This is a genomic window from Bacteroidales bacterium, assembly GCA_026418905.1.
In the GTDB taxonomy this organism is placed as follows: domain Bacteria; phylum Bacteroidota; class Bacteroidia; order Bacteroidales; family DTU049; genus JAOAAK01.
Map to the genome: position 1 here is coordinate 1 of JAOAAK010000004.1, position 57,671 is coordinate 57,671.

The following is a 57,671-nucleotide window of genomic DNA, read 5'->3' on the forward strand; positions in this document are numbered from 1 at the left end:
CAGATGTGTATAAGAGACAGGTTGTAGTAGTAGGTGATACCTGAAATGGAGAACCTATACCAATAAGCATTCCACTTTCGTTGAACCAAAAATAAGTTGTGGCTCCCGAAGCAATCAACGTTGCTGTTTGCCCTTGACATATCACTGTAGGGCCCGTAATAGAAAGAATAGGCTTAGGCTTAACAACAATGACAATGCTATCTTTTGCACGATCGTTGTTGCCGTCTATTACATTAAACCATAATCTGTAATTGCCAGGTGTGCTTCCAGTAAAAACCACTGTTTGAGCATTGGGATTGTCTAAAAAACCAATATGACCTGTCCAGTAAAATGTATATGGTGGGATACCACCATTAAAGAAACCATGTAAAGTCACCGTATTATTTTGACACAAAAAAACTGTATCATCAGCTGGATCAATCCATGCAACAAGCTGTGCATTTATTCTCTCTATCATAAAAACAAGTATAAAGAGATATCTTAAAAGTTTCATTTTTCTTAATTTAGCATTAATTATAACATTTTCCACATACAAAAGCATAGGTGCAATTACCATTTATTACAAAAAACATTTCTGTAATTTTTTTTTGTTCTTTTATGTATTTTTACTTATAACACGATGCTGTGCATGGTTTTGCATTTATTTTTAAATTTGTCCTCAGCAAAAAAAATTCATGAAAAAAATTATTTTTTTATTAGCTTTAATCATAAGTTTTAATACAACTTTTTCTCAGAATGACAGCTCAAAAAATGAAGATGTCATTTTCTACAAATTTGGAGCCGATTTGACACTTGGATTTTACATGTACAATCAAAACATTTTTTTCGAACTCATACCCGGCGTTACTTATTTTCCAGTTTATTGGTTGGGCATCGGCGGAGGTTATTATTACCAATATAGCAAAATTTTTTTTGAACAAGTAATCGATGATATCAACGTAAATGGTTTACGTACCATGATTAGACTTCATCCTATACCTCAGGGCTGCATACATTTTGAATATAGATTTATGACCTATCGTACCAATATTTTTAATGCCCCCACTTACGAATACGAAAACATTTATTGTCATGCTTTCATAGCAGGAATAGGTTTTACCCGTTCTATCTCTGAACGGGTTTATGCTCATACCCTCATTATGATGGATTTCCTACAAAACTACAAGACACCTTACACCAACCCCATTATCCAAACTACTTTCGAGTACCGATTCAACTTACCTACATCTAAAATCACCAAAAAAAGCAAGAGAAAAAAATAATTATTTATTTACCTTCCTCGTAAGCTACAATAGGTATTGAGATCATCATATTCTGACGAACAGGTATGCCATTGGTAATAGCTGGTTCAAAAGGAAGAGTAGGAATAATTCTAACTACCTGTTCATCAATACCATAACCTACTCCGTGAATAATTCGAACATCTTGAATCTTTCCATCAAAATTGACATCAAAACTAACTAACATAGTATCACGAAGATTGACTTTCTTAGCAGCTTCAGGAATGGTTATATTACTATAAATAATCTTATACATTTCTTTAACATCACCTTTATAACGAGCTTCTCTGCTATAAATAACATCCATGTTCTGTTTGTCTTTATACTTATTTGGGTCTGTGGTTGGATTGATCTGAGAAAACATGGCAGATATGAATGTAAGTGAAACGGAAAACAATAATGTTTTCATAGTTTATTAATTTTATACAAATTTAATCAAAACTAATGCCAAAAATTACATACGTAATATTTATCATAATATATTTTTCACCTTCATTTTCTCAAAATGAAGATACTATCTATTCAAACGATCCGTGCTTATTGCTTCATCAGGCTTGCTACGACAATGATTTAGCAAAAGTAAAGATCTTATTTAAACAATATCAACTGGATGCTAATTGCGTTTTAGATGCTTTATCTCCGATTTTTCCAATACATTACGCTGTCACAAATGGAAATAATGCGATGATTTTATGGTTATTAAATCATGATGCTTACATCGATGCCCAGGATAAAGATGGCTATACTCCACTTCATCTTGCCATTTTGTTGCAAAAAGATACGATTTTCGATCTATTACTAGCCAATGGTGCTAATGTAAACCTACAAGATAAATGGGGTAGAACTCCCCTCTTGCTAGCTATTGAAAAGGATCGACAAGATTTAGTTGAAAAATTGCTGCAGTTCCGCCCTAATGTTTCTATTAATGATTTTTTGCATCTTTCGGTATATGAGTATTGCACTTTATTCTCCGACACAAATATGGCAAATGTATTATACCATCATCATGTCCCATGCCCGTTTACTCATACTCAACTTAATGCTTTTCATATATCCAAACTAACATCTAACTTTTTGATGCAAAGGTGGTTATTAAACACATGTCAGATCAATGATACAACGTTTCCTCTTTCTATTTGTCTTGAATTTTATAACATTGCTTGCTATTTTAACCAATCTCAATGGAAAAAAAACATCTTGTACTTTATGAAAACTCATTACTCTTCAGATTCATTACTCATGTTTCGAAAAAACTTAATTCTAAAAAAAGATCTTAAAATAACACACGATCTAAATAAATTAAAGATGCCACGAGGCTATTTTTTTGTGTTTCACCCTTTTATATCATTTGGTTTTCTTAGTAATGGTAGATTTTTCTTCGCTCGAACAGGGATCATTTTTTCTGATTACAACCACCTCTTGGACATGTCAGTTCATTTAAGCCTAACTTGCTGGCCTTCATGGAATAAAATTAACATGGAACCTTTAGTATATTACCAAATCAAGGAAAAAAGGTATATGGTGTCTGCGATTTTCCAAAAAGGAATTTTCTTTCACGAAATTTTTCGACATACAGCACATCTATCTCCGGGTATTGAAATAGGCTATACATGGGGATTTTATCCCTCGCTTGAAAAAGAAGCTTTTAACTCATTTTATGTCTATCCTTTAGTTAAATACAACTACAATTTACGTTGGTTAACTCTGATGTCCTCCATACATTATATTAATTTTCATCAAAATAGTACAAAATGGTTTATTTCTCTTTCCTCCGCAATAAGGTTGCCATGAAATCGAAATTATTCATTAAACTTTTGATTTTTTTTACACTCTTTATTCGTTGCACTACTGGAGAAGAGGAAGAATGTGATTATACAGGCTGCCAAACAATACCTCCTTCCACAGGTAATCTAACCATTAAAGTTTCACGCGATGAACAAAACCTGAAGGTGCCGATTTCTATCTATCTAGGTAAATGGGGAACGGGAATACTTTTAATTCAAGATACCCTAAAAGAAAGTAAGAAAACTTACATTGTACCTGTCGATCAGTACATCACAGCTTCAGCAACTTATTTTCATGATAACAAAAAAACAATTGTTATTAATGATGGCAAAATCAAATTAATAAAGGATAACGTTTGCGACTCAATTTGCTATCATATCATTGATCTTATATTAAATCTTCAATTAAACAAATAAATTACCGACGCACGTTGTGATTAATAATAACGTCAAAATACTTTGGATTCCAAAAAACTTCGAACTTAAGATGTTCGAATTGATTAAAATCCTTTCCTTCGAAAATATCTACATGAAACACATTCTTGAGGACCAACCATGGCAATTCTGAACAGTAAAATGAGGTGGTATCAGTAATATCGAATGAATGGTCAAATGGAACCTTCCGCTCTAAGTATTCAATAGCTTTCTTACTAATTAAGTGTCTTGTGGTGTCATTAGCAAATTTAAACCTTACCACCATGATTGAATTGAGTTGACTATCCCACAGAAATTGTGGAAAAGATTGTTCCTGAACACCATCTATTGGATAAAGTGATTGGGATACACAGTGAATAATTTTAAATCCATGCGGACATGTATCACAACTTACCAGTATACCCACATGAGAAACATGGTAATCTTCGTTAAATGTCTGCACAATACCATCACTAACCAGACCATATCCATGACGAAGAATAAAATCTCCATCTTTTAAAAGGGAGTATTCTTCAGGATTAAGGTCATAACGAACTATATCACGTGTAGCACTCGAACGAACATTGTACGTAACAAAATACAATAAAAAAGCGGCAAGAAAAATTCCCGCTACCATGAGAGGTTTTTTCATTGCCGCTTCTTTATAACTTCTTATTTCTTTTCAGTTGTTGGCTGGGTTTTGGTAGTGTCGTTTTCTTCTTCTACGTCATCCATGGGAGCATTCATATCACCACCCATTTCTTTGGGAACCTGAGAAACTTTCCACTTACCTTCGACCTGTTGAAGCATAATTTTGCCATCTTTGCCGTCCTGTTTATAAGTACATGTAGCTTCTTTGTCCTTAACTTCACACTTCATGTCTTTAATTTCAACTTCTTTTTTCTGATCTTGTTTCTTCACACCAGCCTCTTTAGCAAAACCCTCGATCATGGTTACCAAGCTAGCTGCTTTTCCTGTAGCAAGTTCTCTAGCCTTAGCATATTCACCCTTTGCTAAGTACTTCAAGAAATCTTCTGCTACCTTTTCAGGTTTCTCTGCTTTTTTACAATTGCTTACAGCAATCATTACAAAAACTGCAACAAGAACACTCAAAATTCTCTTCATAAAATTATAATTTTTGGTAAGGCAAAAATAATCATTTTTGAATTATGTGCAATAAAAAAATGAATTGAATATACGATTAACCACAATGGAAATGGTCACACAATAGGAGAACTACCCTTGTTAAAACGTAAGAAAAAATACCTATATGTATTTTTTAGTTAAGTTTTGTTTTGCTACATTTGCAAAAAGAAGTCATGCGCAAAGTTTTAAACAAATTAATCTTTTCTTTATGCTGGAGTTTTTTAATAATATCTTGTGCAAAAAATGATGCACAGGTTTCAGACTTTAGCGCTAATGAAATAAAACTAATAACATCTGGTTCCAATTCTGATTCATTAAGAGTTTTAAATTATTTTATACAAGCCGATTCAATCATTTTACGCAAGAAAAGTTCAAGGATCACAGATCTGAATTCACCTTTCTTAAAACTTCTTATCAGCAGAATGTATAAAACTGTAATTATCGAACAGGGTGTAGGCATAGCAGCTCCCCAAGTAGGGATAAATAAGCGTGTCATTTGGGTCCAACGACACGATAAGCCGTCAAAGCCTTTTGAAGTTTATATTAACCCGTGGATTGTCAGCTATTCAGACACACTGGAACAAAGAAATGATGGTTGCCTGAGCATTCCTGGTGTGTACGGAAAAAGTTGGAGAGCTATCTGGGTAGAAGTCGATTATTTTACTCCCGACGGTCAGCATATCAGAGAAAAAATTAAGCATAAGTATACAGCTCATATATTTCAGCACGAAATTGATCACCTTGAAGGTATTTTATGGATCGACAGAATCAATAAACCTTAATTTTTCTTCTCATGTATACTATCGCCACAGTCGTTGGTGCTAGGCCTCAGTTTATTAAAGCTTCCGCTCTTAGCAGATTATTTAGTGTCCATTCCAAAATCAGGGAGATTCTTATTCATACTGGCCAACATTACGATTTACAAATGTCAGACGTTTTTTTTCGAGATCTTGAATTACCACGACCTCATTTTAATTTGGAAATTGGTTCTCACGATCACGGCAAGCAAACTGGTCTCATGATTCAAAAACTCGAAGAAGTATTGGACGAAATTCAACCCAATGCAGTTATGGTTTACGGAGATACTAATAGTACCCTGGCTGGTGCTTTGACAGCAGCTAAAAAACATATACCCATTTTTCACGTAGAAGCAGGTCTTCGCTCTTTCGAAAAGAACATGCCAGAGGAAATCAATAGAATATTGACTGACCATATGAGTACGGTGCTCTTTTGTCCTACTTCAACAGCAATTCATAATCTGAAGAATGAAGGGCTCTTTCACCATGACAAATTACCTCATTCTATTAATCAACCAGGTATTTTCCTAACTGGTGATATTATGTATGACGTAGCCCTATATTACCAACATAAGGCTGAAACTGAATCGCTTATTCTACACCAACTTAATTTGCAACCCAATTCTTTTTTCTTGGTAACCATTCATCGAAGTGAAAATACGGATAATCGCTTAAAATTGGCATTACTAGTTGAACTGCTTGAAAAAATAGCTTCATATTTTCAACTCCCTGTTGTCTTCCCCATTCATCCACGAACACAAAAAATGATTCATGAATTTGAGCTATTCGATAAATTGAAAAAACTGAGTAATCTTGTTTTAACTAATCCCCTTTCTTATCTAGACATGATTCAACTTGAATCCAATTCTCGCCTTATACTAACTGACTCAGGTGGCGTGCAGAAAGAAGCTTATTTTTTTAAAAAACCTTGCTACGTTTTAAGAAAAGAAACTGAATGGGTTGAACTTCTAGAACAAAAAAAGGCCCGCTTGTGGATGTATGACAATCAGAAAGCATTGGCTGATATAGAAGAATTAATTACTATTGACAACGAAAATTTTGCTGCTGTTTTTGGTGATGGAATGGCTGCTAATCGAATTTTGTCCATCATTGAAAATGAAATTTTATTTAATGAACCTTAGGAATTCTATCATCTGGATTGGAATAAGTTGTTCAGTAGCTATTCTCATTGTCCTTCTACTAATGGGTTATATTTTTAATGTATGTCAGCAACTTTGGTTAGCTGCATTTATCATTATCACACTGTATTCTCTCATTGCTCCTGTATTAAATCAAAGATCTGAAATTAAACTTTCAAGCATTAACCTCATGCTTTTGACCAGTTCCTTACATCTGGATACTTTAATTTACGTTTGGCTTTTTGTACCTTGTAAATTGAGTGAAAGTGGCTTTAAATGGGAATATGTAATTTTCACTGCACTTGTTACTTTAGCCGGGAATTTTCTTAATTCCTTGTTTTATGAAAAATCCTGACTTACTTATTGTTACACCTCACTTGAATAGTCGACTTGAGTACGTATTGCATTACGTGTTCGAGCAACGCATGAATTTAAAATTCCAAGTACTTAACAACTCATATATTCAAAGTTTTCCATACCCAACGTTGTTTTATGGCTTCCCGACATCTCAAAGCGAAGTTATTTCCATTCCTTACTCGGGTTACCTTGATTTACCCATTGACAAGTTATATATTCCTCCTATTGAAAATCGAGAAGGAATCCCTGTCATTTTTGCTGGGAAAAAGTCCGACGAATTTTTATTTGATATTTTTTCGGCTGTTTTTTTCATGCTAACACGCATAGAAGAAATTTTAAGTACTAAAGTTGATGAACATGGACGTTTCGATGCATGCCACAGCTTTATGCATTCAAATCATTTGCATCATCGAGCATTAGTGGATGAATGGATCATGATTTTATCTTCTACACTTTACAGTCGATTTCCGGGTTTACCCATAAAAAGAGTTAAATCTAATTTCAGCATTACGATGGATATTGATCAGCTTTTTTCGTACAAGGGAAAAGGCTTTATCAGAAACAGCGGTGGTTTATTTAGATCCTTTTTAACAGGAGAAAAAGAGAAAGTCAAAGAAAGGTGGCAAGTATTTTTAAATAAAATACCAGATCCCTTCGATATTTATAATAAATTATCAGACCTCATTCCGTCGGAATTCTTGCCCATTCAAACTTTTATATTAGCTTCTCCTAAAAGGACTTTTTTCGACAAAAACACTTCATTTAAAACTATTACGGAAAAAAAAGCATTGAGCAAAATTAGTTCATATTCACTATTAGGGTGGCACAGCTCATATTATAGTCAGGTAAACTTTAATAAATTTAAATCCGAAAAAAAACACATAGAAAACATCATTGGCCAACCAGTGAATAAACATCGAAGTCATTATCTTCGAATCCATATTCCCAAAACATATCAATGGCTTGTAGACTGCGGTATTACTGAAGATCATTCGTTGGGATTTGCTTGTGATTACGGCTTCCGAGCTGGAACAGGCAAACCTTTTCCTTTTTACGATATTACACAGGAAAAAGTCCTTCCCTTGACTATTCACCCATTTTGTATCATGGATGGAACATTGGTGGATTATCTTAAGCTTTCACTCGAAGAAAGTGAAGAAGTTCTTAAAAAAATGTGGAATTACGCAAAAAATAACGATACAGACATGTGTATTCTTCTTCATAATGAAACTTTTTCAGAAAAAGGCCGTTGGGTAGGATGGTCTAACATGCTTGCGAAATTCTTCAAATATGTTCAATTGAGTCTATGAAGAAACTATCTCATAACGAAATCAATAAAAAAAAATGGGATGAAGCTATTTTGAGTTATCAGGTATCTTTTCCATATGCGTTGAGTTGGTTTCTGGATCTTGTCTCACCAGGTTGGGAAGCTTTAGTATGGGGTGATTACGAAGCAGTTATGCCATTACCAGTAAAAAGAAAATGGGGTATTCCTTATCTTGTTCAACCTCCTGGTTGCCAACAACTGGGTATCTTCTGCAACGTCGATCCTACTCAATTCCTTTCTCAAGCCATAAATTTCATCAATAAACATTATCCTTATGTTCACATTTATTTCAACTATACAAACTATCACCCTTCTTTTAAACAAAGAACAAATCTCATCTTACCTATTCACAAAACTTATGAGGAAATCAGACAAAGCTATCATACTAATCTAAAAAGAAATCTTAAAAAAGCTCAATCTCACCAACTTATCATCTATGAAGAATCCGATTGGAAAAAACTTTTTACTGCATTCAAAAACGGACCATACGGAAAAAAGGTAAGTCACCTTTGGTTTCAAAAAATTGAACTCATTGGTAACGAAGCAATTAAAAGAAATTGCGCTAAAATATTTTCTGCTTATTCAAAAGATAAGGAATATCTCGCAGGAATGATGTGTTTGCTGCATCAAAGCAGGGTTATTTTTTGGATTTCTACCAACACAACTCAGGGTAGAAAACTTTCCGCGATGCATATGCTTCTGGATCATGCTATAAGAATTTTTTCAAAATCTTACAACATTCTAGACTTTGAGGGCAGTGAAAATCGTAACCTCGCCCATTTCTACAGACAGTTTGGAAGCATCCATCAAGATTATTTTGTGTATAAAAAATTTTTATTTTTTTAAGATAAATCTATATTTTCTCTCACTCTAGCGAGAAATAGCTTTGCAACCTGCTAATTAATGAAAATCAGTTGTTTTCTTTGACAGCAAGCAGAACAAGATTTAATGGCAAAACTTTTCGCCTATCAGGAATCAAATAACCAATTAAGAAGCCAAGAAATTGCAGGGGGAAAATGAAAAGAAAATTAAAAAATGGTTTGATGAAAGGAATACCGGGTAATCTTTGATGACGTATTTCGCTTGTTATAAGTTGCGTAATAGTATGGATAGTATTGGATGTTTTCTCAAGTTGCAGAACTTTAAATCCATTTTTTTCGAAAATATATCTTAGTCCAAATGACGTAAGACGTCGGAAATCGTATGGAATATTGTGCTCTCCCCATGCAAATGGAATGCTAATCAGCACATATCCTCCAGGTTTTAATATACGGTAAAATTCTTTAATAATTAGCTCAACCTCTGGTACATGTTCTAAAACTTCAGTTGCCAAGATCCCATCTAGTGAATTATTTGCGAAAGGCACTTCATTTCCATTGTAAAAAATAATTTCGTCCTTTCTATCATCTTCGAATTGAAAAGTCACTTCAAAATCTACTCTATAATATTTATTACACGAAATGTAAGGACGATATGGAGAAATTCCACAACCAAAATCCATTACGTTTCCCTTTAAAAAAGGAAAATTTTTTTTCAATTTGCGAAAAAGGAAATATCGTGCAATAAAAACAGGATTAAAAAAAATATCCCACACGTTTGGGATATAATCTCGATTTACGCGATATTTTTTATTCATGTTCATGTATTCTTATGAAAAAATCAGTAAAAATTTAAAGTACCAAATTTATTTAGTTTATTACATTGAAGCAAATCACAATTAAAAAAGTTCGTTCATTTATTCACAAAAAATAATATTTGTTTTAATTACTTTCTAAAAAAACATATATTTGTAATAAATTCATTTTCATGGAAGGAAAAGGTAAATTATTTGTCACTCTTTTTTGGGGCGTTATTGCCATTCTTGTTGCTTACATATTAGGCCAAAGTTATGCTTCAAGAACCAAAAAATTACAAAGAACCGTTCAAGTAACCGGTTATGCTGAACGATCTTTTAAATCGGATCAGGCTAGTTGGACAGCAGAATTTACACGTTATTCTGAAAAGCTTCAGGACGCTTCTTCTGCACTAAAACAAGATGCTGAAGTAATATACAATTTTCTAAAAGAAAAGGGATTTAAGCAAGAGGAAATATCTTTTTCAGCTGTAGATATTACTAAAGAATACGATTATGTAGACTGCGAGGACAAAGGTAGTGTTAAATCCAAGTTTAAAGGATATAGACTTTTTCAGAAAGTAACTATCCAATCCAATAACGTTGAAGCCGTAGATAATATTTCTCGTGAAATCTCTGATCTTATTGAAAAAGGGGTTGAGATTACGAGCTATCCTCCGCTTTATTACTACAGTAAATTAAATGAGCTTAAGCTGGAATTAATTGCTGAAGCATCGAAAAATGCTCGGGACCGTGCTCAAAAAATATGCGAACAAACTGGTGGTAAAGTAAAAAAACCATTATCTGTTAAAATCGGTGTGTTCCAAATTACCAACAAAAACAGCAACCCCGAATACTCCTGGGAAGGTGTATATGATCTAGAAGCCAAAGAAAAAAACGCTACTATTACCGTAAAAGTAGAGTTTGAAATAAGATAACATCCTAACTTACTTTAATATTGTTATGTGATTTTTCAAAGAATTCAATTATGTCAAAAATATATCTTGCTATATTTTCTATTCATTTTATTTCTGTTAGTTTATATTCTCAATCTGTTCAGTGGTTAGACGCTGCTTTTTCAGGGCCAGTCTTTTCCCTACAAGTAAAAGATACATTGGCTTTTATCGGAGCCGGAAGTGCTTTTACTATTGTTAATGTTTCTAATCCTGCCTCACCACAAACCATCAGTCATTGCCACGTGACCGATTGCATCACCTACATCAAAGTACATGGGAATGTATGTTATGTTGGAAATAACGGCATGGGTATTGCTATCATTGACATAACCAGCCTACAAAACCCAATTGTGAAGGGCTACATGTTTCACGGTGAAGCCACTGGTTATGAACCCGTTATCTCAGGCAATGTTGCCTATTTTCCTCGTGGAAGTTCTGGCATTATGGTCATGGACATCACTGACCCTTTCCAACCCACTCAAATATCCTCCTGGAACCCAATCGGACATGATTTTACCATCGATGCTGAGCTGAAAGATTCAATTTTGTTCATAACTGATAGGGCTGGTGGAATATACAGCATCAACATTCAACATTCTCCCCCACAAACCATACATTCATATCAAATTCCCGGCTGGAATTTTTTTGAATGTGCTTTAGATGAAACCAAGCAATATTTATTTGTTACCGCCTACAAAAACACATTTCCTTTAAACGATACACTAAAAATTTTGGTCTTTAATGCTCAGAATTGGTCAAATCTAACTCCTATTGCACAATTTCACCATAAAGTTTATAGCATACCTCTTGACTTAAAAGTAAAAAATGGACGATTATATGTTGCTTCATGGTCAGATGGTGTAGTAGTGGTAAACGCAACCAACGTCCATTCCATGTATCATGAAATTTCCATTCCTTCAGCTAAGGAAACCAATTGGGTTGAAATACGAAATAATCTTATCTATAAAGCCGACTTGGCTGGTGGCTGGAATATTTATGACATTAGCCAACCACTTAATCCTACTTTAGTCTATTCATGGGACGATGCTGGCGATACGAAAGACATAGCCTTAAAAGATAATTTCATTTATGTGGCCATCGAAGATGAAGGCGTTGGAATTGCTGAAATCAAACCTAATGGTCAACTAGAAGAAAAACTGCTTTGGAAAGTCCCAGGTGGTGCTAATGGCTTGTACATTAAAGATACACTTTTGTTTATTGCATCTGGGTCAAAAGGCGTACTGGTTGCCTCCATTCAAAATCCAATGTTTCCTGATAGTATTACACGTTTAACTCACATAGGTGAAAACGGTGCATGGAAAGTTACCGGAAAAGATAACCTACTTATGGTTGGCGAAGTATTAGGAGTATCCGGAGGTCTTTATTGTTGGGATATTTCAAATCCTTTCAATCCTCTTTTAAAAAGTTCTCTTTTTTTTCTATTTGAGCCAGTTCATAATTTGCATATTTCGGGAAATCATATTGCAGTAGCTTGCTGGGTCCCTTACCAGGCAAAGACATTAAAAATCATTGACTTTTCTAATCCCACTAATCTCGTCGTTTCAGGTTCATTTAGTTGTTACTGTTCGGATGTAAAAATTTTCGAAAGGAACAATTTAAGTTATGCTGCTGTTTCGATCGGCAGTGGGCTACCACTCGTTCTTAATGGTTTGGCGATACTCAATATTTCCAATCCACAAAATATTATTCAAGAGGACTTTTATCAAACTGGTGTGTGGGGTAATATGACCGCCGCTGTGGCTCTTTACGATCATTATGCATTAACCAGCGAAGGTGGCATACAAGCATCAGGTATGCTAAGAATTTATGACATAAGTGATCCTCAAAACATCATTCATGGCGAATCATTTCAAATCGGAAGCAATACATCCAATAACACCATTTTAATTAAGAACAACCATATTATTCATTCATCGGGCTCTGCTGGAATTATGATATTCAAATGGAATCTACCTACTTACGTGGATAATTTTTCTGAAAAAAATAACAAGATTCAGGTTCTGACTGATTTTGAACAAAATCAACTCAAAATACTCCACCACCAGCAACAAGGATTTATTTTCCGATTATACGACCGAATGGGCCGTAAAATTTCGGAAGAAAACATTATATCATCACCCTATTACATTTCGTTGAATAAATATACTCAAGGACTTTACTTTTGGGAAGCTTGCTATGTTAACGATGAAAGAGTTACGGGTATTTTTTTGATCAAATAAGGCTTTTTTAAATTTTTCACGACTTTTCCATACCTTTGCAAAAAACTTTATGCGACCTATTCGAATGGTAGATCTTCATTCCCAATATCTCAAAATTAAAGAGGAGATCGATGCAGCTATTCAATCTGTGCTTGATTCCACACAGTTTATCAATGGCCCATTTGTAGAAGAATTTCAGAAAAATCTAGAAAAATACCTACAGGTTAGACATGTCATTCCATGTGCAAATGGAACGGATGCCTTACAAGTGAGCATGATGGCACTAGATTTAAATCCTGGTGATGAAGTAATAGCTCCAAGCTTTACTTTTGTTGCAACTGCAGAGGTAATTGCTTTGCTTCGACTGACTCCTGTTTTGGTAGACGTAGATCCTAAAACTTTCAACATCTCACCAGATGCAATTCGCAAAGCTCTTACCCCACGAACTAAGGCTATCGTGCCCGTACATCTTTTCGGTCAAGCTGCTCCTATGGAAGACATAATGTCCATAGCTCGTGAACATCATCTGTATGTCATCGAGGACGCATGCCAAAGTATTGGTTGTGATTACATCTTCTCTAATGGATTAAGAAAAAAAACAGGTACTATTGGGGATATTGGATGTACGAGCTTTTTTCCATCTAAAAACTTAGGTGCTTTTGGCGATGGTGGTGCTATTTTCACCAACAACGACGAATTGGCTGAAAAGCTTCGTATGATAGTTAACCATGGCATGAAAATACGTTACTATCACGATGAAATTGGAGTTAACAGTCGTTTGGATGCTATACAAGCTGCCATTTTGAACGTAAAACTTAAATATCTAGACCGTTACATTGAGTCAAGACAAAAAGCAGCAGAGTATTATGATAAAGCTTTTGGTAACCATCCTGCTTTGATCATTCCGTATCGTTCACCTTATTCAACTCATGTTTTTCATCAGTACACTCTCATTGCAAATGGTTTTAATCGAGATGATCTGATTAATTATCTTAAGGAAAAAAATATACCGGTCATGATTTATTATCCAGTACCTATGCATTTACAAAAGGCTTATAGGAGTGAGAGATACAAAGATGGGGACTTTCCTGTAAGCGAATGGCTTAGTAAAAATGTTTTCTCATTACCGATGCATACCGAACTTGATGACGAACAATTAGAATACATAAGCTATCATGTTTTAAAATTCGTTAATCAATTTTAATAAATAAATATCTTCTATGATGGAAGAAAAAGAATATTTTGCTCATCCTACGGCAGTTATTGATGAAGGTTGCAAAATTGGAAAAGGAACTAAAATATGGCATTTCTCACATATCATGACCGGGTGCGAAATAGGGGAAAACTGTAACATTGGACAAAATGTAGTCGTCTCGCCTGCCGTAAAATTGGGCAGAAATGTTAAAGTTCAGAATAACGTTTCAATTTACACAGGTGTAATTTGCGAAGACGATGTTTTTTTGGGTCCTAGTATGGTTTTTACCAACGTTTCTAACCCCCGAAGTGCTATCGTGCGACGTGATAAGTACGAACAAACAATCGTTAAAAGAGGTGCTACCATTGGTGCTAACGCCACCATAGTTTGCGGAGTGGTAATTGGAGAATACGCTTTTGTTGGGGCTGGAGCAGTCGTAACTAAGGATGTTCCACCTTATGCTCTGGTAGTAGGTAATCCAGCTCGCCAGATTGGGTGGATGAGTGAATATGGACATCGCTTATTTTTTGACGAAAATAACTTGGCAGTTTGCCCTGAAAGTAATCAAGTATATGAATTAAGAGATAATAAAGTCATTCGAATCAAATGAGTTACAATTTTGCTCTTATTGGTGCGGCAGGCTATATTGCTCCACGTCATATGAAAGCCATCAAAGAAACTGGCAATAAGTTGGTGGCAGTTCTCGATCCTTATGACGGTATTGGAATTATTGACTCTTATTTCCCTGAAGCCGATTATTTTTCCGAACCAGAAAGATTTGATAGGCATCTCTATAAACTTCGTAAAACTGAAAATAAGATACATTACGTCAGCATTTGCTCACCCAATTACCTTCATGATGCTCATATTCGACTCTCACTAAGAAACGAAGCACATGCTATCTGCGAGAAACCACTTGTTCTCAACCCATGGAATTTGGATGCACTCGCAGAATTGCAAGAAGAAACGGGTTATCATATCTATAACATATTACAACTTAGACTTCACCCAGCTATACAAGAACTCAAAAAACAAATCGATCAGTCTCAACAAGAAAAACATACCGTTGACCTCATCTACATAACAAGTCGAGGAAAATGGTACGCATGGTCGTGGAAAGGCGATGAAAAGAAAAGCGGTGGTATAGCTACAAACATTGGAATTCACTTTTTCGACATGCTTATCTGGATTTTTGGGAAAGTCAAACACCACGAAGTATATCTCTATGAATCGAGCAAAGCCGCAGGGTATATGGAATTAGAAAAAGCTCAAATAAATTGGTTTCTTAGTATTGACGCACAAGATCTTCCACCTAATTTATCTTGCAACAAAAGAACTTATAGATCTATCATCGTAGATGGCAAAGAAATCGAATTTTCCGAAGGTTTCACAGATCTACATACAGAAAGTTACCGAAACATTCTTGCAGGAAATGGCTTTGGTATTGAAGATGTAAGACCTTCTATTGAATTAACTTATCTTATTCGGAATAGTAAAGTCTCCTCCTCGGAAAAAAAATTTGTTCAATTTAGTAAAAACAAATTTATATGAACCAAACTTTTGAAAAATTGTTAGCAGGAAATGCAAAATTATCGGTGATTGGTTTGGGTTATGTAGGTTTACCCATAGCTCTTGAATTTGCTAAGTACATTCAAGTAATTGGTTTTGATATAAAAAAAGACCGTGTAGAAAAATTACGAAACCATATTGATCCTAATCGTGAAATACCCTCCTCCGACTTTGAAAACCGTAAAATCTATTTTACTTCAGAGGAAGATGACCTTAAAGAAGCTATCTTTCATATCGTTGCAGTTCCAACACCTATTGACCGCCATAATATGCCTGATTTGACCCCCTTACTTAAAGCAAGTGAAACTATAGGAAGAATCATTAAAAAGGGAGACACTGTTGTTTTTGAATCCACAGTTTACCCTGGAGCTACAGAAGAAGACTGCATACCTATTATCGAAAAAATCAGTGGTTTAAAATTCCCCGATGATTTCAACGTAGGTTATTCTCCTGAACGAATAAATCCAGGTGATAAAGAACATACGTTAACCAATACGGTTAAAGTTGTTTCCGGAAACAATTCCGAAGTGCTAGAACTCATTGCAAATGTTTATGGCCTTATTATCAAAGCAGGAATCCACAAAGCACCAAGTATCAAGGTAGCCGAAGCAGCGAAAATTATTGAAAATACTCAACGTGACATCAACATTGCATTGATGAATGAATTATCCATTCTTTTTAACCGTATGAATATCAATACATACGATGTACTAGAAGCTGCTGGAACCAAGTGGAATTTTCTTAAATTTTCTCCTGGATTGGTTGGAGGACATTGCATAGGTGTCGATCCTTATTATCTTGTTTACAAAGCACAAGAATATCGATATCACCCTCAAATCATTAAAGCTGGTCGTTTTGTCAATGACAGCATGGGTTTTTACGTCGCCAAACAAACAGTAAAAAAGCTCATTGCTGCCAATCGCAATGTGCTTCAAAGCCGCGTACTTGTCATGGGTGTAACTTTTAAAGAAAATGTAACCGACATTCGTAATACTCGCGTCGTCGACATCATAACTGAACTTCAATCTTATGGTATCCACGTCGATGCCATCGATCCTCTTGCAGATCCCGAAGAATTTAAACAAGAATACGGTCTTACCCTTGAACCCTATCCAAATGGAAAATATGAAGCTATCATTGTTGCCGTAATGCATGAACCTTATAAAAAACTTACAGAAGAAAAATTAGCCGAATGGCTTGTCGATGAAAAGGCAATCGTGATAGATGTGAAAGGTATTCTTCGTCATAAAATCAACAACTTCTCTTATTGGTCTCTATGAATAAAAATAAATCTACTATCCTCGTTACTGGAGGTTTGGGCTATATTGGTTCTCATACAGTGATTGAACTTATTCAACATGGGTTCGATGTAGTTATCCTTGACAACCTTTCCAATTCAAGTATCGAAGTATTAGACTTATTGTATGAAATAACAGGAAAAAACATCCCATTCTATAAACTCGATCTCAGCCAAGATGATTTAAGTATTTTACCTGAAAATATTGATGGAATTATTCATTTTGCTGCTTTTAAAAATGTGTTCGAGTCTGTAGAATACCCTCTACTTTATTATCAGAATAATGTAGACGCTATCTTTCGATTGTTGAATTGGATGCAAAGCAGAAACATAAAAAAATTTATATTTTCTTCATCGTGTACGGTATATGGAGAAGTAAAAGAATTACCCGTAAGAGAAGAGACGCCTTTTAACTTTCCACTTTCTCCTTATGCTCATACAAAACAAATAGGCGAAATAACCTTGCAGTATTTTATTCGTTCTTACCCTTCTCAGGTTATTTCTCTTCGCTATTTCAACCCTGCTGGTGCTCATCCATCAGGGAAAATTGGTGAAATTCATTATAAAGTTCCTCAAAACTTGTTTCCTTACATTACTCAAACTGCCTACGGAATTCGTCCTAAACTATACATATATGGCGGGGACTACCCTACACCAGATGGAACTCCCATACGTGACTACATTCATGTCATAGATGTAGCTCGAGCCCATGTATTAGCCTACGAATATCTAGACCAACTACCTCTCCCCTCTTATGAAGTTTTTAACATTGGAAGTGGTAAAGGATATTCAGTTTTACAAGTTGTTCAAGCTTTTGAAAAATCAACTGGGATCCGAGTACCGTATGAAATTACTCATCGAAGACCAGGTGATGCTGCTATGATTTATGCAGATACTAGTAAGGTTCAGAAAGTTCTTAACTTCAAACCCATTTATACGCTTGAAGATATGGCCTTTGACGCATGGAAATGGGAACAATATTTTAGAGAAAAAATAAAAAAAAATGAATAAATGCATTGTAATTACAGGTGGTGCTGGATTTATTGGTTCACATGTAGTAAGACACTTTGTTAAATCCTATCCCGACTGGACTATTGTCAATCTAGATGCTCTAACCTATGCAGGGAATTTAGAAAATTTGAAGGACATCGAGCATTATTCCAACTACCATTTTGAAAAAATAGATATTAGAAATTTTGAAGCTGTATTTCAGGTATTATCCAACTATCAGCCCACAGGTATTATTCATTTAGCAGCTGAATCTCATGTAGATCGAAGTATTCTAAATCCTATAGAGTTTGTTCAGACAAATGTGATTGGAACAGTTAACTTGCTAAATGCCGTTTTACATATCTGGAAAAATAATTTTGAAGGTAAAAAATTTTATCATATATCTACTGATGAAGTGTATGGTTCACTTGGTGAAACTGGCTATTTTACCGAAAAGACCCCGTATGATCCTCGCAGTCCCTATTCTGCATCCAAGGCCTCTTCAGATCATTTTGTAAGAGCTTATTTTCATACTTATGGATTACCTGTTATTATCAGTAATTGCAGCAACAATTATGGACCTTATCAATTTCCTGAAAAACTAATTCCTCTCATGATCAACAACATCATTCATAAAAAACCCTTGCCAGTCTATGGGAAAGGAGAAAATATTCGAGATTGGATTTATGTCGAAGACCACGTCGAAGCTATCGACTTAATCTTTTTTAAAGGTAAGATTGGTGAAACCTATAACATCGGAGGGAACAACGAATGGAAAAATATTGAGCTAGTTAAGCTATTATGCAAGTTAATGGATGAGAAATTAGGAAGGCAACCAGGAGAAAGCGAACAACTGATTACTTTCGTTAAAGACCGTGCAGGACATGACCTTCGATATGCTATTGATGCTAGCAAAATTAAACAAGAATTAGGCTGGTTCCCCAAAACTCCTTTTAACAAAGGTTTGCAGCTCACGATCGATTGGTATTTAGCAAATGAAGAATGGCTACACAACGTAACATCAGGAGAATATCAACTTTACTATCAAAAAATGTATGGACAACGTTAAGCTCAATTATTCTTTTCTTGTAACAGGAGGAGCTGGCTTTATAGGTTCCAATGTATGCGATTTTTTGCTTCATCATGGTGCAAAAAAAGTTGTCGTCGTAGACAATATTTCCACCGGTTCTTTGTATAATCTTCAGACTATCCTTGATGATTCTCGTCTGCAGTTCGTCCAAACTGATATCAACAATGTTCGAGAATATGAAAAATATCTTTATGACATTGAAATAGTTTTGCATTTTGCTGCTCTTGGTAGCGTTCCTCGATCAGTCGAAGATCCCTATGGAACTAATCAGTCCAACGTTTCCGGTACTGTTGCTCTTATGCAAGCTATTTCAAAGCTTTCTATTAAACCTTACGTTATTTTTTCTTCTTCTTCTTCAGTTTATGGCAACGATCCACATATTCCAAAACGCGAAGATCAACTTGGAACTCCCTTGTCACCATATGCCGTATCTAAACGCTCCACAGAACTCTATTTACAGGTATTTTCAAACCTTTATGAAATTGACATTACAGTTTTCAGGTTTTTCAACGTCTTTGGTAGAAGGCAAAATCCTAATGGACCCTATGCTGCGGTGATTCCACAGTTTATTCTAAAAATGATCCGCAATCTTCCCGTCACTATCTATGGCGATGGAAATCAAACTCGAGATTTTACATATATTGATAATATCTTGCATGCTATTGCTCTTGCCATAATTAAAAGACCACAAGGTTTTCACATCATGAACATCGCTGGTGGGAATTCTTACTCTGTTTTGGATATGTATTACGTGCTTTGTGATTATCTGAACTATAAAATCAAACCAGTGTTTGCTTCTCCACGCCCTGGCGATATTAGACATTCCCAGGCAGATCTTTCTATAGCTCAGTCTACTCTCCAATATATGCCTCAAGTTTCCTTTGAAAATGGACTTATCTTAACCGCCGACTGGTACAAAAATCACATGAATGAATATGTTATTTCATAACAAAAAAAAGATTTATCCTCCACCTTTTCAGATTGATTTTCACAATCATATTTTGCCAGACGTTGATGATGGTTCTCGCAGCCTCGAAGAAAGCATTTATCTTATCTCAAGCATGAGCGAACTTGGGTATCGAGCGATCGTTTTCTCTCCGCACATTTCTATACACAATCACTCCACGAAAAAAGAAAGCATTCTCTCTCTTTATCAACAAATAACATCCCAGCTCAAAGTAAAATTCCCACACATTCATTTTTTGCTCTGTGGAGAATATATGATGGATATAGATTTTCAAAAAACTTACGAAACTTCCTCATTGCTATCATTCGGGCTAAAACGTTATGTACTTATCGAATTTCCTCTCTATCATTATTCTGAGATTTTCCTACGTCACCTCCAAAATTTGATCTTTTCAGGTTACTCTCCTATCCTTGCTCATCCAGAAAGATACTGGTATATAGAGTCAGACGATTGGTTTTTAGAACTTCATCATGCTGGTGTGATGATGCAAATTAATTTTCTATCACTGATTGGATATTATGGTAAAGATTATCAAAAAAAAGCTGAAAAAATCATGCAAACCTTACCCTCTTTCTATCTCTGTTCGGATCTCCACCATAGTGAACAGATACCCCACATTGACTATTTTTTCAAAAATTATACGTTTTCAGAATCTATTATTCATAAAATTGAAAACCAGAAACTATACGAAGAAATTACGAGTGAACTTATTTCTCCCTAGTTTTTAGTAAACTCCACCAGTTCTCTTCTTCCCATGCGAGCTTTTGTATCCAACCATAAGGTAAAATTTTCCATTGATTTTCACCTTGTTCAAGATATATGAAAGGAAACTCCATGCGTTGTAACTTATTATAAAAACTTTTTACTTCTGGATAACTCTGATAAAGTAGTGGTAAATAAATCCAAGGACCAGCATAAAAGTGAAGCGTGCTATCCTCCTGGTAACTTGAAACCCATTGTAATGCAATGGGGACATCATAATGCTGCCAAGTCTGTGCTAACCAAAATGATTTATATTTTACCAGAATTCCCCTGATATTTTTTGTAGAACCTTTTTCAGATGGAAGTCCACTTATATCTGGTCTAGAAGAAGTTGCAAAATAAATCTTTCTAAGTAAAGGGTCAGCATATGTAGAAAGATTTCCACTTTTAAACCACGCGTCCATTTTATCAGGCCATGAATAGCCATCAGATGATCTGAAAACATCTAAATAAAATGATGTATCAATATAGAGATAAAAAGTTTTTGAATCAATAATTTCAGTCTGATCAATAAAAAAAACCGTGTTACTTTGATCGTACAACTGGACATAGGTTGTTCCATCCATGTGTGTTTTTTTTACTTCCCCTTGCGGAGAACCTTGTACGAATTGACCCTGAAACATGAGTATTCCATTAGGAAAATAGATGCTTCTTAATCCTTCATATAAACCTCTTTTAAAATGACTTATTGAATATTGTTGCCTGGTATTTTTGTAAAATTCAATGGCCTTACCTTCTTTGGTGCCATATCGAATTTTAATTTTTCCCTCTATTTTGGCCGAGAATTGTTCCTCTAAATCTTTTAAAAAAAAATATCTAATATGTCCTCTTCCCCACCACACAAAACTGCCAGGTGAGCCATACAGTTTTCTAAAAAAAACATATCCTCTCGGACTGAAATATAGAATTAATTTGCTATCATTGATTTTGTTTCTAAAAAACCAACGTCCTATTCGATGATGATTTGCAAGATTTCCTGAACTGATGAGCTTATTCTTATGATATCTCTTAAATTTACCATAAAATTTCCCATTCTCCATAAAGAAAATGATGGAGTCTTTTCCTTCTACGTACGTAAATAATCCCGTTGTTTTAGGTATGCTTTGTATGATGTCGAAACTTAATTCGCGTATAGGCTGAGAATAAGAATAAGATAAATAAAAAAATAAAGAAAGAAAAAGAAACCTCACAAAGTCAAATTTTTGTATTTATTCTGCAAATCTCTTTCAATTACATATTGAGCAATGTACAAAGCCCTCTTTTTACCTTCATCTTCGGTTATATCATACTCTACATTATTTTCAACATAATACAAACGATATAATTTATCAATAAGGTGCTGAATGCTATAACGGATTTTTTCATCGTAGGTGGCAAAATCAGCACGATTAAAATCAAATAGGGCCCGCCTGTAATTTTCATTTTTTGAAAAAGGTTCCAGTGTGTTTTTCTGAAGATTGAGCATGTAATTTTGATATAACTTATTGAAAAGTTCTGTTTCAAAGAGATTTTTATTTTGTAGTTTTATTTCCTGGGCCAGTGTTTTACTGACAAATTCTTTACGTACTTCATTTCTCATAGAAGAATATGAAGCTTCACGTCCGTAAAGAAAAATTTCGATACCATTCCACCAATCGTCAGAAATAATAATCTGCTCACCAGTGTAGGGAGACTGAAACTCTTCGCCCTGATCTAGCATTAGGGAAAAGAGATAATCGGCTATTTCATTCTTAATTTTCAGTTCATTTGGCTCAAACATGGCTTGACGTACTTCTTGTAAAATATTTATTTCATAGATCTTTATTAAGTCATCAATAAAAGATGGAGGTATAAGACTACGAGTTTTTTCAGGAAGAGATTGAAAAAACTCTTTAATCATATCCATAGTAATAAAAGGCTCATCCTCGTAGCGTTGAATAAGATCACTAAAAAGAACAAGTGATTGTCTGCCAGAAATTCCAGTTTTACCTTCTTTTTCAGCTTGATTCAAAATTTGCAATCGAACTTGACGAGTAAAATTTTTTTCATCTTCGTGCCTTAACCAACGAGGAATATTACCTCTATAAAGCTCCAGCCGTAGCAACAACAAATTTTTATCAATGAATTGAGTATAATAATCAACGCTTTTTAGCCATTTCCGCATTATCTCCATGTCGGTGGAAAGCCTCGTGCTGATGATAATTCTGGCAAAATTTTCTAATACTCGTGGTAAAAATTTCTTTTTGATATTCGTACCAAATTTGTTTTCAAAAATTTTTACTTCAGTTTGATAATCTAAAACATAAGAAACTTGCAAGGAAACAATTCTGTCCTGGAAAGAGGGAATATTTTCAAAATGTATCCGATCTTCTGGATTAATTATTCCAACAAACAAGCTCAAAATCCGTTCTTCTAGATTCTCAACTTTATGTACTCCATCGGAAATGATTCCATGCAAATTCAAAAAGCGATGAATGTTGTTTTCTTTGACATCCATTAAAACGTATATGCCATTGTTGGAAAACGCATAGTCAGAATATTTGAAAGATACTTCGTCGCTTTTAAACAAACGATTCAATGCTTCTTCGACGCGTGTGTTTCTAAAATAGTTTTCGATACTTTTATCTCCAGGATTCCAGATCACTATCCCTTTGCCAAGAGAACGATCAAATACCATTGGCCTAGCATAAATCATTGTAAAAACATCCATGGGATTTTCAAGATACATGACAAGTTGATCGAAAATGGTCCTGCAAATTGGACAGGGTTGTGCTTTCAGAAGCCACCTGTATGAAGCTTGACTCAAAAGTTCAACTAATTTTTGGCCGTTCCCAAGTAAAGATTCTAAAAATTCGATTCTTGTTTCCTGAGGTATGAAAAAAATAGGATTATCATTGTGGGGGCAAGCAAACACATATTCATCTTGAAAACGAAAACTTTTATGCTTTTCACCGTTTTCTAATACGGATAATTTAATTCTCCAAAGAGTAGTATAGATGGTTCCTTCTGGCCTTCGTGAATAATCCTGAAGCTTTTTCAGAAGGTTATTTAAAAAAGTAGACTTTCCACTTCCTGCAGGACCTTCGATCAAGTAAATTTGATTTCGATATCCTCCTGTTTGTAATCCTTCTATGAGTTTCATAAATCGATTAGCAAATAGTCTGTCAGCAAAAAATGGCTCATCTACATCTTTTTCTAGGAGATTCTGCATATCGTAATGTAAAAAGCCTACCGAATCAGGTGTTTCTGGATATTCATCCTTTCCTTCAGGAACAAACGTCCTGACCATGTCGTGAAAATACTGAAAGATATTCCTCAAATGAATTTGTGGAGCTTTGGCAACCTCACTTAGAAAATCATTGTAAGTTAAGCTAATTTGCAAATCTTTCTTCTCGTTGACGAAGTATTTTTTCAAAATAAGGTCTAGTTCTTTCCCAATTTTGAAACACTTATCTTCTCCTGAAAGATTATTTTCTTGAGTCATAGGAATGTCTTTTGAACTTTTCTATCCTTACACGAATATAAAACAGGGCGGTATGAATACGATATGCCTTCATCAGATTTTTGTTCGCGTGATTTATTAACAACGATTTCCGTGGTTTCTAACTGTACCTCGCTACCCCATAAATAATTGAGCCCAATAAGCACCTCAGGTATGAATTCTTGAATGAGTTGCTTTCCTTCGAATTGATGAACAAGGTAAAGTAAATTTTCATTGGTTTTTTCTGGATGTGGATAAATAACTGGGGGATGATAAAGATGTTCTATGAGCATGTTTTTATAATCTTCAGCATTACGACTTTTAATATAATACTCGATAACCCCAGCGTCTTCCCTGATTCTTTTACCCACAACAAATAAATTATGTTTATCCACAAATTCCTGAGTTACAAAAGTTTTTATAAACATATAGTCATTAAAATATTTTCTCACGTTAAAGATAGCATCTTTTCCTTTGCCAGTGTTCAGATTGAAACTTTCTCGTTCATGAGCAAATTTTAATTGCTGATACTGATATGAAAACTTTCCCTTTTCTGCACATTCTTCGACGTATTCAAAAAGCCTTAGGCCAATAGCATAAGGATTAAGTCCTACTCTTGATAGCGAAGTTACTTGTGCGTTGAGCTTTGCGTAGTCCACTTCATGTCCTTGTAGGTAAGGATCTTGTCTGAAGAGATGATCGTGCCAATAGCTTGCCCAACCTTCATTCATAATCTTAGTACGAATCTGAGGTGCAAAATAGAGGGCAGTATTGCGAATAATCATTAAAATAGTTTTCATCCACTGATTGTTTTCTTTTTTCAAGAAAGGACTATTTTCTGATATAAATTCTAGTAAATCTCTACTTTTTTGCTTGCTCACAAAATTTCTAAAATGCGTATCAAATTCTGGATATTTCTTCATTACCTCACCTGAAAAAAATGTTAAGCCTATATCCTGCTGGTTTTGCACAATAGCATTATATTGTTCGAGTTCTTTATGAATTTCGAATTCATTTAAACCTATTACATCAGGTAAGAAAACATTGAAATAGTATTCGACCTGATGGGGCAACGAACGTTTATTCAGATCCTCATCCATCAAAATACCATAATCATAAGCTCCCACAATATTATCAATGCTTCTTGCAAATTCTATAACATAATCCACCCAACGTCCATAACGAGATCGTAAACTATTGATGAGTCTTTTTTCGGCTAAAGCGACACCGACAAAATCATCATTCCAGGTATGTTTAAAATATTGATTGTTTTGAAAAAAATCAATGTGTGCTAGAACGTGGTAGAATATCATCACATTCATCCAGTCTGGATTGTTATCATTATAAAAAGATATAGCAGGTCTCGAGTTAATTACAGTCTCATACGGATTAATAGGGTATAATTTATACTTGGCATATTCTTTTAGAACCTCCACATCATGAACCCAATAATCATAAAGGGTAGGAATCATAATCTTCGGACTCAACTCCAACAAATCTTTGTTGGTCACAATGTACTCAAGTGTTTCAGGATAAAATGAAAGGCCAGCCTCACGAGCTTTCACTTTGCATCGTTCCATGATAGCTCTTGTTCTCTGATCAATCAAATACATGCTTTATATTTTTATTCACTTACTAATTTTTTAATACTTTCTATCAAACGATTTTCATCGGCAGTTTCTGATTGAAAAACATCCATTCGAATTTCTTTGGGTCTAGTTTTGAGGAACTGGGATCGATCTAGAGTCTTTTCTACTGTGGTAGGTTCTTCCCCTGTCCAAGAATTCTTTGCAATGGCAATCCCAACTCTGTTTGCTTTCGGCAATAGCCGACTTAATTCTTGAATAAGTTCCTTTCCATTGGTATCCCAATCATCACCGTCCGTTCCGTAGAAAACATATATATTGTAATCTTTCTCGAGACGTTCCTGCTCGATGATATCGTTGACAAGTTTAAAAGCAGGAGCAACACGAGTCCCGCCAGCTACTTGCAAATTAAAGTATTGATGGAAATTTTCTACCTCTTTGGCCTCAGTGTCATGTACGATAAATCGAGTAATAACATTTTTCTGATATTGATACATCAACCAACTAAAGATAAAAACATGCAACGTCACTATAGTTTCAGCTGGCTTCCCCTGCATAGACCCCGAATAATCTCGAACAAAGAAGACCACAGCTTGATTCTCAAAATCCTTTTCAGGGGAAAGAATTCGATAAACAAGATCGTCGGGACCAATCAACAGTGAAGAAGTATCTATGGGCTCTCCGGGAACTATCCTACCAAGCTGTAGGTTGGTTTCAACAATTCTACGCAAAGTAGCTTTTTTGTCCAATAATTGACCAAAACGTCTGTTTCGATCCGTTAAATCATATGTATATTGTGTGAGACTTCTTTTTTTTCCTTTGGGCTTAATGTTAGGAAGATGAAACTTTTCAGTAAGTATCTTTCCTAGCTCATAGGCGCTGGTACCCATTTCATGTTCTCCCCCATCGCCAAGCCCTGCACCCGTACCTTCTCCTTCCTGAGGTTGAAGTGGTTGTTGTCCTAATACTTCTCCCTCTTTGCCATCTCCTGAACCACCAGTGGTTTGTTCTTCGGTTATGCTGTCATCGTGATAAAATTTGGGTTCCGTTGTCGTAGGAACAATAATCACTTGGTCTTCTTTGCCTTTACCTCGCTTTATGAGCTTACCCAACCGAATTCGCCTGTGAAAACCATCTTTTTCTCTTTGCTTGTCTTGTTCTAGAAGTTCTTCTAAAGTTTTGACCATCATTCTTCGATCAAAACTTACACGTAAGCCCATCCATTTTGCATCGTGATGATCATGAAAAGACATTTCTTGTATGAAGTTATATAAGCAGTTGTTTTTTTTGTCTTTCATAATAGATATTTAATCTTTATCGCTCTGAGTGCAGAAATATTCGATGGTTTTCTCAGCACATGTTTTACAATAACCCAGTTTATTAATCATAGTTTCCATAATCCTATTATAAAGTCGGTTGTTTTCTTCGTTGTTTCTGTTGGACAAAGCTCCTACCAAGCTGCCCGCTCCTGCTATATCGCTTTCCAGTCGAACGTCAGTTACCGCTTTGACCAATTCGTTGTTGTCCATAAAATTGTAGTTAGGATCGGTAATCATTTTTTGTCCATAAATTTTAATGATGGTTGTCCTAAAGCTTTGTTTCTGCTCCTGTGTCTGTAAACCAAGCCGCTTTTCTACGCTATTAATAAAAGATTCATCAATTTTGATAGATACGAGTTGTTTAGTTTGTGGATCTTGATATGTCCATATTTTATTAGGACCAAGATTTTTTGCTTCCAGGCCAACAATCATGTTTACATAGTTCATTACGTCTTTTTCTATAGCTTTGGGTTCGTTCATGTATGCATTAAACATAGATGTCATTATTTGCTTACGATAAAGTTTTTTGGCAAGTTTGATATCATTGAGAAACTTCTGACGATCTTGTTGGTCTTGAACGTAATCGATGACGACCTTTTCCAGTGCTTTGAAAACGTCGTAAGCAAACATACATTCACCTTCTTGTGTTTCGCTTTGTTCGAGTAAAATTTGAATGGCCCGCCCCAGGTTACGATGCCCTAAACCCTTTTGTCCCCATCGCTTAGAAATGTCGGGATCTGTATTAAGTTCATTAATAACCTCAGCAAGGGTTCGGATACTTTTCTCTCCTGCCACTTCTCCTGCTGCTAGCTTCATCATTTCAATTTGAGTTAGTTTTTCATGAATAGGTATTCGGGTTAAAATTACAGCTGTTGAGAGTGCCTCGACAAGATTAGGATCTATATGCAATTGCTTGCCAAGCAGGGTGGTTTTTTCAATACTTCCGAGAGCATATTGAGTTAATTCTCGCTGCAAATGCAAGTTGGTGTTATGGGTCATATAAGTCAGACGACATCTGTCAATGATAGGAGCTTGTTCCTTTTCTTCTTGAAAACGAGCAAACTCAGCAATATTAGATGTCGCAATGATAAGAGTATCAAGCGGCCACTTATACCCTTCAATCTCAATGGTTCTATTTTGAATAACACCTAAATACACTTGAACAAGGTCACGTTTATTTTTAAAGATTTCATCAGCAAAATGAATTCCACCGCCGGCTACCCGAGCCAGCGCCCCTCTACGCAAATCGAATCGATAAGGATTATCCGCATCAGCCAGGTGTAATAATCTCGCAATACTTTCATCCCCAAGCAAATCAACAGAAGAACTTGTAATTTTATCCTTGGCAGCATATTTTCCTGTCAACACACCACGGCTTTCGCTCACTTCCACCGGAACTACTTCGATGTGTTTCAATGTCTCTTCTACACTACCATAGTAGTTGAGCATTTGCTTATATATGTAGTAACTACATGAACCAAGTGGTCGATAATTTTTATAGACAGTCTCAATTTCTTTGCTAGTAAAGCCTTGTTTTTCAAGAAATGCTATGTTTTCTTCTTTTGTATCGTAGAGATTGAGTGCTAGTATCATCGGATCCTCGTAGGTTTGACTTTCGATTTCTTCTATTTTCCCATATCGCCCAAGGACACCTAAATCTTTAAATTTGAAAGTATATCGTCGATTTTCAGGTTTTGAGATAAATGCCCTATATTTTGCACTGAGAAAATCGACAAAAAAAGTTTTACCATTTCCTGGTTCACCAATGAGTACAAAAGCCATTTCTGCTGAGCTACCACCATCAGCTGCATCTTTGACAAAAGAAACAAGAGAATTAATTTCCTCATACATTCCAACGATGTGTTTTTTCCCCTCGCGAAACAAAGTAAAATCATACATCATGCGTCCGTTGACCATCACTTTACGCACCCTATCTTCACCATCTAGGATCATTCTGCTAACCGACTGAAAAACGTTTTCAAATCGACGTTTTTTATCTTTGACTAGCTTTACATGTTCTTCTAATGAACATTTAGATAATTGTACTGTTTTGCTCATAAAAAATTTTTATTAATTTTTTATACAAACTTAAGATAAATATTGTTTCATTCCATTAGAGTTTAATGAATACCAAGAATTGGTTGATGAACTTTAATAAAATCTCACTAGATCACAAAAAATTACAAAAACTTCTTTCCGATAAAAACGAAAAACTTTTTTAGAATTAAACAAGCTTACGAAAAAACTCGAGGATAGAAAATAAGTAGAATCTCGTAAACCACGTAAAATAATTCGCCTCATTGGCTATTCCAGTGATTTTATTAGTAGAGACTTCTTACACTTACCATGCAATTTTTTTCAAACAAAATAAACTGAAACAAGCATTTTTTAAATGTAGCTGTTGACAATCATTTGAATGATATGTCAAAAGTTATAAATATCGACGTTGTGAAGAATAAATTTCAATAACTCTATGTTAAAAAATATCACGCAAAACATTCAAATGTGTATCTATAAAAAATTTGACGTAAACCTATTTGCATGGAATGGATTAGAAAAACCTAATATTTTCTCTACAACTTTATCGAAATATACAAACAAAAAAGAATAAAAACATTGAAAAAATTTTTTGCAAGAACATACTTTTTGAATCGATCATATGTTAACATTTTTCTTTTCATTTTAATATACAAAAAGGGATAAAAGACAATAAGTGGAAGAAAAAAATACATTTGTTCTAAATTTGCAACATAAATTCTTGAGAAATAATTCAAAATTGCTAGCATATGTAAGAAAATCACATTATGCGAGGCTAAAGTTAATAGGTTATAGTAAGATGAAACTTTTCATAAACAAAAAAGTATCATTCAAACGTAAACTTTTTTTTATAGTCCTATTATTTATATTTTTAAGTTTTATTTATTTTAAATAGAAAAATATTAATTTTACCACATGAAACTCAAAATTCTTTTCCTTTTGATATTGACACATGGAGGCTGTTATGCATTCAATTTAAATCTTGACACCATTGATAGCTTATTGAATGTTTACACTCCCAAAAGCAAAGATAAGTATCATTTTATGTTACTCAAAGGAAAAGAAATGAAATATGTAAACCCTTTGGGTTCTCTGACCTGTTTTCAAAACATCATTAGACAAAGTTCTGTAGAAGACAAATTTATCAAAGGTTTAGCATGGGAAGAGATAGGTAATATATTTTTTTATCTTGGATTTACTGATTCTGCCTTCAAAGCATACAAAAAATCGTTTGCATACTACTTGGCGGAAAATTGTTACCCGTGTTTTGCTAGTTTAGCACTTGAAGTTGCAAAATATAAAAAAAGATTAGCTGATTATCCTTCTGCTTTGCAATTTTGTCTTATCGCTATACAAATTGCTCAGCAAACAAACCAAATCAAAATTATTGGCAAATCATATGTTTTAATCGGGTCAATCTACTTAATGCAACAAAAATATCAAGAAGCTCTTAAATTTATGCAAAAGGCTATCAGCATTTTCAATAAAGACGAATTTATTAAAGAAAAAATAATGACATACATTAACATAGCTGGAGTCTACAGAACTACTGGTAGAATTGATGATGCTTTTCAAACTCTTCAAAAATCTTACGAAATTGCTTCGAAAAATAATTTTAAACGTGAAATGGCTGTTATACTGAATAATTTGGCTGACATTCATCTCGAACTTGGAAAATATGACGAAGCAATTAGACTTCTTTCAACGGCCTTTAATTTCGAAGAACACGATGCTGAAAATTCTTGCATTTTTCACATGAATCTGGGGATAGCTTATATGAAAAAAAATCAGCTTTATGAATCTGAAAAACATCTGCTTAAATCACTAGAAATACTCTTCCATCTTAAAAATTTAAACCTACTTGCAAAAACCTACGCTTTGCTTTCTGATCTTTATGTTCTAAAACATGACTATCAAAAAGCATATCAATATAAAAATCAGCAAAAAAAATTGGAAGACAGTCTTTGTTTTGAGCAAAACGCACAAATGTTAAAAGCAACCGAAGAAAAATTCAAGATCAAAGAACTTGAAAATGAAAACAAGTTACTTCGCCAACAGCAATTAATAGATCAAATGAAAAGTTCATCACAAGAGAAGAACTTTATAATGCTGGTAGTGCTTTTGTTTCTAGCTTTACTGGCTTTAGGTTTTCTAATTTTCTTAAATCGCATGCAAAAAAAACACGAGCTGACACTAAACAAATATAATAAAGAACTACTCGAAAAAAATGCTTTGCTTGCAAAACAAAAACTGGACATTGCTGAATCGATATTAGTAAGAGACAAATTGTTTAGCATCATATCCCATGACCTTAGAAATCCGATGGCAAGCCTTATTAGTTTTGCAAGAATTATTCGAAGAGATTATCAAAAACTGACTCCAAAAGAATTAGAAGTCCTTGTCTCGGAAATGGAAAAAGTGGTCAACAAAATGTCAGACTTGCTTGAAAATCTCCTCTTATGGTATCGGACTCAAGGTGATAAATGGATATCTCAACCTACAGTTATTCATCTTCAAAACATTATTCAAAAAGTTATTGAATACTACGAAAAATCCTTTCAATTGAAAAACATCTCAGTCGATATCACTTTAGATAAAGAACCGACTATCGTATATGCTGATGAAAAAATGCTCGAAACTATTCTGAGAAATCTTGTTTCAAATGCCATTAAGTATACACCCGAAAACGGAAAAGTTTTTATCTCATCCACAAAACATGAAAATGAATACATTATTCAAATTCAGGATACAGGTATAGGTATGGATCAAGATAAAATTTCTGAAATCATGTCTAATCAACCCATCGAAAGCACACCTGGAACAGCAGGCGAGAAAGGATCAGGCTTAGGACTCTATATTGTCAAAGAATTGATTGATAAAAACAAAGGACGTTTCTGGATTGAATCGACACTCGGTAAGGGAACATCTTTCTATTTTACACTTCCTGCCTTTGAAGACAAAGCATGATAATATAAAGCATATGATCCAATGAAAGCAAAAGTTATGTATAAATCGGGTAAATCTGCCAAAAATGTAAGAAAAAAGTCTTTGTTCCATAAAAAGTAAGGAATTATAAGTAACATAACCTGAGCACTGGTATACAACCAAAAACCACGCCTTCTAAATAGAAAAATTTCAAAAGCACCCCACAATGAAATTGCATAGAGAAAAAGCTTGATGTAGGGATATGACCAATGAGCTTCTAAAGTTACCAATTTAATGTTAGCGTAACCAGGGATTTTTGAAATCCAATCTAAACCTGATGGATAAAGAATCGATATGAGAGAAATAACAATTCCCGTTGCACCTCCAAGTATAGAAAGCGAAGAAAGAAAACGAATGACTAAGCGGTCAATCTTTTTCACTATGGAAGTACTATTTTTACATCATCTACTTGCCAAGCAGAAAATTCTCCTGAATTACCACTCTTACTCATATATTTAAAAGCTATTCTAACTGTATTTCCTGCAAAAGACGAAAGATTTATGTCTCCGCTGGATGTCCACGTTTGACTGTCCTGAGCAGGAAGCGTTACCTGTAATTCAGTCCAAGTCGTTGTTAAGGGGTTACCTGTATAGTTTGTTGTTATAAGTACCGTAAAAGGTTTTGTCGTAAAATTATCCACATACCTTGTCCAGCTCATAAACTTAAGAATGGGTTGAGTTCCTGAGGGAATGGTAATAGCCGGTGAAATAAGATAATCTTGACATGCAGTATCACTTCCTGATCCGTTGATGGTCATACAATTATATGCAGAATTGTAATACCAATCTTTATTTCCCGAAACATTGTAGATAATCCAATTGGTAGGAGTTGTGTAAAATTGTTCATTTAATAGGTAATTCTGTGGTGGATTAGGGTTGCTCCAATTGACAAGATCGTTTAAATCACGCAGGTACAATTGATATGTTCCGTTGTAAATACTGAGTATTCCACGAATGCTTCCGGTTCCCTCCGGAATAGGTGTTGATGCAAAATTTGCATAATTGCTTGTACGAACAATGAGAGTTTGACCATTTTTATCTTTGATAGTTCGGTTGGTAGTTGTTGTTGGTTCAGCAAAAGGTAGACCAGGAGTTGTAAATGAAACACTGTCAATCTGTATTAACATACTGAGGTATGTTGAACTAAGAGACGGAATATCCAGCACAATAGGTTGTGGAGGATTTCCTGGAAAACTATCTTTAAAAATATGATCATTTATCATCACTTCAGGAATCTGGCCAATTCCGTTGTTGTAGATATAACCAAGCTGAATGAGGCCACCATAAGTACCTAAGTATAAATCTTTGCATTTAATGAAAATTCTTTGACCTACTCGAAACATGGTATAAAGACTTGTTTTGTTAATTTTTACCTCTATTCCCCCTGTCTCGTCTTGAATGACTAGTGTTTTATAAAAATTGCCACTTTCATCATTGGCAACCACTATGCCCTTAATAATGATACTGTCGGGTAATTTAATCAAGGAACCCTGATAGAGCGTTTTTAGTTGAGCAATAGTCATGTTTGCAGGAAAATCCACCTCAGGCATGTAGGGTTCTGGTTTATCAAAGTCATCATGAATGCAGGCTGTTAAAAAACAACACAATAAAAATGGTAAAAAAACTCGTTTATTCATGGTGTTAATTTTTTATTTACAACGAAAAAGTGAATTGAATGAAATAATTTCTGCCCCACCCATAATAATATTTGGGTGGAAATTTAGATATGTTCTTATTTTCAAAATCAAACCGATATTGTTCAAAACCAGATGTTTTAAACTTTTTATTAAGTAAATTGTTGATCATAAGATTAAATCCAACTTGTCTTCCTTTTATTCGCCAGTTTTTTCCAGCCGAAAAGTCGAGGTAATATAGATCGTTCATTTTAACTTGTTGTGTAATAGCATCGATGAGTTCCTGTTGGGAAGGAGTAAGACCATCTAGTGCAGATTGCATACGTCGTTCCGGATTAAAATCCATGTACATGTTTGTTGCATAATGAGCAGTAATTGTAACTATCCAATTGCTCGGAGAAGTATATTTTATCCCCCCTGAAGCTATAATTTGAGGTATGTTAGGAACGTAAAAATATTTGATAAATACCAATCCAAATGTATCAGGTTTTGATTGATTTTCAACATTGATATGAGCTGTTGGGCGAGAAATAAATCGATAATTGCCAACATTAGCTGCTGCCTGCAAAGCAAATCCGGGTATGATATTGATTTCTACACCCGATTCTAATCCTTGAAAAACTTTGTCAATACCCCACATCACCACATTAACATAAGTCTGCAGCTGATCATGATAAAAAGAAATGAGATCGGTTTGATCAAGAATAAAAGTTTGATAAGTACCGAATCGAGCATTCCATTTTAAACCTTTGTAAAAATACGTTGCATCGCCAGAAAAAATCTTAACATTCTTTAAAACTGAAACCCACTCATTACTAAGATTGGGTGTAATAAAGACTTGATTGGTTTTAGGTGGAAGATATAATCCCCCTGCATTAAACTGTAGATAATGTCTTCCTGTAATCTTATATGTAACACCTCCTTTAATGGCACCCATAGGGAAATACTTCACTTCTGATTTTCCCTGAGAATTATCTGGAAATCTACCATTTTTCATAAGACCATATCTATATGCCTGAGTAAAACCAACCTGGGCTCCAGCATATAAGTCAACTTTAGGAAAATAGAAACGATTAAGTCCATATGCGTTGAGAGTATTAGTATGGAGATAATAATTGTAACCAAAAATGTCGTTTTCCTTAACCTTACGGTTTGGGTAATTAAGGTCATTCTGTAAAAGTAATGTATTGCCCGGAAAATCACGTTCGGCAAACTGATCAATATCTAACCAATATTGAGCTCCCAGCAAATCATCAACAACCTTAAAATAATGTGTTCGTTGCAAAATTCCTTCAATACCTGCATTAAATAAAGCATGTTCTGAAAAAATTGAATGAAGGTAAGATCGTAACACAAAACGTTGCTCATCTTTCCTAACTTCTTCGAGTATGTAATGAGCTCTTCCATCTTCAGCAATGTTAGAAAGGTAATTAATTTGATAAAGTTGATTCCAGTTGATTTGTCTCCTTTCGAGTTCGTTCCGCCAAACATTTTCTACCATATTGGCAATAGTTGTATCGGTCTGATAGCTTGGCAAATAGCGGTAATAATCAGGACGTGGATCAGGAGCGTTGTACCAGTTCAAGCGAGTTGTTCCAAAACGACCAGCATTGAAACTCAAAACTGAATAAATTTTGTTTTTTTCATTGACTTTCCATGTATGATTAAGCATCAAGTACGGTATGTGAATATTTCTAACACGTGCATTTCTGATTTTTCCTTCTTGAAAACCCCAATTGGGGTTATAAAAAATATCATCAGCAAGATTAAAAGCTTCATCCGTAGCTGGAGCTTGTAATCCACGCCGATAAGGAGAACCAAAAAACGTAAATGCTAGTTGATGGGATGAGGTTATTTTTTTTTCAACTGATAAAAAATATGCATATGCATCCATCCATGTACCGGGAATATATCCTTCTTCAGCCCATCTTTTGGAAAATGATAAAGCATAAGCCCATCCACTATTGGTTAAACCAGAAGAATAAGTAAACATAATACGATTATTATAAGTTCGATTAGAACGAGCTAAAGAAAGATGGATCTGTTTAGGTATTTGAGCCGCTGTTGAAAAATAATTGACCAAGCCTCCAATGTTACCCAAAGAATAAGCAGCTGGAATGATTCCTTCACTGAATTCGTTAAAACGCACAACACGATTCAGACCAGAAAATTCAGTATAACCCACCATTCCACTTTCATAGTCGTGCATGGGAACACCATTGATGTAAACTTCACTTAATCCTTGATCGTAACCACGATATTTGTATTTTAAATTAGTCCAAGCAAAAGATGAAAACTGCAAGAAAACATCCTTGCTGGCAGAAAGAATTCCGGCTACTGGTTGTATATACTTGTCATTTTCCAAGTCCATTTCTAATAATGAAGGCACTTGATCATCAGTCTCGTCCTGTACTTTTCGGTCCATTTGATATTGTAAAACGACATCTTCTTTGATAGTAAGGAAAAAACTAAGAGATTGAAAGCCTTCAGCATAAATCTGAACCGGGTAAACTCCTGGTGTTAACTCAAAGGAGAAAAAACCGGTTGAGTCTGTCATTATCTCATTGTCAAAAATTTTTATTTGTGCACCTTTTATGGGTTTATTTGTCAGTTTATCCATCACATAACCTTGAAAAGAGAGATTCTGAGCGAAACCTATGCTCCAGCAGAATAATAAAATCCACCATAACCTTTCTTTCTTCATTTTTTTTGACAAATATCTAAAAAAACTTTAAACACGTGATTGAGCGAAAGTTAAATTTCCATGTTATCGATTAAGCGAACATTATCTATCCAGGCAGCCACCAAAGCTATGAGAGGCTCTTTTTTCTGATCCTTAACCGGTTTTAAGTTTTCAGCATTAACTATGGTAAAGTATTCCAATTTAAAATGAGAATTTGAGGTTATTTTATCTACACAAATTTCAATAACTTGTTCAATATTTTTTTTCTTAATCATTGCTTTTGCAAGTAAAAGTGTTTGATAAAGTAATACGGCTTCTTTTCTTGCTTCTGGTGATAATCTTACATTTCTGCTGCTCATAGCGAGTCCATCGTGTTCACGAATGATGGGCATAGGTTTAATTAAAACGTGAGGATATTCATTTTTGGCCAATTCGCGCACGATGAGATACTGTTGATAATCTTTCTTACCAAAATATGCAATGTTAGGGCTGATTATGTCGAACAAGCGAGCAACTACGGTAGCAACCCCATTAAAATGTCCCGGTCTGAATTCACCTTCCAACAGATCATCCAATCCAGGAAAACGATATTCCCTCGTAGGACTAACGGGATACATTTCTTCATAAGGTGGAATAAATACAACGTCACATTTTTCTTTTTCCAAAAGTTCTAAATCTCTTTTTTCATCCCGTGGATATTTTTCTAGATCTTCCTTGTTATTAAATTGGAGTGGATTGACGAAAATGCTACAGACAGTCAGATCAGCTTCTTTTTTCGACTGGCGAATAAGAGAGAGATGACCTTCATGGAGATAACCCATGGTGGGGACAAAACCTATTTTACTAGGAAAATGGTTATTTTGGAATTCTTCAAGAAAAAGCCGGTATGATGAAACCGTTCTAAAAACTCTCATTTTCAATGATTTTAATTTGCTTTTGTTTTTTATGTAAACTTTTTTTATTATCTTTGCAAAAGAAAACAAAAGTAATAAAATGGAAAAAGTAAGGGTATTATATGTAACGCAGGAAATGGTTCCTTACATGAGAGAAAGCCAAATGGCAATTATCTCACGATATCTTCCCCAAGGTACTCAAGAAAAAGGCAAAGAAATTCGAACCTTCATGCCACGATTCGGACTAATTAATGAAAGAAGACATCAATTACATGAAGTTATTCGTCTTTCTGGCATAAATATCATCATCAACGAAACCGACCATCCACTCATTATTAAAGTGGCAAGCATTCAACAGGCAAGAATGCAAGTGTACTTCATAGACAGTGAAGACTTTTTTAAGAGGAAATTTTACTTACATGATGAAAATAACAAGTTTTTTGTAGACAACGACGAAAGAGCCGTATTTTTTTCTAGAGGCACTCTTGAAACAGTCAAAAAGTTAGGATGGGCACCTGATATTGTCCACCTTCATGGATGGATGTCCTTGTTGGTTGCACCTTATTTGAAAGAAGTCTATGCAAAACATCCTCTTTTTTCTGAAACCAAGGTCATAATTTCTCTTTATGATGATCATTTTGAAGATCCTTTATCAGAAAATATTGCCAATACCATTGCATTCGATGATCTTACAATAAAAAAATTACCCCACCTTCAACAGAATCCTTCTTACATTTCCCTCGTAAAAGACACGTTAAATTATTGTGATGGTATTATTATTACCAGCTCAAATGTGCTTTCTGAAATTGTTGATTATGCACAGAACTTGAATGTCCCTGTTCTCACACATACCGATGAAGACAATTACATTGAAATTTATAATCAATTTTACGACAAAATATTTATCCCCGAAGCTATTTCATTCTAATATTGCTATTCTTATATTTTCTTACTTAAAGATAATGTTCGAAGCTAGTCTTTAATTTCTTTGAGCATCTCTAAAGTTAATTTCTCACCAAAAAGTTGTTTGTTTTTCTTTATTTTTTCAATACTCCAATCCCACCATCTAAGCTCAAGAAGCACATCAATAATTTCAGGGCTAAAACGATATTTGATAATTTGAGCTGGTACACCACCCACCACTGCATATGGTGGTATGTCTTTGACAACTGTAGAATTAGCTGCAATAACTGCCCCGTCGCCTATTTTCACCCCTGATAATATCTGTGCACCAGTGCCAATCCAAACATCATTACCAATTATGATGCTACCTTTTGAAATAACATCTTTTACTAAATCTTCTCCCCAAAAATTTCTATGAATATAATATATGGATATTTTAGAATGATCGTGAAAGTATTCCTGAATAGTGACATCTCTTGCAATCGAACAAAAATTGCCAATCATAATAGGATGAATACAACTTAAAACTTGTATGTTCGGTCCCCAAAGAGTTGTAAAACGACCTATCTTAACATGACCACTGAGAATTGATCTGTAAATTACAGAATATTCATCCACTGACACATAACCGTGTAATTCCGACGAAAATATTTTTGCTCTCCTATTAACTTCTGCACGATAATCAATAAAAGACAATCTTTGCAGAATTCTATGTTGGATATACTGATATAATTTATTACTTAATCGTTTATAAAATCGCATAGTCTTTGAACAAAACGTGTATAATTCACTTCAGCATTAAAATTATTCAAAAAAAATTTTTTTATTTCTGATTTTGAAAAAGGAAAGTAAAGAGCTTTTTTTACAGTGGAAACCATATCTTTAACATCATTTGACATGGGCAACAAAAAACCTGTTAATTCATTAATAACTATCTCAGGAATTCCCCCTACTGGTTTCGCAACAATGGGTACTCCAAAACTGATAGCCTCCATCATAGATACAGGTACACCTTCACTATCACTCAAAGACAAAAACAAATCTATTTCATACTGTTTGTAAAAATTTAAAAGATCCACGTTTGAGACTTTTCCCTTTAATTCGTATTGAACCTGTTTACCCAAATACTTGCAATTTGCTTCTACATCAGGACGAGATTCTCCGTCGCCAAAATGAATCCAATACACAGCTTCATCAAGTTCGCTTAATAAAAGAGGAATTAGATGAATATTTTTGAGCGGAACTAATCTTGCTACTGATACGATGAGCTTTTTATCTGTATATCGTTTTTTTTCTGAGACAGAATGATCGTTAACACCTAAGTAAGAAATTTCAATTTTATCATGAAATTTGGCTTTAACTTTCTTTTTTAAGTAAGTCGATCCAAGTGAACTAATAACAAACAACTTTGAAATCATTTTCATTTTCCATACACGGAAAGGTACACCTATATCACCCCACCTTTCATCATACAAATCGTAGTTATGAACCCTTGAAATAAATTTGAACCCTTTATTAAGTTTCTTTTTCATCATAGCGATAGCCAGTACTTTATTGCAAAACCAATAGTCGTAAAACACAGCATTGGTCTTAGCTTTAAAAAAATGAAGCATCTTATCTTTCATGTATAATTGTTGAGCCAAATAATCTAATAGCAACTTATAATTTTTTAATACTTTCACAAGACCCTTATCTTTAACCTCTGTGAATAGAATTTGAACGACCAAATCAATATTTTTAAAAATGAACAAAAATTTCTCGAACTTAGATAGTTCTTTCCACAAAAAAACATCAGAAACCTTTGCCTGGGGGGGTAAATCCCTCATGCCTTCTTTTCGCTGGGTTGGAAAAATCCATATTTCAGAAAAAAACCTAGCTAAATAAATAATTTCAATTTCTAAATATGGTTCACCCTCAATTCCGTACGGAAACTCGGAAGTAAACAAATATAAAATCGTATTATTCTTTTCCATTTTATTCATATATGCTTTTTTATCAAGAATACCATGGAATTGTACCGGGATAACGTTGAGTGTGAATTTCTTTGACCATTTCGAACAAAGAATTTTTGAGCAGTTCAATATGTATTTTTTTTAATGCAGAAATATAAATGGCTCTACATCGATATACATTTTCATATTCCAAGCATAATCGGTTCAAATACTCAATATCTAATTCAGGCAACGCGTCTATCTTATTAAAAACCATTAACATAGGCTTATCAATAGCACCAATATCTTCTAATGTAGTCTGAACAGTATGTATTTGTTCAGCGAAAGAAGGATGAGAGACATCAACCACGTGAAGCAGAATATCAGCATCGCGTACCTCATCCAAAGTTGATTTGAAAGATTCAACAAGTTGATGGGGTAATTTTCGGATAAATCCGACGGTATCGGATAATAAAAAAGCCAGCTGATTAAATGTTACTTTACGAACAGTCGTGTCGAGAGTTGCAAAAAGTTTGTTTTCGACAAAGACATTACTTTTCGACAACAAATTCATCAAGGTAGATTTGCCAACATTAGTATATCCTACCAATGATACACGGATAAGATGTTTTCTGTGTTTTCGTTGAGTTTGCTTCTGGCGGCCTATGAATTCCAATTCTTCCTTGAGTTTGGCTATTCGTTCTTTAATTCGACGACGGTCAGTTTCGATTTCTTGCTCACCAGGTCCGCGCAAGCCAATACCACCTCGTTGTCTTTCCAAGTGAGTCCACATTCGTGTTAATCTAGGCAGCATATACTGTAGCTGAGCAAGCTCAACCTGTGCTTTAGCATAAGCTGTACGAGCCCTCAAAGCAAAAATGTCTAAAATAAGATTTGTCCGATCAATTACGCGACAACGAAGCACTTTCTCGATTTCTCTAACTTGGGATGGAGTCAGATTATCATCAAAAATAGCAAGTTGAATCTGATTATCGTGAACGAAAGAGGCAATTTCTTCTAGTTTACCCTTACCAATAAAGGTTTGAGGATCTGGCTTAGGAAGTCGCTGGACGAAACGCGCGACCACCTCGGCCTGTGCTGTGTATGCTAAAAATTCCAATTCATCAAGATATTCTTTCGTTTTCTCTGCACTTTGCCCAAATAGTATTAACCCAACCAAAATAGTTCGTTCTCGAGCAACCATGATTACTTGTTCCCAAGAGAGAAAAGAACAAAAGCAGATGAAGCTATCAAAAGATTTAGCACAAAACTTATAGTCAAAGGAAAAGTAAAAGAAATGTAGCAATGATATAAAGCTATAATACCCAACCCAAGGGATGAAATCAAAGTCAAATCATGGGAACGAGAAAAACCTCCAATAAACAACGTTACGGACAAAGCTACAAAAAGAAAAGAAATCCAAAATGTGAATGTGTGAAATTCGAATTCTTTCAACTTATCCCAAAATAAAATATATGCTAATAGTAAAAAAGTTAATCTCATCATCCATGCAAATATGGGATATACATTTTTTGGAGGTTTCATGCTACCAATTTTTAAAGCCAATAATTTCCCTTACCTGCCGAATTGTGTTTCTGGCACTAATACGAGCTTTTTCTCTCCCCTCACGGATAACTTTTATGATATATTCTTTGTTCCCAGCAATACTTAAAATTTTTTCACGAATGGGTGTAATAAAATTTATCATATCAGCGGCAAGTTGTTTTTTCATTTCGCCATAACGGATAGTACAAGAAGCATGCTGTTCATAAAAATATTCAACAGTTTTCTTATCTGAAACTATCGACATAAGGGTGAATAAGTTAGCTACAGGAGGAGAAGGTGGTTGATTCATTTGAGTAGGACCCGTATCGGTAACTGCTCTCATAATTTTTTTCTCAATGGTTTTATCATCATCTGTAAGATATATGGCATTATGTTCGCCCTCACTTTTACCCATTTTTCCACTCCCATCAAGCCCAGGAACTTTGATTAATTCACCTTCAAAATTAAAAGCTACTGGTTCAGGGAAAAAATCAACCTCGTACATACGGTTAAAACGCTGAGCGAAATTACGAGTCATTTCAAGGTGCTGTTCTTGATCCTTCCCTACAGGAACTTTCTCTCCTTTATGAATTAAAATATCAGCAGCCATTAGGGTTGGGTATGTAAGTAATCCTGCATTCACATTATGAGGCTGCAAACGAGCCTTTTCTTTAAAAGTAGTTACCCGCATGAGTTCACCAAGATAGGCATTCATATTGAAAAACAAGTACAGTTCTAATGTTTCAGGTAAATCACTCTGTAAATATAAAATAGCTTTTTCTGGATCTAGCCCACATCCCAAAAATTCAGCTACGACATGCATAACATTGCCTGACAAATCATTTGGCTTGGGGTGGGTTGTCAGACTATGATAGTCAGCAACAAAAAAATAACAAGTATGTTCTTCCTGCAGACAAATAAAATTACGGATAGCTCCGAAATAATTTCCCAGATGTAATTTTCCTGTGGGACGAATTCCACTAACGACTATACTCATGGGGTATTATTTTGATGTTCATTACTTGATAGTCGCATATCTTTTACATTCAATTGAACAGTAACGTTACCATTCCATTCATTTTCTTCGATCGTGTAAACCATGTCAAATGAGTTACCCTTTTCCAACAAAGGAAAATAATCTCCTAGTTGAAAAGCAATGCCAGGGATTCCAAAATCCTTATAATGCCTCTGGGTTACCATAAGTTTAATGTGATTATTATTCAGCAACCTGGAATAACCATTGTCATAAACTTCTTCGGTTATAAAGACTGGGTTAGGATTTTCAGGTCCAAAAGGAGCAAAAAGTTTAAGAGTATTGTAAAATTTTTTGCTGATATCATTAAAGTCAAGATATGCATCTATTTCTATAACCGGGATAAGCATATCTTCACTTATACGCTCGTGTGCATAATTCTCAAAGACCTGACGAAATTCTTCAAAATTTTCTTGTTTAAGCGACAAACCTGCAGCATATGTGTGGCCACCCCAATGCTCAAGCAAATAACTGCTGTAATACAATGCATCATAAATATCAAATCCCTTAATGGAACGAGCACTTCCTGTAATCACGCCATTTTCAGAATTTCCCGAGAAAACAATGGTAGGTTTATAAAAATACTCCGTTAAACGACTAGCTACAATACCTAGAATTCCCTTGGGCCAGTTTTCACCTAGTACTATACAGGTTTTTTTATTCTGAAAAGAAGGATCTGACTCGATCATTTGAATGGCTTGTGCTGTTACCTGTGCATCTATGTTTTTTCTTTCAATATTGAAGTCGTTAATTACACGAGCATAGTTTTTTGCTTCACTCAAATTGGTACTAATTAGTAGATCCACGGAATTTTTACCAGTATGCATACGACCAGCTGCGTTCACTCTAGGACCAACAAAATAAACCAAATCTGAAATAGAAATATAACGTGTAAAAACATAATTTGTTGTCAAAAGAGTTTCAGGTTTTCTTTTAATGCCAGCTGTTTCCAATAAGGCTTCTATGGCAGCAGAAGGGTTTTCGTTAATTTTCTTCAGTCCATAATAAGCTAATACTCTGTTCTCTCCAGTAATAGGTACGATGTCTGAAGCGATACTTAAAACTACCAGATCCAATAAATCATAAAGATCTTTGAAGTTAAATCGATGATAATGAGCAATTGCCTGCAAAAACTTAAACCCTACTCCACATCCCGACAATTCTTTGTAGGGATAAGAACAACCTTTTTGTTTAGGATTGAGGATGGCTTCAGCATCAGGTAGTACATCACCTGGCAAATGGTGATCACAAATAATAAAATCGATATTTTTTTCACGTGCATATGCGACCTTATCAGCATCTTTTATCCCACAATCAAGGGCAATAATGAGGCGAATATCTTTCGAAATTGCATATTCTATTCCCTGGAATGAAACACCATAACCTTCTTTATACCGGTCAGGTATATAATAATCAACTTCTAAGTAAGGAAATTTGGAGGTTAAAAATTTATACATCATTGCTACGGCAGATGTACCATCCACATCATAATCGCCGTATAATAAAATTTTATCTCTATTCTTTAAAGCTTTGTTGAAACGATTTACGGCCTTGTTCATGTTAAGCATCAGAAAAGGATCATGAAGATGGTAAAGCTCAGGTCGGAAGAAGCGACGTGCTTCTTCAACCGTCGTTATACCTCGCTGTGCAAGAAGATTAGCCAGAGTTGTATGGATATGTAATTGGTTTTCCAGCAAACGAACAATCTCTTTATTACCCGGCTTTTTTAAAACCCATCTTCGCAATTGTGGCATTTAACTTATTTATTTGCAAAGTTAGTCAAAAGCTCATTATCTAAAAAGTTTCACCACATCATTGATGTTGGCATAAAGTAAAAGGAAAATGAGTATGATAAAACCAACATATTGAGCTATTTCAAGAACTTTATCCGAAGGCTTCCGACCTGTAATCATTTCAACAAGTAAAAATAAGACGTGCCCTCCATCTAGCGCCGGTATGGGTAAAATGTTAAGAATAGCTAAAGCTAAAGAAAGAAAGGCTGTTAATTGCCAAAAAGAAAACCAATCCCATTGCCCAGGAAAAATTTTACCAATCGTGATGAAACCACCAACATTTTCATATCCTTTGATTTCTTTACTAAAGATAAGTTTAAGTTGTTTCCAATAATTAGAAATTCCCTTGAAGGTCTTGGCAATACCAGCAGGTATTGCCTCAAAAAACGAATACTCTCTTTTTTCAAAACGATAAAATTTACTTAAATCTGTATCAACGATAATTCCAAGTTTTCCACTAGAATTGACAAAAGCAGGAATATGAAGAACCTCATTTTTTCGTAAAACTGTTAATATAACCGAATCTCCTGCATGCTTATGTAGTTCGTCTTTAAATTCATCATAAAACGAGATAAAGCGATGATTTACCCCAATAATTTTATCGTTAACCAGCAAACCTGAATTTTTGTTAGGAGAAGTATCTGGTATAGCGGCAACAAAGACTGGGAAACGAGGCATGAGCAAAGAAATTTTTTCAGCTTTGATGATATTTTTCAAAATATCTGGTGAAATAGGAAGTTTAATCGTATCGTTACCACGAATCACCGTAATACTTTGGGCTTTCTCAATCACCAGTGTCGGAATGATCTGGAAGAAATCTTCCACTTCTTTGTTTTCAATAAGATAAATTCTATCGCCGTTCTGCAAACCGGTTGACATTAGAAGGGAATCAACCATTACCCCGTTTTTCACCTCTCTATTGGGCAGGTATGATTCACCGTATATCCAAAGCATAAAAATGTAAATTAAAAAAGCAAGCATGACGTTCATCAAAACTCCAGCTATCATAATGATAAATCGTTGCCATGCTTTCTTGCTACGAAATTCATCAGGTTTTGGTGGTTGTTTCATCTGTTCTTTGTCCATCGACTCATCGATCATACCTGCTATTTTGACGTAGCCTCCAAGTGGAAGCCATCCAAGGCCATACTCAGTTTCACCCCTCCTAAATTTAAACAAAGAAAACCAGGGATTGAAAAAAATGTAAAATTTTTCAACTCTGGTTTTGAATAACCTTGCCGCAAGATAATGTCCTAATTCGTGAACCAATACCAAAATGGTTAAACTTAAAATAAGCTGAAGAATACGAATCGTTATCTCCATGTTCATATATTTTTTAACGTTTGACAATAAGCAATGGTAAGCCTGTGTAAATCTATGATTTCCTCAATGGAAGAAGTATTATGGTTTGACAATTTTTCCAAACATTTTTCTACCATGACTTGCATATCAAGAAATGCGATCTGATTTTGCAAAAATAAAGATACGGCGTAATCATTTGCTGCATTTAAGACACAACAAGCAGAAGGACCTGCTTTAAGTGCTTCATAGGCAAACTTTAAATGCTTAAAAACCTCGACATCTGGCTTGAAAAATTGCAATTCTGGAAAATCGACAACATTTTGATGTAGAAAAGAAGCATACAGGCGATTAGGATAAGTTAGAGCATACAAAATAGGAATCCGCATATCTGGAACGCTCATCTGGGCTTTCATCGATCCATCAACAAACTGAACCATGCTATGAATGATAGATTGAGGATGAATGATAACTTCTATTCGACTGGGATCAAGTCCGAAAAGCCAGTACGCTTCTATAACCTCAAAACCTTTGTTCATTAATGTAGCAGAGTCGATTGTAATTTTATCGCCCATCCTCCATGTCGGATGTGATAAAGCTTCATTTAAGGTAACATCGATCAATTCATTTCTTTTTTTACCCCAAAATGGACCACCAGAAGCTGTTATAAATATCTTTTCTACAAAATGTATCTTTTCACCGAGTAGACACTGCAGTATGGCTGAATGTTCGCTATCGATAGGAACAATAGTGGCACCAGTTTGCTTAGCAAGTTGCATGATGATATGCCCTCCAGATACCAACACTTCTTTGTTGGCAAGAGCTAACCTTTTACCGGATTTAACAACACTAACTGCCGGTTCTAAGCCATGAATTCCTACGTAAGCCAATACGACTACATCCAATGGTAATTCTTCAATTAACTGATATAGTTCATTCTCCGTATCGAGCACTTTGACCTCTTTTTGCTCAAGAGATTGCTTTAGAATTTGATTAGCTTTGGTATCATGCAAAAAAACCCATGAAGGTTTATACACACTTATTTGCTGAAGAAACAATTCCACATTTTGATTCGACGTCATTAAAACAACTTCAAAACCATCCGAAAATGAAGATATAACTTGTAAAGTTTGCCTTCCTATGGAACCCGTGCTTCCCAACAAAGCTAACTTCACTGGTTTCATATGGCAAAAAAGTGAGATGGATTCACAGGCATAAGATTATACCATAATTCAAAATGGAGATGAACACCTGTTGTGTTTTTACCAGTGTTTCCAATTACTGATATTGGTTCACCCCTCAAGACAGCATCACCTTTACGTTTCAACAATAATGAATTGTGCATATAAATTGATATCATGTTAGGTGTGTGTTGTAAGATAATAGTATTCCCTCCTTGAACTGTCCAATCAGCAAATATAACTACTCCATCATCCACAGCAACAGCAACACTACCTTCTTCAGCAGTTAAGTCAATTCCATAATGCCCTTTACTAACATCAAAATCATTTAACAAAATTCCATTAGCAAGAGGCTTTACAAGAAACACATTACGAATACCTCTTTGCTTTTCTGTTTGAACATTATATGAAGTACCCAATTCGTTCCTATATGAGATTAAGGTAGTTGCTAGAGAAGTATCTGTCATGCTCAATAGTCTAACAAATCTCATGAGAAATTGTTCTTGAACTTGCATAATTCTTTCTAAGCTATCAGCTTTTTGTGAAAGCCGAATAATTGTCGACTTTTCTTTGACGTCACCATAACCAGGAATATATTCTCTGAGAGGGGTAAAAGCTATAACAAAAGTGGTTAGAACAACCAACAAAAGTGAAACAAGTCCTACCACCACCACTACATTCCATCCAGAAAGTCGTAAAGAAAACATCTCCCCTAAGGTTTGGTCATCCATTATTACCAAGCGGTAAGGGTGTTTCCATAATTTTCGCCAAAAAGTCAAATTTAACCTTCGTCTCATATTAAACAATTATGCAAATATCTGTATTTTTAAAAAAAAAGACCGTCACTTTGGACGGCCTTCCTAAAAAGTCTGACAAAAAAATTAACGCACAATTGTTAATTCGTTAATTATATTCTTTGCATCTCCTAATTTTTCTATAACAAACAATACATAACGAATATCTACCGATATCGTACGCTGAACCTCAGGTTGATATTGAATATCGCTGCTCATTCCTTCCCAATTACCATCAAAAGCTAACCCAATCAATTCCCCATTGCCATTAAGTACAGGGCTACCTGAATTACCACCAGTGATGTCATTATTTGTTATAAAACAAACATATAAATTCCCATTCTCAGCATAAGAACCAAAATCTTTCTTAAGAAACAATTCCTTTAACTTAGAATCAACAATAAATTCCTCATTATCAGGATCTTCTTTCTGCAATATCCCTTCGTAAGTTGTACGATAGTCATATTTTACAGCATCATATGGATAATAATCTTGCACTGTCCCGTAAGTCATACGAAGACTACTATTAGCATCTGGATAAAACTTCTTGTTGGGATTCATTTCACGCAAACCTCTAATGAACAAGCGACTCGCTTCTTTGATTTTGTTTTCAGAATCTGAATATTTTCCATAAATGAATCTTATATTTTCAATAAAGGAAATTGTAATCGCAAACCCAGGATCTTTCGATATAACTTTATACGAAGGGTTCTTCAAAAAATTCATGCATTTTTCCTGATTGACAAATATACTTGTAGAATAAACATAATCTGCCCATTTTTGAACATCACCTTTAAATTTCTTGCTGTATAACTGATCCTTAATTACAGATGCTTGCAGAGAATCAGGAACATCTTTTATATACATTTTCATCATCTCTACAAAGATCTCCTTGTCAAGTGCTGGATTATAGTTCTTGAAGTAATCTTCAGCCTTCTTGATGGCTTCATCAGCCGCACTCTTGATAGCATCAGCAAACTTATTTTTCTCGTTTTTAGTTGCTTTGCTTTGTTGCTCGAGTAAATTATTTAATTGAAAAGCCATAAGAAAAGAATTATATATAAATTCAGGTCCTTGAAAAATTCCATCATTCAAATACCAAAAAGCGATGGTATAGCTCTTTAAGTTTTTATACCCTTCCTCAAAATCCTTCATAACATTTCCGTATACTTTCTGCCTTTCTAGGGAAGCATATACCCAGTTGAGAAATTCATTTTCCAGCTTTCTCCTCTCTTCCATTACATTCCAGCGTTTAAGCCCTTTCGATTGCCCTATGAAATATTTCCAATAATTAGCAGTTTGAGCATATTTAGAAGCATATTGTAATTTAGTCTTTGGATCAGCATCCATGTATTTTTTCATGATGGCTAACTTTTTATCACGAATCTTGACAATAGTAGGATTGTCTTGATCCAGTGCTAATTTGATCCCATAGGATGTAAGATATCTTTGTGTTTGACCCGGAAATCCAAATATCATGGTGAAATCATTCTTATGAACACCCTTGATGCTAACGGGGAGATAATATTTTGGCTTTAAAGGAACATTGTTTTTGCTATATTCTGCAGGTGAACCATCTGGGGCAGCATAAACCCTAAAAATAGAAAAATCGCCCGTATGTCGAGGCCACATCCAATTATCGGTATCTCCCCCAAATTTTCCAATATTACTCGGAGGGGTACCAACAAGACGAACATCTTTGTACGTATGATAAACAAATAAATAATATTCATTCCCTTCAAACATTTCCTTCACCACAACGTCATATTTCCCCTTCTCCGAAGCATCTTTTTCAATTTTCTTAATGTTTTTATTAACAATGGCACCCCTTTCCGCACTAGACATACCTTCCGTTACACCTTTTAAAACTTGATCGGTCACATTCTCCATCCTAACAAAAAAGGAAATTGTCATGTCTTTGATGGGAATTTCTTCCTCCAACGATTTTGCCCAAAACCCGTTAGTTAGATAATCATGTTCGAGTGTACTTACCGATTGAATGGCATCATACCCACAGTGATGATTGGTAAAAATAAGCCCCTGTGGCGAGACAACCACACCAGTACAAAAAAAGTTAGTTCCACCAGTCTGAGAGTTACCAAGTCCTACAATAGCATCTTTGATACTGGGCTTATCAATACTATAAATTTGCTCTGGAGTAAGATTGAGACCCAGTTTTTTCATGTCTTGGTAGTTCATCTCAGCAATATACATCAAAAGCCACATCCCTTCATCAGGCGGCACATAACTCCAAGCAAAAACGTAAGTAAATAACCATGCTACTAAAATCTTTTTCATATGAGTTAGTTTTCGGGCAAATTTAAAGAATACATTTTGACACCACAAAATATTTTTTTTAATATCAAAATCTCCCACATCAAAAAAATCTTAGGCTAAAAAAAAGAGCTACCCGCCATGGAGTAGCTCATAAAGAACTCCTAAACTAAAAAAAAATTATTTCTTCTTACACTTCTTTACCTCTTCGGTGAAATAATTATATGCTTCAAACAAACCTGTATACTTGGAAGACAAATCTGATTCCAATGAAATGCAATTCAGTTCTTTGGTCAAATATTCTGTGGAAGATTTATCTTTAATTTTTTCTAGCTCTTCGTAGCATTTGCAAACAGATTCAATATCTTCCTTTTTGACTATATTTTGAGCGTATTTCTTTTTAGCATCTTCTATTTTCTCATCTAATTCACCTAATTTCTTAGTTCCAGAACATTTTAAATATGCATTTTCAAAAGCCTTTTCTTTACTTTTACTTTTAACATCTTTGTATTTCTCATTTATTTGAGTAGCTATATCAAGTACCTTCTTTTCTTGAGCTTTTACGGAGTCAATGGGTGCATTTTTTTCCAACAATTCTAATAATTTTTTCTGGGCTTCACACAAGGTGATAGCATCCTTTTTTACTTCTTTGTTGCATGCCACCACTGCAACTGCAGCAATAACTAAAAAAACAATTTTTTTCATACAATTTATTTTTAGATACGCAAAATTAAAAAAAAAATAAATATGCAATAAATATTTTTAATTTTTATAAATTAACTTTGAAAAAAACTTTCTAGACTAACTCTTGGTATCAATTCAATGAACGTAGAAACGCATTTATAAATAAAGTAAATCTGGCTATTCAGAAACAACATTTTAAATGAAATTTTACAGTCAACGAATGACTTAACATGCTTTTTGACGTAGGAAGTTTTTTTCGAAATTAGAGCTTTGGTCGAATCTAGCGAAATCCAATTTACTTTAAAAACAAGCAAAACCTATTTTGGAGATGGTATCGTATCGGGATGAGTTTCATTCATAGCCGTAGTGCTTTTGCATTCTCCCAAAGTTTTACAGTCCGGCTGGCTTACTAGGTGAATCCCATTGAATCAAAGTAGCACGCATTCAAGAAATACCTCTATAACTTGGAGCTCCTCTTATCGGACTTATCAACTCCTTGTGGAGCAACCGTACAGAAAATTATCCCATGCCTAGCCGCCTATACTCGTATTTTCCGGAATAACGAACACATTTCTGGTATAATCGCTCAAATCTCTCCGATCATAGAACCTGCAGCCGATGGAGCATTATATTTACCCGTCTTAACTGACTTCATTTTTATGATTGATAAAACCCGCTATCTGTTCCCAGCTGGACCTGACGTGATATATTAAAAATATCTCTATGAAAGAATTCGAGGCACGTGTAAACAAATAAAAAGAGGTGTAACTCATTTGTTATACAATGATGAAAAGCATGCTTTACTCGTGTGAGAAAACCACTAATTTATAAAACAACTTCGAGCCACTTGCTATCACCTTAAATGTTGGTTTTTGAAAACAGACAAGCATTTTTTGAAAAATCATCACTGACGATCCTAAAAAAAGTTACAATAATAATTATTCATATCGTCGTAGATAGGATAGTTTCTTCAAAGTTTAAGCTAATTATGCCCCCTCATCAGATTCGTCCTTTTAAACAGTAACCTTATTGGTATCCTACTCAATCGGTCCAAAACATTAGCTGGCGTCCTCCACATTAAAGTATGTTATAAAGGTGTTCGTTTTGTAAGATTTTGGATGGATTTAAAATTCATCTTCAAGCTCTCAAAGATATATCCAACTTTCTACATGGTATTAATCAGGAATATGATGGCGTTATTCGTGATGGAGTTAAATTATCATTTGCTTTCTGTGAGGCTGCAATGCCTAAAATTGCTGGTATTCTCCTAAAATCATATGGAAGAGCCTACATAGTTGTGTATAGTAAAAACATTGGTGGCGACTTTATTTCACTTGACTTATAGCCGAAACAGCTGTAATGAGCCCAGAATGTAATAAAAAAGTTCGTAAAGGAACTTAAATCAACCGAAAATTCTAAAAAGCTACTCATAAAAAAAGCAAAATCGAAATCGATAATCCTTTTCAACTGGAAGCTCTCGGACGTTATTGTAAAGTAATTTCTCCATTTCAACATATTAACATCTCATTATAGCTTTTGAAATCCATCAGATCAAATAATTCAGTTTACTAAGGAAAACATGGAAATAGCCCGAGTAAGCATAACTAAATATATAATCCAAAGAATATTAATAATAGCATTTTGAGTAATTAGAATAATTAAACAATTGGGGCATGTTCCTGTGGCTTTCCGTAAGAACAAGGAGAAAGGTGTTTTGCACGCAGATCAAGATAATGAAACTATGGAATCTGAAAAAAGATTACATGATCCCATTACATTTCTAAACGCAGCTAAAATCATCAAATTAGCAAAAGATATCAAATCGACATAGTTCATCCTTTCCTTGTTTATGCTTCTGAATATTTTTCTCATTGCAATTGCATAGGAAATATCGATATCAAACGAGATCACACAATTTCTGGATATTAAACAAAAAATTACGTTCATATGCCAGCAAAGTACGTTTACAAAAAAGATGTTAGTCGTTTGTTTAACGCTTAACACAAGACGACAGAAAATTCAGAATTTACTTTTCTCAAAATTCTCATACCCTATCATCAATGATGAAATCGTGGAAATTACTTTGCTTGAATCTCGTCACGAGGGATTTTGTTTTTTATGGAATAATTAAAAATATTTTGATAAAATAAAATCCAAAAATCAAAACAAATATACAGTTCTCGTCAATGGTGTAGAATACAACTTTTCTATTGAATCCATCTCTTCATATCTTAGAAAAAAAATGCTAGAAAATACTAATGGGACTAAAAAAAGTACTATTATCTTAGCAAGTATACCTAAGAAAAATCACCGAATTCATCGCGCAAGAAGGGGGATCTCGTTAAGGAAGGATAACCTCTTTTTCAACTTTGAAGTTATAAAAATGCAAAATAAATTTTTCTTTCCTGTAATGAGTCATGAAGAAGGTAATTATTAGATCACAGCCTCTGTATCAAAGATGAACCCCTTAGAGAAATTTCAGATATAAATGAATAAGCTTTAAAAAGCAAATCCTATACATGTACCAAAGCGAATAGAAAACCCATCAAATACAATCCCATTATATTCATAATCAGAAGAACCAGAGTTAATTACTTTCTGGCTAGATGTATAATATGCTGGTCCAATAAAAAAATCAGCTACAATACGTTCGTTAATAATATATTCTTTTCCAATCAAAATTCCACCCCCAAACATCTGGAGAATAACTCGTGCTTCAAAAGTTTTTTCATCCACTTGAGGGGTGGAAGGATCATCTTGAATATACACATCTCTTACAGACCAATTCTGATAACGTATGAAGGGAGCTACATAATAGTCTTCAAACACTTTATTAAAATAATAACGAAATTCTGGAGTTAAACCAAAGCCAGTATATCTGCTGTCTTGGGAGCCTGTCAAGTATGATGAATATGTGGTAAAATAAAAACCTATCTGAGCAGAGTGTAAATCGGTTAACTTTCTTTCATAAAAAGAACTAAATGTTGAAATAAGCAAACTTAGCGTATTAACCTTCACCACATTTTCTTGGGGAAAAGCTTGAACTACACACAAAAAAAACACACTTAAAGAAAATAACTTTTTCATTGACAGTTTTTTCATATTTATCAAAACCTATGCCAATGGAATTCAACCTTGTTTTATATTTGGTTTTTCTAGATCATATCCTTTCTTACGGTCAATAGCTTTAAGAATAAATGCAAGGAAAATAGCGATTAATCCAAAACCCATAAAAATAAGCATTGGTAAGGTGTAATCATAAGCGGGACTATTGTCAGGATTAACAGATACCTTACAATAATTGTCAAGTACCCAACCTATTAAGTATGGAACACCCATAAGTCCAATGTTTTGTATCCAGAAGATCATGGCATATGCAGTTCCTAACTGATTTTCAGGTATAATTTTGGGAACTGAGGGCCACATTGCTGAAGGAACAAGAGAAAAACCTATCCCTAAAATAATAAAAAGAAGAATGGCAAAGATTGGATTATCCAAACTTGGAATGCTAAACATACCATGAACAAAAGCAACCAAAAAAGCTCCAATGATCATGATCGTAGCTCCTTTTCCTTTTCGGTCATATACAGTTCCAAAAAGTGGTGTTAAAAGTATAGTACCAAAAGGCAAAAGAGTGGGAAACCATCCAGCTAATGTTCTCGAAATACCAAATTTCTGAATCATTAAATCCGAAGCATATTTAAGAAAAGGAAATACAGCTGAATAGAACAACACGCAAAGCAAAGCAATTAAAATCCAACCAGGATTAACAATTATTTTTCCAATATCGGATATTCTGAACTTTTCAGACTCATCAGCTAATTCACCAGCTTCTGTTCCAATTTCAGTATCCAATTTTCTATCCATGAAAACATACAAGAAAAATCCCAATAAGCCAATAACCAACATAAGTAACCCCACAAGCACTGAACTAGAAGCACCATTCCAATATTCTGCAATCATGGGAGAAAATCCGAGCGCTAAAGCAGTACCAATACGAGCAGTTGCCATCTCAAGTCCCATAGCAAGCGCCATTTCTTTGCCTTTAAACCATTTTACGATTCCTCGAGATACTGTAATACCAGCAACTTCAACTCCTACCCCAAAAATAGCAAAACCGATAGAAGCTAAAAAAACTTGCAAGTCGAACTCAGTCCATAAAAAATAAATGGTATGTCCCCTTAAACTGGAATCTGAAATAGCATAAAATTTTAAAAAAGTTCCAATTATCATTACCAATATGGAACCTATTCCTGTGAGGCGAATTCCTAACTTATCCAAAATAATCCCACCAATAATAAGCATAAATAAAAAAACATTGAACCATCCATAAGCACTGGTAAAAGTTCCATATTCTGTTGAACTCCAACCATTCTGAGTTTCAAGCAAATTTTTCAAAGGAGCCATAACGTCGGCAATAAAGTAGCCTGTAAGCATAGTAAAAGCTAGCAATGACAAAGCCAACCAACGTGCGCTTTTACTTTCCCTTAATGATTTTTTTACTTCTTCCACCATAATATTAATTTTTGCAAATCTAAAAAAGTTATCATAGAAAAACTTTTTTTTTAAAAAATATGAAGTAAAAATTTTTCTTCAAAAAAGGGATCCGGATGGAAATGCTTTAGAGGGAAAGCCTCATACTTGCACGATAAATTTCTTAATTCTGAGAAAACATCTTGACCTTTGAGTAATACATAGCGTGGCATACCATGTTTAGCTAAAAAATTCAAGTTTTCAGTCCATTTAATTATTTTACCCAGAGGTGCAACAGCCCTTGCAACAATCATATCGACTTCCATTCGTAAATTTTCAACCCGTTCACATTTGGCAAATGTATTTTTTAAATCCAACGACTTTATAATATTTTCAACTGCCATTATTTTTTTACCAACTGAATCAATAAGCAAAAAACGAGTTTCAGGAAAAAGTATTGCAAGAGGTATCCCAGGAAAGCCACCTCCCGTGCCAAGATCCAAAATCAACTGATTCTTTATAATAGTAGTCTTCCAAGCAATAGATAAAGAATGAAGCACATGATGTTTATAAAGATGTAAAATATCTTTTCTCGAAACTAGATTAATCCTTTCATTCCATAAAGTATAAAGCTCCCATAAGGATTCAAAGCGTTTTTTTTGTTCTTCAGATAAATTCTTAAAACAGTCATAAATCAAAAACAACTCTTCCCTCGCAAAATCTGGAACTTCCATATAATTAAGTAATTAAAAAGGGGGTAATCCCCCCCTTTTGATTTTTTACTATTGAATCACAGTGATTGGAATCTTCACAATTCCCTTGTCAGTTGTAAGTTTGATAAAATAATTTCCGGTAGGCAACACTGGAAGTGAAACTTTTAGTAAAAACTTATCCTGAAATGCCCAATCGACGTGATCTACTTTTTCCCCTAACATGTTATAGATGACAAGCGAGTGCACTCTCAACTCATGAGGACATTCGATAAATACGTTATTTTGCACGGGATTAGGATAAATTTTTAGCATAGAATAAAGGTCATCAGATAGCCCCTGGTTAGTATAGGTCTGAAGCATTATACATGTAGTATCATTGAACTTATAAGGATCATTTGAAACTACTGTATATGCACAAAGTTTATATGAAGGAATTGATGTGCTTGGACCGGGATAAGTATTAGGAAAGGTTACCTCGGCTATATGATCTGGTAGAAGAGTTCCTGTCCATGTCGTTGATTGTAACGGATAACCTGTACTTACCTTATAACGGACAGAAACGGAATTTAAAACATTCTTACCAAAATTTTTAATTTTTACCTTTACTTCTACTTGAGATCCACTTAAAGTGGAATCGGTTGGAGAGATGATTTCTACAACACCGGCATCCTGATTGGCCTTAGGTGTTAAAATTCTGAAGTAATCAACTGCCATACCTTCAAAATTATTAGAAGCGTTTGATTTAAAGCCTATTCTTAGCTTGACATAAGGTCTGTTGGAGAGTTCAGCAGCACGATAGTATGCAAGTTTCCAACCATTGGTATTTTTACTCCACCCAGGGGTACCAGTGATATAAGAATTAAACCAATTATACCCCATAGCATCATTAATAGCACCCAAAGAATTCCATGTAACACCATCCAAACTATATTGAACAAAACCACCATCATAATTCTCTTCAGCATGTATCCAATAGTAGAAAACAATATGAGGAGTGTCAATTCCCAAAAAGTTCATGAGTGGTAGATCCAAATATGATTCTGCATTGTTTGGATAATTACCTGTTAAATTAGTAACCCAACACTTTTGCCCAACAGCAGCATGATTAATAACAGTAGCACTTGGTTGACCATATTGCCAAAGCGTACCTGATGTAGTTAAAAGACTGTTGTTATCATTTGTATCAGCAAAGAAAATGATATTAGGTAGGCCGTATAAGTTCATACATGTTTTGTCATTGAAAGTATTACTATCTCCTACAACAACCGTATAGGCACAAAGTTGGTTTGTTCCATAATTCGGCACAATGTTTCCAATGGTATATTGCCTTGTAGTATCAGGCGGTAAAACATCTGAAATAGTAAACGTTACAGGATTTTGATTGTTAAGCTTGTATGATACTGGTATAGCAAATAAAGTATCAGTTCCAAAATTTTTTACTTTTACTTTCAGCGGTATTTGATTTTGACTTATTTCGACTGGTGACGGAGATATTATTTGAACTACACCAGCATCTTGTGGTATTTTTGGCATTAATAGAACTCTATAATC

Annotated in this window: 50 protein-coding genes and 1 pseudogene (1 of these 51 running past the window's edge); 22 read left to right on the forward strand and 29 right to left on the reverse strand. The window is 34.7% G+C overall.

The annotated features are described in order from the left end of the window. On the reverse strand, window positions 1–493 hold a 493-nt coding region (locus N2Z72_01200; GenBank protein MCX7696293.1), incomplete at its 3' end, for a hypothetical protein. Between the two features lie 181 nt (window positions 494–674). On the opposite strand from N2Z72_01200, the gene N2Z72_01205 reads away from it, so the two are divergent. Next, window positions 675–1,262 carry a hypothetical protein gene (locus tag N2Z72_01205; GenBank protein ID MCX7696294.1) on the forward strand — a complete coding sequence of 196 codons (588 nt, stop codon included), beginning with the start codon at window positions 675–677 and terminating at the stop codon, window positions 1,260–1,262. Window positions 1,263–1,266: 4 nt separating this feature from the next. Here N2Z72_01205 and N2Z72_01210 read toward each other — a convergent pair whose 3' ends face one another. Beyond that, complete coding sequence (locus tag N2Z72_01210) at window positions 1,267–1,689, reverse strand: energy transducer TonB (GenBank protein ID MCX7696295.1); 423 nt, start codon at window positions 1,687–1,689, stop codon at window positions 1,267–1,269. 35 nt (window positions 1,690–1,724) lie between these two features. On the opposite strand from N2Z72_01210, the gene N2Z72_01215 reads away from it, so the two are divergent. After that, complete coding sequence (locus N2Z72_01215; protein ID MCX7696296.1) at window positions 1,725–3,071, forward strand: ankyrin repeat domain-containing protein; 1,347 nt, start codon at window positions 1,725–1,727, stop codon at window positions 3,069–3,071. Beyond that, entirely contained in the window at window positions 3,068–3,481 is a 414-nt protein-coding gene (locus tag N2Z72_01220) for a hypothetical protein (protein ID MCX7696297.1), read from the forward strand. Before N2Z72_01215 ends, N2Z72_01220 begins: the two co-directional genes overlap by 4 nt. Before the next feature lies 1 nt (window position 3,482). On the opposite strand, the gene N2Z72_01225 is transcribed toward N2Z72_01220, so the two are convergent. Together N2Z72_01225 and N2Z72_01230 are read right to left on the reverse strand one after the other, a co-directional pair. Beyond that, window positions 3,483–4,130 carry a YiiX/YebB-like N1pC/P60 family cysteine hydrolase gene (locus N2Z72_01225; GenBank protein ID MCX7696298.1) on the reverse strand — a complete coding sequence of 216 codons (648 nt, stop codon included), beginning with the start codon at window positions 4,128–4,130 and terminating at the stop codon, window positions 3,483–3,485. Between the two features lie 20 nt (window positions 4,131–4,150). After that, a complete protein-coding gene (locus tag N2Z72_01230) occupies window positions 4,151–4,603 on the reverse strand; it encodes a DUF4878 domain-containing protein (protein MCX7696299.1) in 453 nt (150 codons plus the stop codon). 194 nt (window positions 4,604–4,797) lie between these two features. Between N2Z72_01230 and def the strand changes: the two genes are divergently transcribed. The 5 genes from def to N2Z72_01255 are packed head-to-tail and all read left to right on the forward strand — an operon-like array spanning window position 4,798 to window position 9,090. Then, complete coding sequence (def, locus tag N2Z72_01235) at window positions 4,798–5,406, forward strand: peptide deformylase (protein ID MCX7696300.1); 609 nt, start codon at window positions 4,798–4,800, stop codon at window positions 5,404–5,406. A gap of 11 nt (window positions 5,407–5,417) precedes the next feature. After that, window positions 5,418–6,563, forward strand: a complete 1,146-nt coding sequence (wecB, locus tag N2Z72_01240) for a UDP-N-acetylglucosamine 2-epimerase (non-hydrolyzing) (protein ID MCX7696301.1) — start codon at window positions 5,418–5,420, stop codon at window positions 6,561–6,563. Further along, window positions 6,553–6,915, forward strand: coding sequence for a hypothetical protein (locus N2Z72_01245; protein ID MCX7696302.1), 363 nt, complete (start codon window positions 6,553–6,555; stop codon window positions 6,913–6,915). Before wecB ends, N2Z72_01245 begins: the two co-directional genes overlap by 11 nt. Next, window positions 6,902–8,227: a hypothetical protein gene (locus N2Z72_01250; GenBank protein MCX7696303.1), complete on the forward strand. Its 1,326-nt coding sequence runs from the start codon at window positions 6,902–6,904 to the stop codon at window positions 8,225–8,227. The genes N2Z72_01245 and N2Z72_01250 overlap by 14 nt, the downstream gene beginning before the upstream one ends. Then, window positions 8,224–9,090: a hypothetical protein gene (locus N2Z72_01255; protein ID MCX7696304.1), complete on the forward strand. Its 867-nt coding sequence runs from the start codon at window positions 8,224–8,226 to the stop codon at window positions 9,088–9,090. Before N2Z72_01250 ends, N2Z72_01255 begins: the two co-directional genes overlap by 4 nt. Window positions 9,091–9,154: 64 nt before the next feature. On the opposite strand, the gene N2Z72_01260 is transcribed toward N2Z72_01255, so the two are convergent. Next, window positions 9,155–9,880 (reverse strand): class I SAM-dependent methyltransferase, encoded by a 726-nt coding sequence (locus tag N2Z72_01260; protein ID MCX7696305.1) that lies wholly within the window; start codon window positions 9,878–9,880, stop codon window positions 9,155–9,157. 170 nt (window positions 9,881–10,050) lie between these two features. On the opposite strand from N2Z72_01260, the gene N2Z72_01265 reads away from it, so the two are divergent. From N2Z72_01265 to N2Z72_01310, 10 genes are read left to right on the forward strand one after another with little or no spacing between them, the layout of a single operon-like run. Continuing rightward, window positions 10,051–10,794, forward strand: a complete 744-nt coding sequence (locus tag N2Z72_01265) for an SIMPL domain-containing protein (GenBank protein MCX7696306.1) — start codon at window positions 10,051–10,053, stop codon at window positions 10,792–10,794. A 50-nt stretch (window positions 10,795–10,844) separates the two neighbouring features. Next, window positions 10,845–13,052, forward strand: a complete 2,208-nt coding sequence (locus N2Z72_01270) for a hypothetical protein (GenBank protein ID MCX7696307.1) — start codon at window positions 10,845–10,847, stop codon at window positions 13,050–13,052. A gap of 49 nt (window positions 13,053–13,101) precedes the next feature. Beyond that, complete coding sequence (locus N2Z72_01275) at window positions 13,102–14,235, forward strand: DegT/DnrJ/EryC1/StrS family aminotransferase (protein MCX7696308.1); 1,134 nt, start codon at window positions 13,102–13,104, stop codon at window positions 14,233–14,235. 19 nt (window positions 14,236–14,254) lie between these two features. Next, complete coding sequence (locus N2Z72_01280) at window positions 14,255–14,836, forward strand: N-acetyltransferase (GenBank protein MCX7696309.1); 582 nt, start codon at window positions 14,255–14,257, stop codon at window positions 14,834–14,836. Further along, window positions 14,833–15,777: a Gfo/Idh/MocA family oxidoreductase gene (locus N2Z72_01285; GenBank protein MCX7696310.1), complete on the forward strand. Its 945-nt coding sequence runs from the start codon at window positions 14,833–14,835 to the stop codon at window positions 15,775–15,777. Before N2Z72_01280 ends, N2Z72_01285 begins: the two co-directional genes overlap by 4 nt. Next, window positions 15,774–17,075: a nucleotide sugar dehydrogenase gene (locus N2Z72_01290; protein MCX7696311.1), complete on the forward strand. Its 1,302-nt coding sequence runs from the start codon at window positions 15,774–15,776 to the stop codon at window positions 17,073–17,075. The genes N2Z72_01285 and N2Z72_01290 overlap by 4 nt, the downstream gene beginning before the upstream one ends. Continuing rightward, window positions 17,072–18,103 (forward strand): UDP-glucose 4-epimerase GalE, encoded by a 1,032-nt coding sequence (galE, locus tag N2Z72_01295; protein MCX7696312.1) that lies wholly within the window; start codon window positions 17,072–17,074, stop codon window positions 18,101–18,103. Before N2Z72_01290 ends, galE begins: the two co-directional genes overlap by 4 nt. Next, window positions 18,096–19,151 carry a dTDP-glucose 4,6-dehydratase gene (rfbB, locus tag N2Z72_01300; GenBank protein MCX7696313.1) on the forward strand — a complete coding sequence of 352 codons (1,056 nt, stop codon included), beginning with the start codon at window positions 18,096–18,098 and terminating at the stop codon, window positions 19,149–19,151. Before galE ends, rfbB begins: the two co-directional genes overlap by 8 nt. After that, entirely contained in the window at window positions 19,138–20,121 is a 984-nt protein-coding gene (locus N2Z72_01305) for an NAD-dependent epimerase/dehydratase family protein (GenBank protein MCX7696314.1), read from the forward strand. Before rfbB ends, N2Z72_01305 begins: the two co-directional genes overlap by 14 nt. Continuing rightward, the gene (locus N2Z72_01310) at window positions 20,102–20,860 is read left to right on the forward strand and encodes a hypothetical protein (GenBank protein MCX7696315.1); all 759 of its coding nucleotides are present in this window, start codon (window positions 20,102–20,104) and stop codon (window positions 20,858–20,860) included. Before N2Z72_01305 ends, N2Z72_01310 begins: the two co-directional genes overlap by 20 nt. Here N2Z72_01310 and N2Z72_01315 read toward each other — a convergent pair. Genes N2Z72_01315 through N2Z72_01335 form a run of 5 tightly spaced genes read right to left on the reverse strand, consistent with a single transcriptional unit; the run spans window position 20,847 to window position 29,324 of the window. Then, on the reverse strand, window positions 20,847–22,091 hold the full coding sequence (locus N2Z72_01315) for a hypothetical protein (protein MCX7696316.1): 1,245 nt from the start codon (window positions 22,089–22,091) through the stop codon (window positions 20,847–20,849). The two genes, N2Z72_01310 and N2Z72_01315, sit on opposite strands and share 14 nt — an antisense overlap. Continuing rightward, the gene (locus N2Z72_01320; protein MCX7696317.1) at window positions 22,088–24,364 is read right to left on the reverse strand and encodes a hypothetical protein; all 2,277 of its coding nucleotides are present in this window, start codon (window positions 24,362–24,364) and stop codon (window positions 22,088–22,090) included. The genes N2Z72_01315 and N2Z72_01320 overlap by 4 nt, the downstream gene beginning before the upstream one ends. Further along, entirely contained in the window at window positions 24,361–25,974 is a 1,614-nt protein-coding gene (locus N2Z72_01325; protein MCX7696318.1) for a SpoVR family protein, read from the reverse strand. The genes N2Z72_01320 and N2Z72_01325 overlap by 4 nt, the downstream gene beginning before the upstream one ends. 11 nt (window positions 25,975–25,985) lie before the next feature. Continuing rightward, window positions 25,986–27,245 (reverse strand): DUF444 family protein, encoded by a 1,260-nt coding sequence (locus N2Z72_01330; protein MCX7696319.1) that lies wholly within the window; start codon window positions 27,243–27,245, stop codon window positions 25,986–25,988. A 9-nt stretch (window positions 27,246–27,254) separates the two neighbouring features. Further along, window positions 27,255–29,324 carry a hypothetical protein gene (locus tag N2Z72_01335; GenBank protein MCX7696320.1) on the reverse strand — a complete coding sequence of 690 codons (2,070 nt, stop codon included), beginning with the start codon at window positions 29,322–29,324 and terminating at the stop codon, window positions 27,255–27,257. 894 nt (window positions 29,325–30,218) lie between these two features. Between N2Z72_01335 and N2Z72_01340 the strand changes: the two genes are divergently transcribed. Next, the gene (locus tag N2Z72_01340) at window positions 30,219–32,270 is read left to right on the forward strand and encodes a tetratricopeptide repeat-containing sensor histidine kinase (GenBank protein ID MCX7696321.1); all 2,052 of its coding nucleotides are present in this window, start codon (window positions 30,219–30,221) and stop codon (window positions 32,268–32,270) included. Here N2Z72_01340 and N2Z72_01345 read toward each other — a convergent pair. Genes N2Z72_01345 through panC form a run of 4 tightly spaced genes read right to left on the reverse strand, consistent with a single transcriptional unit; the run spans window position 32,234 to window position 37,518 of the window. Then, window positions 32,234–32,668 carry a hypothetical protein gene (locus N2Z72_01345; protein MCX7696322.1) on the reverse strand — a complete coding sequence of 145 codons (435 nt, stop codon included), beginning with the start codon at window positions 32,666–32,668 and terminating at the stop codon, window positions 32,234–32,236. The two genes, N2Z72_01340 and N2Z72_01345, sit on opposite strands and share 37 nt — an antisense overlap. Further along, entirely contained in the window at window positions 32,668–33,924 is a 1,257-nt protein-coding gene (locus N2Z72_01350; protein MCX7696323.1) for a DUF5689 domain-containing protein, read from the reverse strand. The genes N2Z72_01345 and N2Z72_01350 overlap by 1 nt, the downstream gene beginning before the upstream one ends. A gap of 16 nt (window positions 33,925–33,940) precedes the next feature. Further along, window positions 33,941–36,625, reverse strand: coding sequence for a TonB-dependent receptor (locus tag N2Z72_01355; GenBank protein ID MCX7696324.1), 2,685 nt, complete (start codon window positions 36,623–36,625; stop codon window positions 33,941–33,943). Window positions 36,626–36,675: 50 nt separating this feature from the next. Next, entirely contained in the window at window positions 36,676–37,518 is an 843-nt protein-coding gene (panC, locus tag N2Z72_01360) for a pantoate--beta-alanine ligase (protein ID MCX7696325.1), read from the reverse strand. A gap of 79 nt (window positions 37,519–37,597) precedes the next feature. Between panC and N2Z72_01365 the strand changes: the two genes are divergently transcribed. Continuing rightward, complete coding sequence (locus N2Z72_01365; GenBank protein ID MCX7696326.1) at window positions 37,598–38,425, forward strand: glycogen/starch synthase; 828 nt, start codon at window positions 37,598–37,600, stop codon at window positions 38,423–38,425. 44 nt (window positions 38,426–38,469) lie between these two features. On the opposite strand, the pseudogene N2Z72_01370 reads toward N2Z72_01365, so the two are convergent. From N2Z72_01370 to N2Z72_01420, 11 genes and pseudogenes are all read right to left on the reverse strand, one after another. Then, window positions 38,470–38,757: pseudogene (locus N2Z72_01370) on the reverse strand (CatB-related O-acetyltransferase). Between the two features lie 383 nt (window positions 38,758–39,140). After that, window positions 39,141–40,382, reverse strand: coding sequence for a glycosyltransferase (locus N2Z72_01375; GenBank protein ID MCX7696327.1), 1,242 nt, complete (start codon window positions 40,380–40,382; stop codon window positions 39,141–39,143). 13 nt (window positions 40,383–40,395) lie between these two features. Beyond that, window positions 40,396–41,535 carry a GTPase HflX gene (gene hflX / locus N2Z72_01380; protein ID MCX7696328.1) on the reverse strand — a complete coding sequence of 380 codons (1,140 nt, stop codon included), beginning with the start codon at window positions 41,533–41,535 and terminating at the stop codon, window positions 40,396–40,398. A 2-nt stretch (window positions 41,536–41,537) separates the two neighbouring features. Then, window positions 41,538–41,876, reverse strand: coding sequence for a hypothetical protein (locus N2Z72_01385; protein MCX7696329.1), 339 nt, complete (start codon window positions 41,874–41,876; stop codon window positions 41,538–41,540). Window position 41,877: 1 nt separating this feature from the next. Beyond that, window positions 41,878–42,873, reverse strand: a complete 996-nt coding sequence (gene trpS / locus N2Z72_01390) for a tryptophan--tRNA ligase (GenBank protein MCX7696330.1) — start codon at window positions 42,871–42,873, stop codon at window positions 41,878–41,880. Next, window positions 42,870–44,663: a single-stranded-DNA-specific exonuclease RecJ gene (gene recJ / locus N2Z72_01395; GenBank protein MCX7696331.1), complete on the reverse strand. Its 1,794-nt coding sequence runs from the start codon at window positions 44,661–44,663 to the stop codon at window positions 42,870–42,872. Before recJ ends, trpS begins: the two co-directional genes overlap by 4 nt. A 36-nt stretch (window positions 44,664–44,699) precedes the next feature. Continuing rightward, a complete protein-coding gene (gene rseP, locus N2Z72_01400; protein MCX7696332.1) occupies window positions 44,700–46,025 on the reverse strand; it encodes an RIP metalloprotease RseP in 1,326 nt (441 codons plus the stop codon). Between the two features lie 2 nt (window positions 46,026–46,027). Next, window positions 46,028–47,185: a 1-deoxy-D-xylulose-5-phosphate reductoisomerase gene (gene dxr, locus N2Z72_01405; protein ID MCX7696333.1), complete on the reverse strand. Its 1,158-nt coding sequence runs from the start codon at window positions 47,183–47,185 to the stop codon at window positions 46,028–46,030. Continuing rightward, window positions 47,182–47,979, reverse strand: a complete 798-nt coding sequence (locus N2Z72_01410; GenBank protein ID MCX7696334.1) for a M23 family metallopeptidase — start codon at window positions 47,977–47,979, stop codon at window positions 47,182–47,184. The genes dxr and N2Z72_01410 overlap by 4 nt, the downstream gene beginning before the upstream one ends. A gap of 84 nt (window positions 47,980–48,063) precedes the next feature. Next, on the reverse strand, window positions 48,064–50,274 hold the full coding sequence (locus N2Z72_01415) for a S46 family peptidase (protein ID MCX7696335.1): 2,211 nt from the start codon (window positions 50,272–50,274) through the stop codon (window positions 48,064–48,066). A gap of 156 nt (window positions 50,275–50,430) precedes the next feature. Next, window positions 50,431–50,955 carry a hypothetical protein gene (locus N2Z72_01420; protein MCX7696336.1) on the reverse strand — a complete coding sequence of 175 codons (525 nt, stop codon included), beginning with the start codon at window positions 50,953–50,955 and terminating at the stop codon, window positions 50,431–50,433. 443 nt (window positions 50,956–51,398) lie between these two features. Here N2Z72_01420 and N2Z72_01425 point away from each other — a divergent pair, with 443 nt between their 5' ends. Then, window positions 51,399–51,647 carry a hypothetical protein gene (locus tag N2Z72_01425; GenBank protein MCX7696337.1) on the forward strand — a complete coding sequence of 83 codons (249 nt, stop codon included), beginning with the start codon at window positions 51,399–51,401 and terminating at the stop codon, window positions 51,645–51,647. A gap of 401 nt (window positions 51,648–52,048) precedes the next feature. After that, entirely contained in the window at window positions 52,049–52,279 is a 231-nt protein-coding gene (locus N2Z72_01430; GenBank protein MCX7696338.1) for a hypothetical protein, read from the forward strand. Window positions 52,280–53,433: 1,154 nt separating this feature from the next. Here N2Z72_01430 and N2Z72_01435 read toward each other — a convergent pair. From N2Z72_01435 to N2Z72_01450, 4 genes are all read right to left on the reverse strand, one after another. After that, the gene (locus N2Z72_01435) at window positions 53,434–54,021 is read right to left on the reverse strand and encodes a DUF3575 domain-containing protein (GenBank protein ID MCX7696339.1); all 588 of its coding nucleotides are present in this window, start codon (window positions 54,019–54,021) and stop codon (window positions 53,434–53,436) included. Between the two features lie 42 nt (window positions 54,022–54,063). Continuing rightward, window positions 54,064–55,449 (reverse strand): MFS transporter, encoded by a 1,386-nt coding sequence (locus N2Z72_01440; protein ID MCX7696340.1) that lies wholly within the window; start codon window positions 55,447–55,449, stop codon window positions 54,064–54,066. 50 nt (window positions 55,450–55,499) lie between these two features. Then, window positions 55,500–56,141, reverse strand: a complete 642-nt coding sequence (rsmG, locus tag N2Z72_01445) for a 16S rRNA (guanine(527)-N(7))-methyltransferase RsmG (GenBank protein ID MCX7696341.1) — start codon at window positions 56,139–56,141, stop codon at window positions 55,500–55,502. A 48-nt stretch (window positions 56,142–56,189) separates the two neighbouring features. Then, on the reverse strand, window positions 56,190–57,671 hold part of the coding region annotated (locus N2Z72_01450) for a GEVED domain-containing protein (GenBank protein MCX7696342.1) (this coding region is incomplete at its 5' end). Its footprint extends 3,073 nt past the window's final position; 1,482 of 4,555 annotated nt are visible.

Bases quoted from the DNA above. Each gene is read 5' to 3' on its own strand.
- N2Z72_01330 (MCX7696319.1), bottom strand. From the start codon at position 27,245: ATGAAAGACAAAAAAAACAACTGCTTATATAACTTCATACAAGAAATG.
- recJ (MCX7696331.1), bottom strand. From the start codon at position 44,663: ATGCCACAATTGCGAAGATGGGTTTTAAAAAAGCCGGGTAATAAAGAG.
- N2Z72_01375 (MCX7696327.1), bottom strand. From the start codon at position 40,382: ATGAATAAAATGGAAAAGAATAATACGATTTTATATTTGTTTACTTCC.
- def (MCX7696300.1), top strand. From the start codon at position 4,798: ATGCGCAAAGTTTTAAACAAATTAATCTTTTCTTTATGCTGGAGTTTT.
- N2Z72_01265 (MCX7696306.1), top strand. From the start codon at position 10,051: ATGGAAGGAAAAGGTAAATTATTTGTCACTCTTTTTTGGGGCGTTATT.
- N2Z72_01275 (MCX7696308.1), top strand. From the start codon at position 13,102: ATGCGACCTATTCGAATGGTAGATCTTCATTCCCAATATCTCAAAATT.
- N2Z72_01335 (MCX7696320.1), bottom strand. From the start codon at position 29,324: ATGAGCAAAACAGTACAATTATCTAAATGTTCATTAGAAGAACATGTA.
- N2Z72_01355 (MCX7696324.1), bottom strand. From the start codon at position 36,625: ATGAAGAAAGAAAGGTTATGGTGGATTTTATTATTCTGCTGGAGCATA.
- N2Z72_01440 (MCX7696340.1), bottom strand. From the start codon at position 55,449: ATGGTGGAAGAAGTAAAAAAATCATTAAGGGAAAGTAAAAGCGCACGT.
- trpS (MCX7696330.1), bottom strand. From the start codon at position 42,873: ATGAGTATAGTCGTTAGTGGAATTCGTCCCACAGGAAAATTACATCTG.
- N2Z72_01205 (MCX7696294.1), top strand. From the start codon at position 675: ATGAAAAAAATTATTTTTTTATTAGCTTTAATCATAAGTTTTAATACA.
- N2Z72_01260 (MCX7696305.1), bottom strand. From the start codon at position 9,880: ATGAATAAAAAATATCGCGTAAATCGAGATTATATCCCAAACGTGTGG.
- wecB (MCX7696301.1), top strand. From the start codon at position 5,418: ATGTATACTATCGCCACAGTCGTTGGTGCTAGGCCTCAGTTTATTAAA.
- N2Z72_01230 (MCX7696299.1), bottom strand. From the start codon at position 4,603: ATGAAGAGAATTTTGAGTGTTCTTGTTGCAGTTTTTGTAATGATTGCT.
- N2Z72_01215 (MCX7696296.1), top strand. From the start codon at position 1,725: ATGCCAAAAATTACATACGTAATATTTATCATAATATATTTTTCACCT.
- N2Z72_01310 (MCX7696315.1), top strand. From the start codon at position 20,102: ATGAATATGTTATTTCATAACAAAAAAAAGATTTATCCTCCACCTTTT.
- rsmG (MCX7696341.1), bottom strand. From the start codon at position 56,141: ATGGAAGTTCCAGATTTTGCGAGGGAAGAGTTGTTTTTGATTTATGAC.
- N2Z72_01225 (MCX7696298.1), bottom strand. From the start codon at position 4,130: ATGAAAAAACCTCTCATGGTAGCGGGAATTTTTCTTGCCGCTTTTTTA.
- N2Z72_01340 (MCX7696321.1), top strand. From the start codon at position 30,219: ATGAAACTCAAAATTCTTTTCCTTTTGATATTGACACATGGAGGCTGT.
- N2Z72_01270 (MCX7696307.1), top strand. From the start codon at position 10,845: ATGTCAAAAATATATCTTGCTATATTTTCTATTCATTTTATTTCTGTT.
- hflX (MCX7696328.1), bottom strand. From the start codon at position 41,535: ATGGTTGCTCGAGAACGAACTATTTTGGTTGGGTTAATACTATTTGGG.
- N2Z72_01250 (MCX7696303.1), top strand. From the start codon at position 6,902: ATGAAAAATCCTGACTTACTTATTGTTACACCTCACTTGAATAGTCGA.
- N2Z72_01385 (MCX7696329.1), bottom strand. From the start codon at position 41,876: ATGAAACCTCCAAAAAATGTATATCCCATATTTGCATGGATGATGAGA.
- N2Z72_01325 (MCX7696318.1), bottom strand. From the start codon at position 25,974: ATGTATTTGATTGATCAGAGAACAAGAGCTATCATGGAACGATGCAAA.
- N2Z72_01285 (MCX7696310.1), top strand. From the start codon at position 14,833: ATGAGTTACAATTTTGCTCTTATTGGTGCGGCAGGCTATATTGCTCCA.
- panC (MCX7696325.1), bottom strand. From the start codon at position 37,518: ATGAGAGTTTTTAGAACGGTTTCATCATACCGGCTTTTTCTTGAAGAA.
- N2Z72_01320 (MCX7696317.1), bottom strand. From the start codon at position 24,364: ATGACTCAAGAAAATAATCTTTCAGGAGAAGATAAGTGTTTCAAAATT.
- N2Z72_01245 (MCX7696302.1), top strand. From the start codon at position 6,553: ATGAACCTTAGGAATTCTATCATCTGGATTGGAATAAGTTGTTCAGTA.
- N2Z72_01255 (MCX7696304.1), top strand. From the start codon at position 8,224: ATGAAGAAACTATCTCATAACGAAATCAATAAAAAAAAATGGGATGAA.
- N2Z72_01290 (MCX7696311.1), top strand. From the start codon at position 15,774: ATGAACCAAACTTTTGAAAAATTGTTAGCAGGAAATGCAAAATTATCG.
- N2Z72_01420 (MCX7696336.1), bottom strand. From the start codon at position 50,955: ATGAAAAAAATTGTTTTTTTAGTTATTGCTGCAGTTGCAGTGGTGGCA.
- rfbB (MCX7696313.1), top strand. From the start codon at position 18,096: ATGAATAAATGCATTGTAATTACAGGTGGTGCTGGATTTATTGGTTCA.
- N2Z72_01365 (MCX7696326.1), top strand. From the start codon at position 37,598: ATGGAAAAAGTAAGGGTATTATATGTAACGCAGGAAATGGTTCCTTAC.
- N2Z72_01305 (MCX7696314.1), top strand. From the start codon at position 19,138: ATGGACAACGTTAAGCTCAATTATTCTTTTCTTGTAACAGGAGGAGCT.
- dxr (MCX7696333.1), bottom strand. From the start codon at position 47,185: ATGAAACCAGTGAAGTTAGCTTTGTTGGGAAGCACGGGTTCCATAGGA.
- N2Z72_01350 (MCX7696323.1), bottom strand. From the start codon at position 33,924: ATGAATAAACGAGTTTTTTTACCATTTTTATTGTGTTGTTTTTTAACA.
- N2Z72_01280 (MCX7696309.1), top strand. From the start codon at position 14,255: ATGGAAGAAAAAGAATATTTTGCTCATCCTACGGCAGTTATTGATGAA.
- galE (MCX7696312.1), top strand. From the start codon at position 17,072: ATGAATAAAAATAAATCTACTATCCTCGTTACTGGAGGTTTGGGCTAT.
- N2Z72_01220 (MCX7696297.1), top strand. From the start codon at position 3,068: ATGAAATCGAAATTATTCATTAAACTTTTGATTTTTTTTACACTCTTT.
- N2Z72_01410 (MCX7696334.1), bottom strand. From the start codon at position 47,979: ATGAGACGAAGGTTAAATTTGACTTTTTGGCGAAAATTATGGAAACAC.
- N2Z72_01435 (MCX7696339.1), bottom strand. From the start codon at position 54,021: ATGAAAAAGTTATTTTCTTTAAGTGTGTTTTTTTTGTGTGTAGTTCAA.
- N2Z72_01210 (MCX7696295.1), bottom strand. From the start codon at position 1,689: ATGAAAACATTATTGTTTTCCGTTTCACTTACATTCATATCTGCCATG.
- N2Z72_01415 (MCX7696335.1), bottom strand. From the start codon at position 50,274: ATGAAAAAGATTTTAGTAGCATGGTTATTTACTTACGTTTTTGCTTGG.
- rseP (MCX7696332.1), bottom strand. From the start codon at position 46,025: ATGGAGATAACGATTCGTATTCTTCAGCTTATTTTAAGTTTAACCATT.